63 protein-coding genes, 1 tRNA gene and 1 pseudogene (2 of these 65 cut by a window edge) are annotated in these 57,377 nt (G+C 31.2%); 31 read left to right on the top strand and 34 right to left on the bottom strand.

Features of this window, described 5'->3' with window-relative positions; translation table 11 throughout:
* From HA146_RS00275 to HA146_RS00285, 3 genes are all read right to left on the bottom strand, one after another.
* Positions 1–848, bottom strand: the 5' portion of a protein-coding gene (locus tag HA146_RS00275; protein WP_209107617.1) for a YadA C-terminal domain-containing protein. It extends 652 nt beyond the left edge of the window; the window shows 848 of its 1,500 coding nt (coding positions 1–848); its start codon is at positions 846–848; the stop codon falls past the left edge of the window.
* A gap of 494 nt (positions 849–1,342) precedes the next feature.
* Entirely contained in the window at positions 1,343–1,510 is a 168-nt protein-coding gene (locus HA146_RS00280; RefSeq protein ID WP_197049595.1) for a hypothetical protein, read from the bottom strand.
* A gap of 38 nt (positions 1,511–1,548) precedes the next feature.
* Positions 1,549–1,731: a hypothetical protein gene (locus HA146_RS00285; RefSeq protein ID WP_025934672.1), complete on the bottom strand. Its 183-nt coding sequence runs from the start codon at positions 1,729–1,731 to the stop codon at positions 1,549–1,551.
* Between the two features lie 309 nt (positions 1,732–2,040).
* On the opposite strand from HA146_RS00285, the gene HA146_RS00290 reads away from it, so the two are divergent.
* Together HA146_RS00290 and HA146_RS09600 are read left to right on the top strand one after the other, a co-directional pair.
* On the top strand, positions 2,041–2,334 hold the full coding sequence (locus HA146_RS00290) for an MTH1187 family thiamine-binding protein (RefSeq protein ID WP_209107618.1): 294 nt from the start codon (positions 2,041–2,043) through the stop codon (positions 2,332–2,334).
* A complete protein-coding gene (locus tag HA146_RS09600; protein WP_257469879.1) occupies positions 2,334–2,462 on the top strand; it encodes a hypothetical protein in 129 nt (42 codons plus the stop codon). The genes HA146_RS00290 and HA146_RS09600 overlap by 1 nt, the downstream gene beginning before the upstream one ends.
* Positions 2,463–3,001: 539 nt before the next feature.
* Here the strand turns inward: HA146_RS09600 and HA146_RS00295 are convergent.
* Positions 3,002–3,667 (bottom strand): ParA family protein, encoded by a 666-nt coding sequence (locus HA146_RS00295; protein WP_209107619.1) that lies wholly within the window; start codon positions 3,665–3,667, stop codon positions 3,002–3,004.
* Between the two features lie 152 nt (positions 3,668–3,819).
* Between HA146_RS00295 and HA146_RS00300 the strand changes: the two are divergent.
* A pseudogene (locus HA146_RS00300) lies at positions 3,820–4,781 on the top strand (aldo/keto reductase).
* A 9-nt stretch (positions 4,782–4,790) separates the two neighbouring features.
* Here the strand turns inward: HA146_RS00300 and HA146_RS00305 are convergent.
* Entirely contained in the window at positions 4,791–4,928 is a 138-nt protein-coding gene (locus HA146_RS00305; protein WP_209107620.1) for a hypothetical protein, read from the bottom strand.
* Positions 4,929–5,410: 482 nt separating this feature from the next.
* Between HA146_RS00305 and HA146_RS00315 the strand changes: the two genes are divergently transcribed.
* Entirely contained in the window at positions 5,411–6,535 is a 1,125-nt protein-coding gene (locus tag HA146_RS00315) for a THUMP domain-containing class I SAM-dependent RNA methyltransferase (RefSeq protein ID WP_209107621.1), read from the top strand.
* A gap of 1 nt (position 6,536) precedes the next feature.
* Here HA146_RS00315 and HA146_RS00320 read toward each other — a convergent pair whose 3' ends face one another.
* Both HA146_RS00320 and HA146_RS00325 read right to left on the bottom strand, forming a co-directional pair.
* On the bottom strand, positions 6,537–6,923 hold the full coding sequence (locus tag HA146_RS00320) for a phage holin family protein (protein ID WP_209107622.1): 387 nt from the start codon (positions 6,921–6,923) through the stop codon (positions 6,537–6,539).
* Position 6,924: 1 nt separating this feature from the next.
* Entirely contained in the window at positions 6,925–7,386 is a 462-nt protein-coding gene (locus HA146_RS00325; protein ID WP_209107623.1) for a DUF883 C-terminal domain-containing protein, read from the bottom strand.
* A gap of 189 nt (positions 7,387–7,575) precedes the next feature.
* On the opposite strand from HA146_RS00325, the gene HA146_RS00330 reads away from it, so the two are divergent.
* The 4 genes from HA146_RS00330 (at position 7,576) to HA146_RS00345 (ending at position 12,906) form a co-directional block, all read left to right on the top strand.
* A complete protein-coding gene (locus HA146_RS00330) occupies positions 7,576–7,713 on the top strand; it encodes a hypothetical protein (RefSeq protein ID WP_209107624.1) in 138 nt (45 codons plus the stop codon).
* Positions 7,714–7,796: 83 nt separating this feature from the next.
* A complete protein-coding gene (locus HA146_RS00335) occupies positions 7,797–8,159 on the top strand; it encodes a hypothetical protein (protein WP_209107625.1) in 363 nt (120 codons plus the stop codon).
* Between the two features lie 76 nt (positions 8,160–8,235).
* The gene (gene smc, locus HA146_RS00340; RefSeq protein WP_209107626.1) at positions 8,236–11,826 is read left to right on the top strand and encodes a chromosome segregation protein SMC; all 3,591 of its coding nucleotides are present in this window, start codon (positions 8,236–8,238) and stop codon (positions 11,824–11,826) included.
* Between the two features lie 45 nt (positions 11,827–11,871).
* The gene (locus HA146_RS00345) at positions 11,872–12,906 is read left to right on the top strand and encodes a PRC-barrel domain-containing protein (RefSeq protein WP_209107627.1); all 1,035 of its coding nucleotides are present in this window, start codon (positions 11,872–11,874) and stop codon (positions 12,904–12,906) included.
* Here HA146_RS00345 and HA146_RS00350 read toward each other — a convergent pair whose 3' ends face one another.
* Both HA146_RS00350 and HA146_RS00355 read right to left on the bottom strand, forming a co-directional pair.
* Complete coding sequence (locus HA146_RS00350) at positions 12,907–14,175, bottom strand: glycosyl transferase (RefSeq protein WP_245157382.1); 1,269 nt, start codon at positions 14,173–14,175, stop codon at positions 12,907–12,909.
* 25 nt (positions 14,176–14,200) lie between these two features.
* Positions 14,201–14,282, bottom strand: a tRNA-Leu gene (locus HA146_RS00355).
* Positions 14,283–14,544: 262 nt separating this feature from the next.
* Between HA146_RS00355 and accC the strand changes: the two genes are divergently transcribed.
* Positions 14,545–15,891: an acetyl-CoA carboxylase biotin carboxylase subunit gene (accC, locus tag HA146_RS00360; protein ID WP_209107628.1), complete on the top strand. Its 1,347-nt coding sequence runs from the start codon at positions 14,545–14,547 to the stop codon at positions 15,889–15,891.
* Positions 15,892–15,910: 19 nt separating this feature from the next.
* Here accC and HA146_RS00365 read toward each other — a convergent pair whose 3' ends face one another.
* On the bottom strand, positions 15,911–16,216 hold the full coding sequence (locus tag HA146_RS00365; RefSeq protein WP_209107782.1) for a YggT family protein: 306 nt from the start codon (positions 16,214–16,216) through the stop codon (positions 15,911–15,913).
* Positions 16,217–16,306: 90 nt separating this feature from the next.
* Between HA146_RS00365 and psbX the strand changes: the two genes are divergently transcribed.
* Positions 16,307–16,492 (top strand): photosystem II reaction center protein PsbX, encoded by a 186-nt coding sequence (psbX, locus tag HA146_RS00370; RefSeq protein WP_209107629.1) that lies wholly within the window; start codon positions 16,307–16,309, stop codon positions 16,490–16,492.
* Between the two features lie 80 nt (positions 16,493–16,572).
* Entirely contained in the window at positions 16,573–17,502 is a 930-nt protein-coding gene (locus HA146_RS00375; RefSeq protein ID WP_209107630.1) for a Ycf66 family protein, read from the top strand.
* Here HA146_RS00375 and HA146_RS00380 read toward each other — a convergent pair whose 3' ends face one another.
* Genes HA146_RS00380 through def form a run of 5 tightly spaced genes read right to left on the bottom strand, consistent with a single transcriptional unit; the run spans position 17,503 to position 21,091 of the window.
* Positions 17,503–17,778 (bottom strand): chlorophyll a/b-binding protein, encoded by a 276-nt coding sequence (locus HA146_RS00380; protein WP_209107631.1) that lies wholly within the window; start codon positions 17,776–17,778, stop codon positions 17,503–17,505. It abuts the gene before it with no gap.
* 10 nt (positions 17,779–17,788) lie between these two features.
* On the bottom strand, positions 17,789–19,771 hold the full coding sequence (locus HA146_RS00385; RefSeq protein ID WP_209107632.1) for an ABC transporter ATP-binding protein/permease: 1,983 nt from the start codon (positions 19,769–19,771) through the stop codon (positions 17,789–17,791).
* 42 nt (positions 19,772–19,813) lie between these two features.
* Positions 19,814–20,092 carry a hypothetical protein gene (locus tag HA146_RS00390; protein ID WP_209107633.1) on the bottom strand — a complete coding sequence of 93 codons (279 nt, stop codon included), beginning with the start codon at positions 20,090–20,092 and terminating at the stop codon, positions 19,814–19,816.
* A gap of 47 nt (positions 20,093–20,139) precedes the next feature.
* The gene (locus HA146_RS00395; protein ID WP_209107634.1) at positions 20,140–20,481 is read right to left on the bottom strand and encodes a histidine triad nucleotide-binding protein; all 342 of its coding nucleotides are present in this window, start codon (positions 20,479–20,481) and stop codon (positions 20,140–20,142) included.
* 4 nt (positions 20,482–20,485) lie between these two features.
* Entirely contained in the window at positions 20,486–21,091 is a 606-nt protein-coding gene (gene def / locus HA146_RS00400) for a peptide deformylase (protein ID WP_209107635.1), read from the bottom strand.
* Between the two features lie 75 nt (positions 21,092–21,166).
* Between def and HA146_RS00405 the strand changes: the two genes are divergently transcribed.
* Positions 21,167–23,092, top strand: coding sequence for an alpha/beta hydrolase family protein (locus tag HA146_RS00405; protein WP_209107636.1), 1,926 nt, complete (start codon positions 21,167–21,169; stop codon positions 23,090–23,092).
* On the opposite strand, the gene HA146_RS00410 is transcribed toward HA146_RS00405, so the two are convergent.
* The 4 genes from HA146_RS00410 to sufB are packed head-to-tail and all read right to left on the bottom strand — an operon-like array spanning position 23,089 to position 27,813.
* Positions 23,089–24,342 (bottom strand): aminotransferase class V-fold PLP-dependent enzyme, encoded by a 1,254-nt coding sequence (locus HA146_RS00410; protein WP_209107637.1) that lies wholly within the window; start codon positions 24,340–24,342, stop codon positions 23,089–23,091. The two genes, HA146_RS00405 and HA146_RS00410, sit on opposite strands and share 4 nt — an antisense overlap.
* Positions 24,342–25,559 (bottom strand): SufD family Fe-S cluster assembly protein, encoded by a 1,218-nt coding sequence (locus HA146_RS00415; protein ID WP_209107638.1) that lies wholly within the window; start codon positions 25,557–25,559, stop codon positions 24,342–24,344. Before HA146_RS00415 ends, HA146_RS00410 begins: the two co-directional genes overlap by 1 nt.
* 4 nt (positions 25,560–25,563) lie before the next feature.
* Positions 25,564–26,349 carry a Fe-S cluster assembly ATPase SufC gene (gene sufC / locus HA146_RS00420; RefSeq protein ID WP_209107639.1) on the bottom strand — a complete coding sequence of 262 codons (786 nt, stop codon included), beginning with the start codon at positions 26,347–26,349 and terminating at the stop codon, positions 25,564–25,566.
* Positions 26,350–26,370: 21 nt separating this feature from the next.
* Positions 26,371–27,813: a Fe-S cluster assembly protein SufB gene (sufB, locus tag HA146_RS00425; RefSeq protein WP_209107640.1), complete on the bottom strand. Its 1,443-nt coding sequence runs from the start codon at positions 27,811–27,813 to the stop codon at positions 26,371–26,373.
* 96 nt (positions 27,814–27,909) lie between these two features.
* On the opposite strand from sufB, the gene HA146_RS00430 reads away from it, so the two are divergent.
* The 5 genes from HA146_RS00430 to HA146_RS00450 all read left to right on the top strand — a co-directional run bounded on the left by HA146_RS00430 (position 27,910) and on the right by HA146_RS00450 (position 32,847).
* Positions 27,910–28,263, top strand: coding sequence for a hypothetical protein (locus HA146_RS00430; RefSeq protein WP_209107641.1), 354 nt, complete (start codon positions 27,910–27,912; stop codon positions 28,261–28,263).
* Positions 28,264–28,532: 269 nt separating this feature from the next.
* Positions 28,533–29,633, top strand: a complete 1,101-nt coding sequence (locus HA146_RS00435) for a DUF4912 domain-containing protein (protein ID WP_209107783.1) — start codon at positions 28,533–28,535, stop codon at positions 29,631–29,633.
* 12 nt (positions 29,634–29,645) lie between these two features.
* Complete coding sequence (locus HA146_RS00440; protein WP_011375642.1) at positions 29,646–29,816, top strand: hypothetical protein; 171 nt, start codon at positions 29,646–29,648, stop codon at positions 29,814–29,816.
* A gap of 32 nt (positions 29,817–29,848) precedes the next feature.
* Complete coding sequence (locus HA146_RS00445; protein WP_209107642.1) at positions 29,849–31,486, top strand: alpha-D-glucose phosphate-specific phosphoglucomutase; 1,638 nt, start codon at positions 29,849–29,851, stop codon at positions 31,484–31,486.
* A 71-nt stretch (positions 31,487–31,557) separates the two neighbouring features.
* On the top strand, positions 31,558–32,847 hold the full coding sequence (locus HA146_RS00450) for an AAA family ATPase (protein WP_209107643.1): 1,290 nt from the start codon (positions 31,558–31,560) through the stop codon (positions 32,845–32,847).
* Here HA146_RS00450 and HA146_RS00455 read toward each other — a convergent pair.
* On the bottom strand, positions 32,844–33,500 hold the full coding sequence (locus HA146_RS00455; RefSeq protein ID WP_209107644.1) for a 4'-phosphopantetheinyl transferase family protein: 657 nt from the start codon (positions 33,498–33,500) through the stop codon (positions 32,844–32,846). The two genes, HA146_RS00450 and HA146_RS00455, sit on opposite strands and share 4 nt — an antisense overlap.
* Between HA146_RS00455 and bcp the strand changes: the two genes are divergently transcribed.
* Entirely contained in the window at positions 33,500–33,967 is a 468-nt protein-coding gene (bcp, locus tag HA146_RS00460) for a thioredoxin-dependent thiol peroxidase (protein WP_209107645.1), read from the top strand. The two genes, HA146_RS00455 and bcp, sit on opposite strands and share 1 nt — an antisense overlap.
* On the opposite strand, the gene HA146_RS00465 is transcribed toward bcp, so the two are convergent.
* Entirely contained in the window at positions 33,959–34,654 is a 696-nt protein-coding gene (locus HA146_RS00465; protein WP_209107646.1) for a type III pantothenate kinase, read from the bottom strand. The genes bcp and HA146_RS00465 overlap by 9 nt on opposite strands.
* Before the next feature lie 15 nt (positions 34,655–34,669).
* Positions 34,670–35,392 (bottom strand): phosphoadenylyl-sulfate reductase, encoded by a 723-nt coding sequence (locus tag HA146_RS00470; RefSeq protein ID WP_209107647.1) that lies wholly within the window; start codon positions 35,390–35,392, stop codon positions 34,670–34,672.
* A gap of 95 nt (positions 35,393–35,487) precedes the next feature.
* Here HA146_RS00470 and HA146_RS00475 point away from each other — a divergent pair, with 95 nt between their 5' ends.
* Genes HA146_RS00475 through HA146_RS00490 form a run of 4 tightly spaced genes read left to right on the top strand, consistent with a single transcriptional unit; the run spans position 35,488 to position 40,672 of the window.
* Positions 35,488–36,681, top strand: coding sequence for an NAD(P)/FAD-dependent oxidoreductase (locus HA146_RS00475; RefSeq protein WP_209107648.1), 1,194 nt, complete (start codon positions 35,488–35,490; stop codon positions 36,679–36,681).
* Positions 36,682–36,731: 50 nt separating this feature from the next.
* Positions 36,732–38,540, top strand: a complete 1,809-nt coding sequence (locus HA146_RS00480) for an SLC13 family permease (RefSeq protein ID WP_209107649.1) — start codon at positions 36,732–36,734, stop codon at positions 38,538–38,540.
* Between the two features lie 5 nt (positions 38,541–38,545).
* Positions 38,546–39,949 carry a TrkH family potassium uptake protein gene (locus HA146_RS00485; RefSeq protein WP_209107650.1) on the top strand — a complete coding sequence of 468 codons (1,404 nt, stop codon included), beginning with the start codon at positions 38,546–38,548 and terminating at the stop codon, positions 39,947–39,949.
* A gap of 18 nt (positions 39,950–39,967) precedes the next feature.
* Positions 39,968–40,672, top strand: a complete 705-nt coding sequence (locus tag HA146_RS00490) for a potassium channel family protein (RefSeq protein ID WP_209107651.1) — start codon at positions 39,968–39,970, stop codon at positions 40,670–40,672.
* A gap of 6 nt (positions 40,673–40,678) precedes the next feature.
* Here the strand turns inward: HA146_RS00490 and HA146_RS00495 are convergent, their stop codons facing one another.
* A complete protein-coding gene (locus HA146_RS00495; RefSeq protein ID WP_209107652.1) occupies positions 40,679–40,981 on the bottom strand; it encodes a ribbon-helix-helix domain-containing protein in 303 nt (100 codons plus the stop codon).
* 118 nt (positions 40,982–41,099) lie between these two features.
* Here HA146_RS00495 and HA146_RS00500 point away from each other — a divergent pair, with 118 nt between their 5' ends.
* Together HA146_RS00500 and HA146_RS00505 are read left to right on the top strand one after the other, a co-directional pair.
* The gene (locus tag HA146_RS00500; RefSeq protein ID WP_209107653.1) at positions 41,100–41,438 is read left to right on the top strand and encodes a hypothetical protein; all 339 of its coding nucleotides are present in this window, start codon (positions 41,100–41,102) and stop codon (positions 41,436–41,438) included.
* Positions 41,439–41,473: 35 nt separating this feature from the next.
* Positions 41,474–41,704, top strand: coding sequence for a hypothetical protein (locus tag HA146_RS00505; RefSeq protein ID WP_209107654.1), 231 nt, complete (start codon positions 41,474–41,476; stop codon positions 41,702–41,704).
* On the opposite strand, the gene HA146_RS00510 is transcribed toward HA146_RS00505, so the two are convergent.
* Positions 41,682–41,858, bottom strand: a complete 177-nt coding sequence (locus tag HA146_RS00510; protein WP_209107655.1) for a hypothetical protein — start codon at positions 41,856–41,858, stop codon at positions 41,682–41,684. The genes HA146_RS00505 and HA146_RS00510 overlap by 23 nt on opposite strands.
* 70 nt (positions 41,859–41,928) lie before the next feature.
* Here HA146_RS00510 and HA146_RS00515 point away from each other — a divergent pair, with 70 nt between their 5' ends.
* Positions 41,929–43,539, top strand: a complete 1,611-nt coding sequence (locus HA146_RS00515; RefSeq protein WP_209107656.1) for an ABC-F family ATP-binding cassette domain-containing protein — start codon at positions 41,929–41,931, stop codon at positions 43,537–43,539.
* Between the two features lie 309 nt (positions 43,540–43,848).
* Here HA146_RS00515 and HA146_RS00520 read toward each other — a convergent pair whose 3' ends face one another.
* Positions 43,849–44,970: a trypsin-like peptidase domain-containing protein gene (locus HA146_RS00520; RefSeq protein WP_209107657.1), complete on the bottom strand. Its 1,122-nt coding sequence runs from the start codon at positions 44,968–44,970 to the stop codon at positions 43,849–43,851.
* Positions 44,971–45,147: 177 nt separating this feature from the next.
* On the opposite strand from HA146_RS00520, the gene HA146_RS00525 reads away from it, so the two are divergent.
* The 3 genes from HA146_RS00525 to HA146_RS00535 all read left to right on the top strand — a co-directional run bounded on the left by HA146_RS00525 (position 45,148) and on the right by HA146_RS00535 (position 46,035).
* Positions 45,148–45,411, top strand: a complete 264-nt coding sequence (locus HA146_RS00525) for a DUF2973 domain-containing protein (RefSeq protein WP_209107658.1) — start codon at positions 45,148–45,150, stop codon at positions 45,409–45,411.
* A gap of 26 nt (positions 45,412–45,437) precedes the next feature.
* Entirely contained in the window at positions 45,438–45,821 is a 384-nt protein-coding gene (locus HA146_RS00530) for a hypothetical protein (protein ID WP_209107659.1), read from the top strand.
* Between the two features lie 67 nt (positions 45,822–45,888).
* Entirely contained in the window at positions 45,889–46,035 is a 147-nt protein-coding gene (locus HA146_RS00535) for a high light inducible protein (protein ID WP_209107660.1), read from the top strand.
* Between the two features lie 4 nt (positions 46,036–46,039).
* On the opposite strand, the gene HA146_RS09515 is transcribed toward HA146_RS00535, so the two are convergent.
* The 5 genes from HA146_RS09515 to HA146_RS00560 all read right to left on the bottom strand — a co-directional run bounded on the left by HA146_RS09515 (position 46,040) and on the right by HA146_RS00560 (position 51,027).
* The gene (locus tag HA146_RS09515) at positions 46,040–46,231 is read right to left on the bottom strand and encodes a hypothetical protein (RefSeq protein WP_245157384.1); all 192 of its coding nucleotides are present in this window, start codon (positions 46,229–46,231) and stop codon (positions 46,040–46,042) included.
* A 151-nt stretch (positions 46,232–46,382) separates the two neighbouring features.
* Positions 46,383–47,306: a YihY/virulence factor BrkB family protein gene (locus HA146_RS00545; protein ID WP_209107784.1), complete on the bottom strand. Its 924-nt coding sequence runs from the start codon at positions 47,304–47,306 to the stop codon at positions 46,383–46,385.
* Between the two features lie 89 nt (positions 47,307–47,395).
* Positions 47,396–48,196, bottom strand: coding sequence for an inositol monophosphatase family protein (locus tag HA146_RS00550; protein WP_209107662.1), 801 nt, complete (start codon positions 48,194–48,196; stop codon positions 47,396–47,398).
* A complete protein-coding gene (locus HA146_RS00555; protein WP_209107785.1) occupies positions 48,193–49,623 on the bottom strand; it encodes a TolC family protein in 1,431 nt (476 codons plus the stop codon). Before HA146_RS00555 ends, HA146_RS00550 begins: the two co-directional genes overlap by 4 nt.
* 3 nt (positions 49,624–49,626) lie before the next feature.
* A complete protein-coding gene (locus HA146_RS00560) occupies positions 49,627–51,027 on the bottom strand; it encodes a TIGR03279 family radical SAM protein (protein WP_209107663.1) in 1,401 nt (466 codons plus the stop codon).
* Positions 51,028–51,214: 187 nt separating this feature from the next.
* On the opposite strand from HA146_RS00560, the gene HA146_RS00565 reads away from it, so the two are divergent.
* Together HA146_RS00565 and nadB are read left to right on the top strand one after the other, a co-directional pair.
* The gene (locus tag HA146_RS00565; RefSeq protein WP_209107664.1) at positions 51,215–51,982 is read left to right on the top strand and encodes a DUF3120 domain-containing protein; all 768 of its coding nucleotides are present in this window, start codon (positions 51,215–51,217) and stop codon (positions 51,980–51,982) included.
* Positions 51,982–53,649 carry an L-aspartate oxidase gene (gene nadB / locus HA146_RS00570; RefSeq protein WP_209107665.1) on the top strand — a complete coding sequence of 556 codons (1,668 nt, stop codon included), beginning with the start codon at positions 51,982–51,984 and terminating at the stop codon, positions 53,647–53,649. The genes HA146_RS00565 and nadB overlap by 1 nt, the downstream gene beginning before the upstream one ends.
* Here nadB and HA146_RS00575 read toward each other — a convergent pair.
* Entirely contained in the window at positions 53,639–54,574 is a 936-nt protein-coding gene (locus tag HA146_RS00575; protein WP_209107666.1) for a vitamin K epoxide reductase family protein, read from the bottom strand. The genes nadB and HA146_RS00575 overlap by 11 nt on opposite strands.
* A gap of 105 nt (positions 54,575–54,679) precedes the next feature.
* Here HA146_RS00575 and rimO point away from each other — a divergent pair, with 105 nt between their 5' ends.
* The gene (gene rimO, locus HA146_RS00580; protein ID WP_209107667.1) at positions 54,680–56,044 is read left to right on the top strand and encodes a 30S ribosomal protein S12 methylthiotransferase RimO; all 1,365 of its coding nucleotides are present in this window, start codon (positions 54,680–54,682) and stop codon (positions 56,042–56,044) included.
* Positions 56,045–56,049: 5 nt separating this feature from the next.
* Here rimO and petL read toward each other — a convergent pair whose 3' ends face one another.
* The 3 genes from petL to HA146_RS00595 all read right to left on the bottom strand — a co-directional run.
* Entirely contained in the window at positions 56,050–56,142 is a 93-nt protein-coding gene (petL, locus tag HA146_RS00585; RefSeq protein WP_011375671.1) for a cytochrome b6-f complex subunit PetL, read from the bottom strand.
* A 64-nt stretch (positions 56,143–56,206) separates the two neighbouring features.
* Complete coding sequence (locus tag HA146_RS00590; protein WP_209107668.1) at positions 56,207–56,593, bottom strand: DUF4346 domain-containing protein; 387 nt, start codon at positions 56,591–56,593, stop codon at positions 56,207–56,209.
* Positions 56,594–56,654: 61 nt separating this feature from the next.
* Positions 56,655–57,377 carry the 3' portion of a peptidogalycan biosysnthesis protein gene (locus HA146_RS00595; protein ID WP_209107669.1) on the bottom strand. It continues 432 nt past the right edge of the window, so 723 of the gene's 1,155 nt are visible here — the last part of the coding sequence; the start codon falls outside the window, past its right edge; its stop codon occupies positions 56,655–56,657.

Here is a 57,377-nt window from a genome sequence, read left to right on the forward strand (position 1 = left end):
TCACTAAGTGTTGAATAATCTTCAGGAGTAATTAAAGAGTTTTTACCAATATGAATATTCCCATCTGCTTGTTTAGTAATCATTGGATTACCATCTATGCTTAATCCTTCAGCAGTAATGTCAATATCATTTCCATCAGCACCTATTTGGATTGATCCATCAGAATTTTTAGTAAAAATTGCTTGACCATCTATATTTAATCCGTCTGCTACTACATCAACATCATTCCCATCAGCACCAATTTGAACTGAACCATCACTATTATTTTTTACCAAAGTTGCACTATTAGTTCCCCCTGTGCTTATTCCATCATCATCTATTCTTAAGAGTTCATCTGTACCAGATCCACCAAGTGAGATGAATTTAGTATCAGTTGCACCACAAGAAGCACTAGTTGTATTACATTTTTTATCTGCAAGATTTTCCATCTTTACAGGTATATCAATAAACATTGGACTTCCAGAACCAGGAAGATTGGTGATATTTGTAAATCCTTCGAAAGCATTCGTATCCATATCAAATATCCTAATTCTTCTTTGTGCATTTCCACTTCTTGGTGGCTCTAAAAAATAAATCTTCCCTTTTTGTTGATCAACAGTATAGTCCGTTGCACTAAAAGAGTTTGTTGTAGAGTCAGGAAATATATTGGATATGATAATACTAGCTGCGCCGTCAGCGGCTAATTTATAAAGGTGGACTTGAGTTTCGCTACCTGTATTTTCTGAGGAAACAAAATATCCTAAGTCTGATGTAGCAGTTGAAACTTCTCCAGCTAAGGAAGATAAGGGTGTTATTAATAAAGTCGAACTGAATAACGAAGTGAATATTTTCTTTAGTGTTTTTAGCATAATTTTTATACGTAGGGATACTTTATAAATATATAAATTTTGTTAATTTAAGACTTTTTAAATTTTAAATATCACCTAAATCAATTTTTTTATTAAAGAAATTTTTTTTAAGTAATAGGAAATTCCCATCCCCCCTCTTAATTCTGAATATCCACCTTTGGTAGTAATGTGATTATTCTGCGATTACGCGTAAGATCACAGAAATTAATCTTAATTATTTCAATGAATTTTATTTAAAAATCTAAAACTGTGATTATTATTTTCCCGACTGTGATTATGGTGTGATTATTTTCTAAAAATTTACTTAAGTGCTAGCAATGTATTACAGCAAGGTGTATATACTATTTGCCCAAGGTTGAAATAAATAGCGAATATACAACTTAACGCTAAAACTTAGTTATATCAATAGATTTGAAGATAATTAATATGTTGCTTACGGTCTGCTTACATTAAATTAGGACTTATTATTACTAATTTAATTTAGTCGTACTAGGTTAAACATATCCATTAACTATGGTTGGATGTTCTTTGTTTTTGAACATTTTTCTATAATCATCATGCAATCTTTCAGTTGCTAATTTTCTTTTCTTCATTGCATCTCTGATTAAATCCATCTCATTGAATGTTCGATTGAGAATGGTGAATGGAGTAGTTAGTTTCATAAAACCTCCTTTTTTAATAAAGACTAAAAATTAATAACTCAGTCGCAGTAAATTAAACAATTTTGATTTGTTGGATGTTCTCTACATTCTTTCTCCCAAAAGTTTTGAAACTCAGGGGTGCATTTCTCAAGTTCTTTTGGGGTTTCGTTTAGATTTAATCCTGCATAATTAAACGCAGTTAAGTATCTTGGAAGAATGTTAAATTGATTGAATAGTTTCATAAGACCTCCTAGATCTATATCTATATTGTCCTCCTATTAACTTGAAATTCATAGAGTATTATTACCCGAGTAGAAGTGCTTTGTGGTTGTACCGACTATCTTTTTCCATTCACTAGGAGTAGAAATAATTCAGGAGTCAAAAGCACTTCATCGACTTTGTGGACAGCGAGGTGCACAAGACTCGAAGAGGGCAAACAAATGCCCTCTTATTTTACTTTTAGTAAACTTATACTGATTCTCTTCGCTAAATTCTATCGATATTAGCATTTAGGATATGAATGGTTAGATTTATCAAAATGGGAAAAAATTATGTTTGTAAGTATTGACTTATGTTTAGTCCCTATTGGAGTTGGAACTTCCCTATCTCCTTATATAAAAGAGTGTATTGAAGTTATTAAAAATGAAGGACTTAACTATGAATTGGGAGCGAATGGAACTGCAATAGAGGGAGATTGGGATAAAGTATTTGAATGTGTTAAAAAGTGCCATAAAACAATTCATTCAAAAGGTGCTCCAAGAATTTATACAACGATGAAAGTAAATACAAGAACTGATAAAGAACAAAAATTCTCAGATAAAGTAAAAAGTGTATTAGAGAATTAATGGAAAGAGAAAGTGATTACGATAATGATGGATTAGATCCATCCGAAGAATATTTCAGAAGGAAGAAAAAAGGTAATGATGAGGATACCTATTTCCCTCTAGAAGAATCAGAACCACCTCATTATTAATAAATTAGTTAATCTAATTTATATGTTCTGTTGCTTACAGTTGCAAAGTAAAAATTTAGTAATAACTTAATTTTCAACTATCACTTACAATGTGCTTACAGTTGTATTCACTTATGAAACTTAGTTATCGCAGTTAATTATAGTGATTATCTTCATATAGAAATGAATAGCGAGTATACGACGTAGTTTCTGTGATCTTTGGGATCACTTGATATGACTATATAAAATCTCTAAAAGAATACACACCTTTTGCGAATGTGATAATACTGTGATTATTTTCTAAAAATCCACTTAAGTGATAGCAACGTATTACAGCAAGGTGGATATACTAAATGCCAAAGGTGGAAATTAATAGCGAATATACTACTTGAGTTTTAGTAAATCTATTGGTAGATATTCATTAATATAAAGGAACAGTATTGTTACAGTTCCAATTACAGAACCTATAAAACCTCCAAAGAAATTAACGAATAATCCAGATTGTGTAATTATTGTCTCTTCGTTTTTTTCTTTCTCAAAATCAGGCGCATCTACTACTTTTAAGCGCTGATTGGTTGTTGGTTGTTGTTGGCGTCGGATGAGGGCTTCGAAATCAGGCATGGAATTTGTGAGGCAATTGAACAATAAGCAGACCAGCCCGTCATTCGACGAGGATCTGATCTACCTATATCGTCTACAGCTTCAAATACAGCATTACCCGAAGCTTCTGCTTTATCGAATGCTGAAAGTAAGGGTATAAATTTATCAAAAACATATAAACCAAAATTCTCTAGAGCTGCTTTAGCTTGTTGTGCTGCTTTTTGCTGTCTAAAATCAACTTTTACTATCACTACTGCATGGTTAACTTTTAATTCGCTTAATAAATTTGCTAGTTCAACAGTTAACTCTACTGATCTTGCTTTCGCAGTGGTAGGTAAGATTACTAAATCTGAACCATAAGCTAAGTGTTTTAGTTCTTCTTGATCACTGCTAGCTTGTCCATCAGTTATTACGATTTCTGATGATCTTGATGCTTTAGCAGCTGAGCTAACTGGGAAGACTGGAAATGGGAGGTTACCTCTTGATGAGTATGCTAATGCTGATCTATTTTTATCAGCATCGACGATGCAAACTTTTTTACCTTCAGAATGCCAAACACTAGCAAGGTGAATACTTGTGCAGGTCTTGGCCACTCCTCCTTTTTGTCCGCAAACAGTAATAAACAATTTTTTATTTTTATTTCTTTTACTTTGGAGAATAATTTCTTAATGTCAAGAGAAATGGATTTGAAATGCTTTAAAACTTATTTTTTTTGAAATATTTTAAAGAGTGCAATGTTTTCAGATAACCTTATAAAGTGATTTATTTAAATAGGCTAGTGAACAAAAGAATTGGACTAGGTACTTGGTCTTGGGGGAATAAGCTTTTTTGGAATTATAATTCTGCGAATGACGATGAGTTACGTGCCACATATAATGAAGCTTTGAAAAGAGGTTTTGATCTAATTGATACTGCCGATTCTTACGGTACTGGGAATCTTAATGGTAGAAGTGAATCATTGATAGGTAAATTTTTACTAGGTACTCCTTCTGCAAAAAAAAAAGAATTCAAATAGCAACCAAACTCGCACCTTATCCCTGGAGAATTGGTAATAAAGGTTTTAATAAACCATTTTTAAACAGTTTAGAAAGGCTTAATAATAAATTAGACATAGTGCAATTGCATTGGTCAACAGCAAAATACAATCCTCTGCAGGAATTAGGTCTGTTGAGTAATCTTTGCGATTTAAAAGATCAAGGGTTTGATTTTCAAATCGGTTTATCAAACATAGGTCCTAAAAGGTTGCAGAAATTAATTAATTACTTATCTATGCGAGATCAGAGGCTAAATAGCGTTCAGATTCAGTTTTCTTTACTTGCTCCAGATTTACACAGACAATATCAGGTAAAAAAAATTTGCGAAGAAAATAATATTGATTTCTTTGCTTATAGTCCCTTATCCTTTGGAATTCTTTGTATTGATCCAGATAAAGACGAAAATAGAAAAAGCAGTTTTATTCGAAATGTCTTATTTAAAAGCTATAAAAAACCAACATATGAATTGCGGAGATGTCTTAAAAGTATTGCGTATCAAAGATCAGTTTCACAAGCTCAAGTAGCAATTAATTGGTGTTGTTACCAAGGAACTATTCCACTTGTTGGAATGCGAAAGAAATCTCAAGTTATAGATGTATCGAATGTATTTAAGTGGAATTTAAATAAAGATGAATTTAATGTACTTCAGGAGCTTTCAAAAAATTGTTTAAAAAAAATGCCTAAAAATCCCTTTTCGAGTATTTAGGTGAATTTTTTAGTTAGATATCTTTTTATTTTTTTTTATTTGATAACTACTATTCCATAGTTCAGCAGGAAACTTTTCACCAGTGAATCTAATAACTTTAGGATTGAGATTGCTTAATAAGTCATTTAAGTTTTTATTAGAGAACATTTTCAAGGATTGGACTTTTTAATACGATAAGTTAATTTATAGCCAATCTTCTAAGTATTTATACTTATAAAATTTGAAAAATTCTTTTTAATACAGGCAATTGCAGCAATATTTACAAACTAAGAACTTATCTAATACAACTTCTGAGTTATTTAAAAAAGTGGAGTCCTTCCAGACTCCTCGGATCATTTGGTTGATAAGGCTGATATAACCCCATCTCCTTAAAGATCAAGCAGCAACTGGTGCTGTTTGACGGGAGAAACTAACGATTTTGTTAGCGTTTGTGTTTTTGCTCTAACCGAGCCGGCTTCAGTCACCTTCCTTATGCCACGTCGAAACCATTACAACCCCAAAAAGTGGAGTTGAGCGGAATCGAACCGCTGTCCGAAACATCGGTTGAGATCACCTAGTCCAAGTGGACATTTATATTCTGACAGGCAAAATGAGTATTGAATAGTTTTTTTATTAAGTTTTTATCGTATATGAATATAGTTGCATCTGCTCCAGAAGGACTAGAGAAATATTTAGCTGAAGAAATTTCAAATTTAGGTGGATTTAAGATTAATACATATAAAAGATTTATTAATTTTGAATGTGATTATGCCACTTTTTACAGAGTGCATTTCTATTCCAGATTAGCCTTTCGTTTTTATAGAGAAATTGCAAGTTTTAAATGCTATGACAAGCAGTCTTTATATGAGGGGGTGAGAGATTCATTTGATTGGTTAGATTGGTTGCACTATGAAAAAAAGTTTAATGTTCAAGTAACTGGGAGAACATCTTCTTTAAGTCATACACACTTTACTGCTCTTGAAGTTAAAAATTCCATAACTGATTTGCAACAGGCAGCTTGGAATAAAAGATCAAATATTTCTTTAGATAACCCTGATTTTATAATTCATCTTCATTTAAATAATAATAAAGCTATTCTCAGTCTTCAAAGTAGTGTGGAAAGCTTACACAAACGAGGTTATAGACCCGCAGTTGGAAATGCACCATTAAAAGAAAATTTAGCTTCTGGATTGATAAATATGACTCAATGGAATGGTAAAGTTCCTTTAATTGATATGATGTGCGGCTCAGGAACTTTTTTAATTGAGGCTGTTAATCAATTTCTTGAAGTCCCTATAAATATTGATCAAGTTTATCTTTTTGAGAATTGGTTGGACTTCAGGAAAGATATTTATCTTGATGAAAAAAATAAAGCAAAAAATAAAATTATAAATTATAAAAAATTACCAAAAATTATAGGTTGCGAAATTAATAAAAAGGTTTTTGACCAGGCTAAAGTAAACACATCATTGGCAGGTCTCGAAAATTATATTGAACTTATAAATAAAGACTTTTTCGAACTCCAATTAAAATATACACCTGGGATAATTATATCTAATCCTCCTTATGGCAAAAAATTGGGCAATGAAAATGAATTAATTTTTTTATATGAACAAATGGGAATCTTCCTAAAGAAGAACTTTTCAGGTTGGGAATTTTGGCTGCTTAGTGGAAATCCAAAACTAACAAAATATTTGAAAATGAAATCCTCATTTAAAATCCCTGTTAGCAATGGTGGTATTGATTGTAGATGGATAAAGTATTTAATAAGGTAATTTATTTTTTGCCTAAAACGGCTTTTGTTGTCTTGCCCAAACCCTCCAAAGTTTGAGGAAGATAAGGTCCTTTGGCTAATTTTCCTCCAAGTTTCAAACTTAAGCCTGCAAGACATAAATCGATAAATATTATGAGTAATAAATTATATTCAGTATTCCAATTATTATAGTTTGTAAGAAAAAGATAAAAAATAATATGGATGCAAATTAGAACTAATAACAATAATATGCTTCCAATTGCCAAAAATATTCCACCACTAATTAATCTTCTCTTTTCTCTATCTACTTCTTGAAGAGCTATTCTTACATGCAAATCCATAACTGAACTTGCGATAGCTGAAATTCTTGAAGCTGTATTTGCAAAGTTTTTATTTTTTGGTTTTTCCATATTATTTTCTACCACTGTTGAGGAGAGTGCCTATTAGTAAACCAATACCTGCGGCAATCGCAATAGATAAAATTGGTTTTTTTCTAATTGGACTTTCTATTTTTGGTCTTAGTGTCTGGTTAAGTTCCTCTAATAACTCTTCTAATTGACTTTCGATAGGTTCAATTTTCTCTGAGATTTCCCAATTGTTTTCTCGGATTGAATCAATGATTTCAAATAGTTGGCCCTTTATTCCAATTGCAGAGGTTCCAGTTTGGCCTGCTATTACTTCAACTAAATCATCAATACTTCCTTTTGTGGCTTCAAGGGTTTGCTGAGCAATGGTAGGCCATTTTTCTTTGATTAAAGGTATTAAACTATCAATTTTTTCAAGTAACCATTTCTCAGAGATAACTTCTTGCTCAGGAAGTTCAGAGTTATCTACGTTTTCTTCTACTTCTTTGGGAGGATGGTAAGTCTCCATTATTTAAACTTGATTATTTTAAGATTAGACCCTATTTTCTGAATTTGGAACCCTTATCTAAAAATATGTGCGATTTATATAAAATAAAAACATATAAAATTTTATTTACATTTTATTTATCTACTCTGTTCTGGAAGAAGGTTTTGTTAAGCTATTACTGAATTTATTATAATGAGTTTAAATTTCATCATGGATATCACATTTGCATCGTTAGTTTTTGCATCTCGCACAATCCCTACAGATTTTGGATTAGTAGCGGCAGCTATCGCTGGAGCTGGAAGTTTGCTTTTCATTGCTTTAAGATTTGTCCCTGATGCAAGTAATTAAATAACAGGAATTATCTTAAATAAAATATATTTCTATCTTAAGTATGTTTTGAAAATGGATTCGATTTATTTATCAACTAGATAATGAATAAATGGGTTTTGCTTGAACATAAAGTTTATTCTGCTAACTCTTTAGATATTCATTATGATTTTCTTGTTGAAAATGAAATAGATTGTTTAACTTGGAAATTGTTAAAAATACCTTTATCTAATCAAGCTTCTGTAAAAATTTTTAAACAGGCAAATCATAGACTTATATGGCTATCAAGGGAAGAACATGAACTTTCTAGAAATCGAGGCCTAGTAAAAAGAATTGATCATGGAATATTTAAAAACAATTCTGATAAATTAAACTCTGAATGTTTTCGATTCATTTTGGACGGTGAACTTCTGCATGGTGTGTTTGAAATTTCGGGCAATTCTTGTAGATTAAGCAAAAATAATTAATATTCATTTATAAATAATCGTAATATTTCTCTTGAGAATTTTTATAAATTAGTTATTCTTATTTAGCTATTGAGACTTGAGATTGGTACATATCAATCAGGTCGAGTTTGAAAATTTTAAGTCTTTTGGGGGAAGTGTAAAAATTCCTCTTGAAGAAGGATTCACAGTGGTTACTGGGCCAAACGGGTCTGGTAAAAGTAATATTTTAGATGGAATTTTATTTTGTTTAGGCTTGGCTAATAGTAGAGGGATGAGAGCAGAAAGATTACCAGATCTAATAAATAACTCCAAAGTTAAAGAGGGTAAATCATCCGAAACATTTGTATCTGTAATATTTAATATTCAAGATTGGTCTCCCAGAGAGGACCTTCCGCCCTTGGAATTAGAAGAAGAAGAAATTGCTCTTCATAAGGGTCAAAAAGAATGGGTAGTTTCTAGAAAGTTAAGGCTTATGCCGGGTGGGTCTTATGCTTCGACTTATACCTCTGATGGAAAACAATGTACCTTGCAACAAATACAGAGAATATTAAGGGAGATTAGTGTTGATCCTGAGGGCAGCAATGTTGTTATGCAGGGTGATGTAACAAGAATAGTATCAATGAATAATAAGGAGAGAAGAAATCTTATTGATGAATTAGCAGGAGTCGCACTTTTTGATACAAGAATAGAACAAACTAATGCAAAATTAAATGATGTTTTTGAAAAACAAGAAAGGTGTGAAATTTTAGAAAATGAATTGCAATCTAGTAAAAATAAGCTTGAAAAAGAATGTGAAAAGGCTAAGCGATATAAAGAGTTAAAGGCAAAGCTGCTTCAAATAAGGGAATTAGAGAAAGTTCTTATTTTTGATAAACAAGTGAAGCATGTTGAATCTATACAGAACAAAGAAACTGAAATTGAAAAAAATAAAATATTATTTAATAAACAAAAAAAATCTATTAATGAAGAAATATCAGTCTTAGAAGGAGCTTTGAAAATTTTGGTCGCTGAGCTTAAGGAGAAAGGAGAGGATACTTTGATAAAAGTGAATTCTGATATTGGAAGTATTAATTCTAGCTTGAGAGAACTAGATAGGATATCAAGTTTGAATAAAGAAGAGGGTATTAAATTACAAAAGCAGAGAGATGAAATTGAAATATCTAAGAGGAATATCGAGTCAGAAAAGATAAAACAAGAAAATTTTGATGATAATTTTTTAAATAAATTGAACTTGCAAATTGATGATTTAACTTTAAAACAGAAATTATCCAGAAAAAAACTTTCTGATGCAGCGGGAGAATCTGGGGAATTCTCAAAACAAAGTATCAAATTAAATGCTGAGCTTGAAAGTATACAAAATATAATCAATCCTTTGGAAGTGAAAAAAAGGAAAGTTGAAGAAGAAACTATTCAAAATAATATTCAAAAAGATGAAATATCTTCTCAGATTGATAATTTGGCTTTAGAAAAGCAGAAACTTTTAGAGAGAAATCAAAGAAAAAAAGATACATACGACATAAAAAATAATAACTTGGCAAGTAACAGCTCGGAAATTAATTCTTTAAAAAATGAAATTGATTTATTAAATAAAACTAAATTAAGGCTAAGCAACGAGCAATTAAGGCTTGAAAAGGATTTATCTCGATTTGAAAGTAGAAAAGAAGCTTTAAATGAATCCAGAGGTTCATATGCTCTCAGAATTCTTTTAGAATCAGGGTTGGAGGGTATACATGGATATGTAGCTCAACTTGGAGAGGTCAGTGAGAAAAATAGATATGCATTAGAAATTGCTGCAGGAAATAGACTCGGACAAATTGTTGTTGATAATGATCATATTGCTGCTAAAGCAATTGAAATTCTTAAAAAGAAGAAGGCAGGAAGATTAACTTTTTTACCCTTAAATAGAATCAAAAGTCAAAAGAAGAATTATGCAATTTCAAGATTTGACAATAATAGAGAACCTGGATTTATTGATAAAGCTATTAATTTAATTACTTTTGATGCAGTTTATTCAGATGTTTTTAGATATGTTTTTGGAGAGACGTTGGTTTTTTCAGACTTAGCCTCAGCTAGGTTATCTAAACAAAAAATTAGGTTAGTTACTTTAGGTGGTGAAGTATTAGAAGCAAGTGGTGCAATTACAGGAGGTAGTAAGCTAAATAAAGATTTAGTTTATAGATTTGGAATTAATAATGATATTGATGATTCTAGACCCATAAAAGAAAGATTATTTGTTATTGAAGAAGCTTTAAAAGAGTCAAATAATGATTTGAGTATAAAAACCAATAGACTCAGTCAATTAAATTCTAACCGCAGTCAAATAATTGAGGGTTGTGCTTCATTTAATAAAGAAATTGAAGTAAATAAAAACTCTCTTGATGTTGTAATGCAAAGAATTGATGATTCTAAATCGAGATTAAATAAACTTGATAGTGCTAATAATTTCTTAGTTGAAGAGTTAGATCGTTTAAGAAATAAATTGAAACCTTATCAAGATAAGTTTGATCAATTGCAAATCCTTCTTAAAGAGAATTATGAAAAAAATCAAAAATCATCACTAATAGCTTTAAATAATGAGTTTAATAATTTTGATACAAAACTTGAATTACTTATGAAGGAGAGAGATACATTATTAGATAAGAAGAATCAATTTGCTTTAAATAAAGAACGTATCAATAATTCATTAAAAATTACATTATTACAAGAAAAAAACTTGCAGGGATCTATCACAGAACTTGCAACTGCTCATAGTGCATGGATCAAAAAAAGAGATAAGTTTAAAAAAGAGCTTTTAGTTCTCGATAATCAAAAAAATTCACTAGAGAAGGATTTAGGTTTATTGAGAAGGAAAAGAGATGAATTAAACTCTTCAATTTCAAATAAAAGGCAAGAATATAATAACTATCTATTAAAACTGGAATACCTTGAAAGAGATATGGATTCTCTTAAAGAAGAGATGAGGAGCGAGAAAATAAAATTAGAAAATTATAAAAAAGATCTCCCGAATCCTTCCCCGGAGTTTGGAGAATATGAAGGGAAGAGTCTTGAATCTTTGCAGTCAGAAATCTCGATTATAAATGCAAAATTACAAAGCTTAGAACCTGTAAATATGTTGGCTCTTGATGAATTAGAAGAATTAATTGAGAGATTAAATGGTTTACGGGAAAAATTAGAAATTCTATCTAATGAAAGATCTGAATTATTGCTGAGAATAGAGACTGTATCAACTATGCGTCAAGAGGCTTTTATGCAAGCATTTGTAGAAGTTGATAAACACTTTAAAGAAATTTTTGCCAATTTATCTGATGGAGATGGTTTTCTTCAGCTTGAAAATCCTAATTCACCTTTGGAAGGAGGCTTAACTTTAGTGGCTCATCCTAAGGGCAAAAATGTCAGAAGATTAGCCTCTATGTCTGGTGGTGAAAAATCATTAACTGCTTTAAGTTTTTTATTTGCTTTGCAAAAGTATAAACCTTCACCTTTTTATGCATTAGATGAGGTTGATAGTTTTTTAGATGGTATAAATGTTGAAAGGTTATCAAAATTAATATCTAATCAGTCATCAAATGCTCAATTTATAGTCGTAAGTCATAGAAGGCCTATGATAAGTGCGTCTGAAAGAACAATTGGTGTCGCGCAAGCAAGAGGTGCTAATACTCAAGTTATTGGGTTACCAAATGCTGCATAAACTCACTTTTTTAAATTTATACGTCAGAATGATAAAAAGTTAATTATGAGCTTGTCTAAAACCTCTGCAAATAAGAATCGGCCAAATTCTGTTCCTAGTGAACGGTTATGGTTAAGGTCAGAATTGATGGGAACACAAGTTATAACTACTGATACTGGGAGGCGTTTAGGTGTAGTTGGCGAAGTTGTTGTTGATATTGACAGAAGAGAGGTGGTGGCTTTGGGGCTTCGAGATAATCCACTTACAAGATTTCTACCAGGCTTACCAAAATGGATGCCTTTAGAAAGTATAAAGCAAGTTGGAGATGTCATATTAGTCGACTCCCTAGATTCGTTGAGTTCAGGTTTTTCTCCCGAAAGATATGGAAAGGTAATTAATTGTCAAGTGATTACAGAATCTGGACAACTTTTAGGTAGAGTGCTTGGGTTTTCTTTTGATATTGAGACTGGGGATTTGATTTCTCTTGTCATGGGTGCAGTTGGCGTGCCCCTTTTAGGTGAGGGAGTTTTAAGTACTTGGGAAATTCCTGTTGAGGAAATAGTAAGTAGTGGTACTGATAGGATTATTGTTTATGAAGGTGCAGAAGAGAAATTAAATCAATTAAGTAGTGGACTACTTGAGAAACTTGGAGTAGGAGGTTCTTCATGGGATGAAAGGGAAGCAAATGGATACGCAGCAAATCTTGTACCAGTTGAGAATCAGTTACTGTCTGGTTCGGATTTAGAACAACAAAATAATTTAGTTGAGGAATATGAAGAAGAAGTTGTTGAACAAGATGATTATGAAGATGAACTTGAATATGTTGAAATAAAGAGTTCTTCAGAAGAAATCAATAATAGAAAAAAGCTTTATATGGAGAATGATTACTCTGGTCAGATCGACAATCAAACAATTGTTAATCAAATAGATGAAGAAAAAAATATTGATTTTACACAAAAGCAAAAATCAAATACTAATTTGGCATCTAAAAGACCAATTCAAAATGCAATAGAAACTTTAGATATTGAACCATTGGAAGAAAAAACTTTAGTGAAAGATAATAAAAAATCAGAAAAATTTGAAATCGACGATCCTTGGTAATTAATAAAGGTTTTTTATTAAATCAAAAATTATATCAGCAAGTTTTTCTGAAGCACCTTTATTACCTCTTTCTTTCAGTAAATTTTCTCTAATACTTTTCAATTGATCTTTATTTTTAATAAGACATAATACTTCTCTTGCAATTTCTTTGGGCGAAATATTTCCTATTCTTTCTGGGACAATAATTTTTTTTGATTTAATATTTGGCCAAGCAAAAAACTTCTTTTTTTTAAAATAGAAATATTTAACTATAAATGTTAGAAATCTATTTATGAATGAAATTTTTCCAATTACTCCAAAAATACCATCCCAGGCATTCATCATATTTAAATGTTGAGTTGGTAGAACAACTAACATTGGAAGAGAAATTGCTGCTAATTCTGCAGTATTTGCACCCACAGTTGTAATGGCTAGATCACATTCTTTTAATATTTCATAACAAGGATGTTTCTTTATTAGATAAATTTTTGTATTTTGTGATGTCTCAATTACATAATCAAAACTGGAATCTTTGATGCTTTTAATTGTTTTAATTTTTGATGAGTAATATTTTGCAATAGGATTTCTCTCACTTTGAAAGAATAAATATTCACTTTTATTGGTGGTTGGGGCAATTGGGATTATAAAATTTATATTTTGATTTATTTTCGCGATATGATCTGCTATTTCTAAGAAGAAAGGAATTCCAATAGAGAGCTTGGCTTTTTTTGAACCAGGCAACAGGGCAACATAACGTTTTTCTTTATCTTTTAATGATATTTCACTATTTAACTTTATATCTGCCATCAAATCGCCTATTATGTGACATTTACTTTTATATCTTTTAGGAATCAAATCTTTTACTTTTTTATTCATAGCTGCAATTTTGTTTGTCCATTGAGGCCATCTTGCAACCCATTCAGCATATGTGATATTTAGATAACCTAATCTTTTAGCTAGTAAAATACTCCAAAATTGATCCCCACCAAGGAAAATTACTATTCCTTTTTTTGGCCAATTTGCAAAAGAACATGGCTTCATTAATAATTTCCAAAAACTGTTTGATTTTGTAATTAATTCGAATTTATTCCATGAATTTGCAACTGTAAATTCTTTACCAGTGGCATTTGGGCAAGGAACCAGTACTAACCTAAGAGAGAAATCTAGTTTATCCTCATAACATAGAGATTTATTTATTTGGTTAAGTTCATCCACTACAGGTCTTACCCATGTAGATAATTCACCAGGCCCATTTGAAACTATAACTACTGCAGGTGATTTTTTTTTCATTGCAGTTAAACCAGAATAAATCAAATGCGGACGGCGAGACTTGAACTCGCAAGGCCTAAGCCACACGCTCCTTAGACGTGCGCGTCTACCAATTCCGCCACGTCCGCAAAGGGTTTTCGAGCACCGGCGGGTGCCTAAACCTTAAAAATATCATACATTATTGAATGAAATAAGGATGTAGTTCTCAGAGATAATTTTTTAATGTTATGCATTATTTTTCTATTGCATAAAACAAATATTTATACATATATAACGGTCAAGGTTGTATTGTAAAAAATGTACTCTGATCACTAAAAAAATTTTGTTAAATACTTTGGCAAACAATTTTTTATTTTAAGTCATTTTCATTTCTTCAATTTAATTTTCATAATGGTTGAAAAAGTTTTAATTGCTAATCGTGGAGAAATAGCTTTACGAATAGTTAGAAGTTGTAGAGAACTAGGTATTGCAACAGTAGCAGTTTTTAGCACTGTAGATAAAAAAGCATTGCATGTTCAGCTTGCTGATGAAGCGGTTTGTGTTGGAGACTCGTTGAGTAATAAGAGTTATTTAAATATTCCAAATATACTTGCTGCCGCAACATCGAGAGGAGTTGATGCTATACATCCTGGTTATGGATTTCTTGCTGAAAATGATAAATTTGCTGAGATGTGTAACGATCATGGCATAGTTTTTATTGGTCCATCTCCTAAAGCTATTAGATCTATGGGAGATAAATCTACAGCTAAAGAAACTATGGAAGAAGTAGGAGTTCCAACAGTACCTGGAAGTAAAGGCTTGTTATCAAATGTAAATGAGGCTTATAAATTGGCAGATGATATAGGTTATCCGGTCATTATCAAAGCCACTGCTGGTGGAGGCGGAAGAGGTATGAGGTTGGTTGAAAACGCTGATAATCTTGAAAAAATGTTTAAAGCAGCTCAAGGTGAAGCAGAAGCAGCTTTTGGTAATGACGGTCTATATATGGAAAAATTTATAAAGAAGCCAAGACATGTAGAAGTTCAAATTTTGGCAGATAGATCTGGTAATGTTGTGCATTTAGGAGAGCGAGATTGTTCAGTTCAGAGAAGACATCAGAAGTTATTGGAAGAGTCTCCTAGCCCTGCAATTAATACTGAACTAAGAAAAAAAATGGGAAATGCAGCAATTGCTGCTGCAAAAAGTATCGGTTACGAAGGAGCTGGTACAGTTGAATTTTTAGTTGATAATGATAATTTTTATTTCATGGAAATGAATACTAGGATTCAAGTTGAACATCCTGTTACTGAAATGGTTACGGGGGTTGACTTAATAGCTGAGCAAATTAAAATCGCAAGCGGAGCAAACTTGGAATTTAAGCAAGATGATATTCACTTGAATGGTCATGCGATTGAATGTAGAATCAACGCTGAAGATCCTTCTCATAATTTCAGACCATCACCTGGGAAAATAACTGGTTGGCTTCCTCCCGGTGGACCTGGTGTAAGGGTCGATAGTCATGTTTATACTGGTTATGAAATACCTCCATTCTATGACTCCTTAATTGGTAAATTAATAGTCTGGGGAAAAGATCGTAATACTGCAATTAAACGTATGAATAGGGCTTTAAATGAATGCGCAGTAACTGGTATTCCAACAACAATTAACTTTCATTTAACCTTACTGAATAAATCTAAGTTTAAGGAAGGGAAGATACATACTAAATATGTAGAAGAAGAGTTATTACCAAATTACTAAAGGCATCATTAAACAATATCTATGAAATATGTCTATACAATGCAAGTTTTATAAGCCCTTGTTGACCAACTAAAATCTCTCTTAAAAAACTTATAACCCCAATCCAAATGACGGGGCCTACATCCACTCCTCCTATAGGGGGAATTAATTTTCTTGTTAAATTTAGGATAGAGCTTGATGGTATCGAAATTAATAACCAAAAACCTTTACTTAAATCAATTTTTGGGTACCAAGTAAGAATTAATCTTATTAAAAAAACTATAGTTAGATATGATAGAGAAATGCCTAAACTAACATCTAAAATTTGGAGAGCGTTTTCAAGCAAGGAAATCACAATTATTTAATTCATCTTAATAAATAACCCATTGAATCGTATTTAATTCGTATTATAAATTGAGAATTAAATATTTAAAAAGTGCTTCAAATCTCAAATTTATTACTAGCTGCAGATTTTTCTGCTGAAGTTGCCAATAATTCCGCAGTTGGAATGATAGGTAGTTTTATAGCAGCCGCTTTACTTATCGTTATTCCAGCCGCTTCATTTTTGATTTTTGTTAGTCAGAAAGACTCTCTTGATCGTACTTCTACTGGTAGACGCTAGTTTTTGTAGAAGTTTTAAGTACACTATATATATAGGGTGAATTATGTCTCCCTTTAAAAAATAAATTTTGGAGAAAGAATGTGGTCAATGCTAGTCTCAATTGGGCCAGTATTGTTGGTATAGTTCTAGCGGTATGTGGAGGCGGACTTTACTTTTTAAGGTCTTTTAAACCTGCATTAGCAAGAGATTATGATGTTTTCTTTGCAGCTATAGGTCTTTTATGCGGGGGAATATTATTTTTTCAAGGTTGGAGATTAGATCCTATTCTTCAGTTTGGTCAGTTTTTGTTAGCAGGAACTACAGTTTTTTTCGCATATGAAAGTGTGCGATTGAGGGGTGTTGCTACTGATCAAGCTAGAAGGTCATCTTATTTTGATGATGATTCTATTCCTGATGTGCCCAGAAATTCTAGAGGTCGATTTAATGACGATTATGATAGGTTTGAAGAAGTCGAAAGACCATCAAGAAGATTTAAACCTCAAGAAGAGGAATTTGAAGAAGAATATATGGAGGGGGGAGGATCTCGTAGGAGAAATGTTTCAAGAGCTATACCTTCTGCTGCTGCAAGTAGAAGCAGGCCATCTACAAGAGAAGCAAATCAGTTTGTAAATGAAGAACCTATAAGAAGAAGACAGAATCCTGAAGACAGAAATACTAATCAATCAGAAAGAAAAAATTTTGGTGAGAGACGAAACTTATCTCGCAATGAAGTTAAAACAGGATCAAGACCCAAAATTAATCGTAGAGTTTCGAGACAAGATAATATGTCTAATCCTGATGATTCTTCTCCGTTAAGAAAGAAACCGACAAGATCTCCTATTAGGCAGCAAACTTCAACGGCTCAAGTAGAAGATGCTTCATTCAAAGATGCTAATCAAGCAAAAAAGACTCGTGAGACTCGGAGACCAAGCTCTTCAACTAGATCAAGTGCAAATAACCAAAATGGTAGATATACCGTTGGAACAAATAAGAGGAAACCTAGAGATAATAGTTCTAGATTTGATGATTAGTTATAAGATTCCTGCCCATTTTAAAAACGATTGTTGACTAAATAATTCAATTAGTATTATTGCCAGGAATCCGATCATTGCAAATCTTCCATTAGTAATTTCAGAATAACTACTCCATCCGAATTTATATTCATCTTCAATATCTATTGATTTTTCATCTGATTTATTATCTCTAGTTTTTTCATTGATGTAATTTGAATCTTGTAGATTTTCTATGGAACTATCATTCTCTAAATTATTAACCTCTGAGTTTGTTTGTTCTTCTTTAGAATTCATTTTTTTTTTGTTAATCCTTAAAATTATACTTATCAGAAGTCAATAATTTCCAGTCTCCTTGTCCATTTAATTCTAAAATGTTTTCATGAAAATCTTTTAAGCTAGGTCTATGTCCAACACTAATAAGAGAAAGTTCTCGTTCCTTTAGTAAACCATATAGTTTTTCTTCAGTGTCAATATCTAAAGCACTTGTTGCCTCATCAAGTACTGCAAATCTTGGGGAATTTAGTAAGAGTCTTGCGAAAGCTAATCTTTGTTGCTCGCCTAGAGAAAGAATTCTTGGCCAATCTTGTTTGATGTCAAGATTAGGGTAACGATCCACTAAGGTTTTTAAATTTACTTCATGAAGTACAGAAGTAAGATGTTCATCACTAAATTTCTTAACTTCTGTGGGATAACATAATTGTTCCCTTAAAGAACCCAGTAACATATAAGGTTTTTGAGGTATGAATAATAATTCGCCAATTTTTGGTTTTTTTATTACTCCATGGTCGGGTTCCCATAAACCACTAATCATTCTTAGTAAAGATGTTTTTCCACATCCAGAAGGTCCTACAACTAAAAGTGATTGATTATTGTCGATGCTCAAATTTAAATTTTTAATTATTGTTTTATTTGATCCTGGTGGGGAAAGATCAGCATTATTAATAATAATTGAGGGATAATCTGAAATGACGTTTTGATTACTTGTAGGACTAGTTTGACTAATGGATTCGACTTTTGATTGGAATCCTTCTAACCTGCCAATCCCAGCAGTAAATTTTGCAAGTTCTTCTATTTGATTAACAATAAAAAATAACGAACCTTCAACCATTCCAAAAGCAAAGCTTGCCTGAATAAAGCGCCCATAATCAATATCACCTTTAAAGTAAGGGATTGCCATTATTAAATATGGAAAGAAATTACCAGCATAATTAATTGATCTTCTCATGACGTCAATTATTACTCTCCATATAATCAGTAAATTAAAGTTTCTCACCACTTCTCCTAATCGCCTTTCAGTTTCACTTCGTTCAGGATTCTCCCCAGAGTAAAAGGCTATTGATTCAGCATTATCTCTAATATGTACTAAGCCATATCGAAAATCTGCTTCGTATCTGAGTTGATCAAAGTCTATCTTTACAAGATTTTTACCAGCAATTAGAAGGATAGAAGTTGCAAATGCAGCGTAACCAAATAAAGAAAAGGTAAGTGATGTACTGATACTCCACAAAATAAGAATATTAAGAGAAAATGTTAGTAATGCATCAAAAATACCTAATGTAAAAGACAGACTTTGTCCGGTAAAAGCTCGGGTATCATCTGTGATTCTTTGATCAGGATTATCTACATCAGTTTGTTCTTCATCATTTGGATTTAATTGGTAATAAGCTTTATTAGTCATATAATCTTTGACTAAACTTTTTGAAAGCCATTCTCTCCAAATTATTCCTAATTTATATGTGAAAAATATTTGAGAAACACGTATTGGTAGAGCAACAGCAAAACAACAAGCGTAAATCCCTAAAATCCGATAAAATCCAGCTTCTTGTTTTTCTACCAAAGCATTTGTTAAATCTCTTGCGATAAATCCTATCCCTGCGTTTATTCCGTTTACAGCTAAAAGCATTAATACAATTATCGCAAGGAATAACCAATGTAACCATCTACGGTTTTTTAATTGCCGTCTTAAGCTGAAAAAGCTCCCTGACCCAATTAAAAATAAGGCAGAGAAAAGCAATCCCCAGCCACCAGCCCAAATTGAATTGACAGTATTTACTACGCCGCCGAAATACTTTTCAAGAAAAATTGGTTGAAAGCTTTCAAAAAAACTGATTATTCCTGTAAGACCAACAAGTACTACTCCACCAACACAAAATAAAAGAGAAATCAAAAGCCAAATGAATTGAAATCCATTACATTGATCTATGGGGAGAAAAAATGGCTGGGATAACTTCCTTAATTTTCTTAATTGGTAAAGTAGTTTTGATTTATTTTTAACGGCTTTATTCATTACTCGACAAATTTTATAACATAAATTATATCTTTTAGAAGTCTATTGACCAAAGCCAATAAATGAAAGTGCCCAGTCAGGTAAATTTAAGTAATTCAATATTGTTGCATCAAACTCATGTACTTTTGTAAAAGATTTATCTAATGCCCACCATAGTAGAAAAGGTAAATTTAATAAAATTTGTAATTGCCATTTATAAGTTAAAACCCTCCAAATTTTTTTTAACTTAGTTTTGAGGGAATCATCTAATTCTTCCCAATTTTTTGAGATTAAATTTAATAAATTTTTGGATTCTGTTTTTATTGAATCTGGTGTATTCATTTTGCTTTTTTCTTATTTATAACCCATATACTTTGATTTCGAGAGTTTTAACCTGGGGGCCAATTCATTTTTCTTCCAGATAAAAAATGAATATGTAAATGAAAAACCGTTTGTCCTGATTCTGCTCCAGTATTAATTACTGTCCTCCAATTTGTTAAATTTTTTGATTTAGCTATTTCACTACCCACAAAGAGTAGATGACCTAATAAAGTTGCATCTTCTTCAATACATTCTAATAAACTGATAATTGGCTTTTTAGGAATAACTAAAAAATGTACTGGAGCTTGTGCCTGGATATCATTAAAAGCAATACAAAACTCATCTTCATAAAGCTTTTCGCAGGGAATTTCTTCATTAATTATTTTTTGAAATATTGTAGTTTCAGTCATTAAATTAATTAATAGAAATAACGTCTTTTTCGTTAAAGCCTTCTTTTATAAGTTCTTTGTTTAAATCATCTTTTGATGTAACTCTATCAACAAATAATATTCCATTTAAGTGATCCATTTCGTGTTGAATACATCTTGCTAGAAGTCCATCTGCTTTCATTTTACGTGGTCTCCCCATTTCATCTCTAAATTTTAATTTGATAGTTGATGGTCTTACTACATTCAAATAGACACCAGGTATACTCAAGCAGCCTTCTTCGTATGAATTAAGGGTTGTTCCATAGTCTGTAATTTCTGGATTGATTAATATTAAGGGTTCTGCGGCTGAATCTTCAAAATTTACATCTATGACAAGAAGCTCTTTGTTAATGCCAATTTGAGGTGCAGCAAGTCCAATTCCTTTAGCTGCATACATGCTTTGAAGCATTTCTCTAGCAAGTTTTCTAATCGATTCATCAACCTTAGTTATTCTTTGGGAATTTTGTCTTAATACATCATCACCAAGTTTATAGATGTCTAGAGATGGCTTACCTGTTTGTTCTTTTGCAATTTTTTCCGAGTCCCCATTTGTTCTTGACTTTTTTGCAAGTTGTGAAAAATGGTTTGCCACGTTAAAAAGTTTTTAGTAAAGAGTTTAGCTATAAAAATATTAGCACTTTAATTTACTTTCTTTATAGTTTTTAAAATGGGTAATGATGATAAGTTAAAAGTTAGGCAAAATGTATCTAAAAAAAAAGCTTTTAAGGAATTAACTATTATTAGGGATATCATTTTTTGGATTGATGTTGTTGGAGAAGGTCAAAATCAAAATGCCATTTTTGCCAGACCATTTAATGAAAAAGATGCATTGCCTCAAAAATTAACTAGTAAAAAATATAATATTAAAAATAATTTTCATGGATATGGTGGTAAATCTTATAAATGTATAGATTTTAAAAATAATTTTTATCTGATATGGATAGATCAGTTGACAAAGGCAGTATGGTTTCAAATTTTTAAAGAGGTAGCATCAAATGATAGAAGTCAAAATAAATATCTTGATTCAGTTCAAGAACCTAGACAACTATCTAAATCAATTGAGGGAAATTTCGATTCTTCATTTGTTATTTCTGAGAAATTTTTTTTGTATGGTATTTGCGAAATAAATAATAGAGATTATTTATTTTCTTTAAACTTAAAAAAAACTAAACAAGATATTCATAGAATAAAAAAATTTAAAAATTTCGCGGGAGATTTATCTTCTAATACTTCTACTAGCTTACTTTCTTGGATCGAGTGGGATTCTCCATATATGCCCTGGGAGAAAAATGATCTGTTTTTTGCTCAAATAGACTCAGATGGAGGGATACAACAAATAAAAAAATTCTCAAATAAGCTGATCAATGCAAAAAAAAAGGTTTCTTTTTTTCAACCCTATTGGATAAGTGAAACACTTTTAGTATGTTCTGAAGATAGTTCTGGATGGTGGAACTTATTGTTTTTAGATGTGAGTGAAATTGAGAATATTTTTATTCAGAAAAGAGTAGAGAGAAATTTGATTGAATATGGTGTACCGCAATGGGTCTCGGGAATAACATTTTTTTCAGGGACTATCAAAAATTTATTTTGTTTAGCAAAAAAAGAAAATAATTTGATAGTGGAACAATATAAATATCTTGAATTTGTAAAAGAATTTTCTACTCCGTTTACTGCAATAAGTGACTTTAGTGCTTTTGAGAAGAAAGTAGTTTTTAAAGGTTATGGATTTGATTTTTTGTCGAATTTACTTGAAATTGATTTTGCGGAAAAAGTTTCATCAAATTTTATTGAGAAAATAAATTTTGTACATATACAAGATTGTTCAAAGCCTGAATCTTTTTGGTTTAAAGGTTTTGAAGATCAATCTACTCATTCTTTTCTTTATAAACCGCTTGTTGAAAATTTTAGAAAGCCACCGCTCCTTGTTAGAGCTCACAGCGGACCAACTTCATTTTTTGATGGATCATATAATTCTGAAGTTCAATATTGGACCGCGAAGGGATTTTTTGTTGCTGAAGTTAATTATGGAGGATCATCAGGATTTGGCAAAGCATATAGAGAGAGATTGAATTATAAGTGGGGTATTGTTGATTCTTATGATTGCAAAGCAATAGCTCTTGAATTAACTAAATCAAATCTAGTTGATAGTGAAAAAGTATTAATTTCTGGTAATAGTGCTGGTGGGTTAACAGCCCTAAATTGTTTGTTATATGGGTCTATTTTTACAGCTGCAATATGTAAATATCCAGTTATTGATTTGAAGGATATGCATTACAACACTCATAGGTTTGAAAAAGATTATTTAAATTCTTTGTTAGGAGATTATGCAACAAATCATTATGATTACATAAATAGATCGCCGATAAATAATATTAACAAAATAAAAAAACCTATCTTATTGTTTCATGGAAAAAAAGATACAGTTATTTCTTATAAACAAACTTTAAAAATTCAAGAAATTTTGATTCAGAATAATAAATATTCAGAAGTTATTTTTTTTGAAAATGAAGGGCACGGGTTTAAAAATATAGAAACCAAAGAAGTAGTAATTCAAAAATCTCAGGATTTTTTAAAAAATGCTTTGAATATTTAAGAATTTATTTTTAGAAAATCAATAGTATCTTTTAATTTTTCTATGAAAATATCAATTTCTTCCTTATTGGTTGTGAAATTCATGCTAATTCTTGCTGTTGATTTAATTCCAATGTATCTGTGAAGAGGTTGACAGCAATGATGCCCGCTTCTGATGCAAATTCCTTTTGAATCAAGAATTTCTGCAATATCGTTTGAATGTATATTTTTTATATAAAAGGTGGCAAGTGATGCTCTGTCTGGATCTATCTCAGGCGATGGACCTAAAATTTCAACATTGTCTATTTTATTTAATTTTTCAAATAAATATTTAGTAATAGTCTTTTCATATTCATGAATTTCATCCAATCCAATATTGTTTATATAATTAATCGCTTCTGCAAGACCTATTGCTTCTGCAATGGCTGGGGTTCCAGCTTCAAATTTATGAGGTAGCTCTGCCCAAGTACTCTTCTCTTCAAAAACATCTTGAATCATTTCGCCACCTCCGAAGAGAGGAGGAATCTTTTCTAGGATTTCTTTTCTTGACCAGAGGAAACCAATACCTGTAGGACCGCAAAGTTTATGTCCTGATCCTGCTAAGAAATCTATATCAAGATCAATTACATCTAGTTTTTGATGCGCTAAACTTTGACATGCGTCTATTAAAACTAAAGAACCTTTTTGTTTGGCTAATTTAGTTATCTCTTTGATTGGATTACAGCAACCTAGAGTATTACTAACATGTACTAGGCTAACAAGCTTAGTTCTAGATGTTAGTTTTGATTTAAAATCGTCTATATCTAATTTCCCATTTTTGTCTATACCTATAAATTTTAATTTGCATTTATTTTTTGCTGCAATCATTTGCCATGGAACAATATTGCTATGATGCTCCATTATTGATAAGAGGATTTCATCGTTTTCTCTTAATGAAGATTCGCCCCATGATCTAGCCGCTAGATTTATTGCTTCAGTAGCATTTCTTGTGAAAATAATTTCTTTTGTTGAATTCGCTTTTATATATTTGCTAATTAAATATCTTGCATTTTCAAATTCTTCTGTTGCTTTTGCACTTAACTGATGTGCGCCTCTATGTACATTGGCATTAAAGTTTCTATAATAATAATCAATTTTTTTTAAGACTTGTATTGGTTTTTGAGTTGTTGCAGCATGGTCTAAATAAATGATTTGCTCATTACTTGTTAAGTTCTTATTTAAAAGAGGAAAGTCTTTTTTAGTTATTTCAGGAAAATTTAGAATCGTTTCCATTAATGCTCATTTAAAAGTTTATCAAGCAAATCCCATCTATCTTTTGAAACGGGAATAAATGAAATTATTTCTTGAAAATAAGAACTTAATTGTAGTTTATTTGCTTCTGCTAATGTGATCCCTCTTGTTCGCATATAAAAAAGTTCTTCTTCATTGAGTTGTGAAATTGTAGCTCCATGTTTGCATTTGACATCATCAGCAATTATTTCTAATTGAGGTTTGGTATCTATTTGTGCGAGATCTGATAAAAGTAAATTTCTGCTTAATTGGGAAGCATCAGTTTTCTGAGCAATTTTCGGAACTATGATTGAACCTTCAAATATTGCATGTGATTTATCGTCAGCAAGTGATTTGTTGATTTGATCTAGAAATCCATTTGGGCCATTAAAATCTATTTTGGTATAAGTAGAAATTTGTTCATCTTTTTTTGTTATTTGCATACCTTTGATATTGGTTTTAGCGTTTCCTTCAGATTGCTTAATATTAATTTCAAATCTTGCATAATTGAATTTGAAATGTAAAGATCCCAAATTGTATTCACTATTTTTTTGTTGAATTACATTGAGAGAATTTAATAAATTTGATTCGTTTTCACCGTAAGAAACAACACCATGATTTACGGAACTATTTTCTTTTAAGCAAAAGAACGTTGATTGAGATAATGAAGATTTTTCTTTTCCAAGATTTACTTGTAATAATTCAATATCACAATTTTTTTCTAACAATATTACCAGGGTTTTTGCGTTTAAAGAGTTACTTGATGCATGACTAAAGATTTCAATAGGAGGTATTTTTGATCCATTTATTTTTAATCCCAAGATATTCTTTTTACAACTTAAAGACAGATTTAAAAGGTCACTCCAATTTTCGTTTTGATCAAAACAGGATATCTGTTCTTTAATATATTTATCTAATTCATCCTCACTTAATTGTTGTATTGAATAATTTTCCTCAATTAGCTTAATTTGGCAATTATCTCCAATTATTAATCTAATAGTACTTTGAGAATTTTTCGGATAGGGTGTATCAGATTTCAGATCTTTTTCATTAACCGAATAGTCTAAAAAGTTTGAAAATTTTGACTTATTTGAAAGTCTCCATAGTTCACTTTTAGGATTAGGCAGTGGACTTGATTTTAATTTATTAAGACAGATTTTTTGTATGTCTGTTTGATTTTCAACTAATTTATTGGTTTTTATTTTTTCAATAATTTCCATTTATTTAAGTCTCTTTTACAAAGTTATCAGTCCATTCATAACCTTTTTTTTCAAGTTCTAATGCAAGATCACTCCCACCAGTTTTTATAATTTGTCCGTCTGCCATAACATGTACATAATTTGGTTCAATTTCATCTAGTAATCTTTGGTAGTGAGTAATTAATATAATTCCAGTTTGTGTGTTAGATATTTTTTTAATTCCTGATGCGACTATTCTAAGAGCATCAATATCTAGACCAGAATCGGTCTCATCTAATATTGCTATCTTGGGCTCAAGTAAAGCCATCTGCAGAATTTCATTTCTTTTCTTTTCACCTCCAGAAAATCCCTGATTCACACTCCTTGATAGGAATGCCTGATCCATTTTCACAAGTTCTAACTTTTCTTTAACTAATTCCTCAAAATCAAAAGTGTCTAATTCTTCTTTGTTAAGGAATTTTCTTCTAGCGTTCGTTGAAACTCTAAGAAATTCAAGATTACTAACGCCTGGAATTTCTATTGGATATTGGAAACCAAGGAAAATTCCTGATTGAGATCTTTCTTCGGGTTCTAGAGAGTTGATATTTTCACCTAAAAATTTTATATCACCATTTGTAGTGTTATAAGAGGGGTGCCCTGCAATAATTTTGGAAAGAGTACTTTTACCACAGCCATTTCTTCCCATAATGGCATGGATTTCTCCTGGATAAACAGAAAGTGAAACCCCCTTTAAAATTGGAAGATTATCAGTAGATGCAAAGAGATTGTCAATTTCTAATATTGGATCTGATTCTTTCATTTGACTTTGCATTTCGGTTTAGAAATTGATTAATTAACCTACTGATCCCTCGAGTTTGAGTGCCAGTAACTTATCAGCCTCAGCAGCAAATTCCATAGGTAATTGATTAAATACATCTCTGCAGAAACCACTGACCATCATAGATATTGCCTCCTCAAATTCTATACCTCTGCTTTGGAGATAAAAAAGTTGATCTTCAGAGATTCTACATGTGCTTGCTTCATGCTCAATTTCAGAATTGGGTTGTTGAGATTTGATGTATGGGAATGTATTTGCAGAAGCCTGATCCCCTATTAACATTGAATCACATTGACTGTAATTTCTTGATCCTGTAGCTTTTGTTCCCATTTTCACAAGGCCTCTATAGCTATTTTTTGAATTACCTGCACTGATACCTTTGCTTACAATAGTTGACTTGGTTTTAGGGCCAATATGGATCATTTTTGTGCCGGTATCTGCTTGCTGAAGATTATTAGTGAGTGCTACTGAATAAAATTCTCCTACAGATTCTTCCCCTAATAGGAGACAACTAGGATATTTCCATGTAATTGCAGACCCTGTTTCAACTTGAGACCAACTAATCTTACTTCTTTTACCTAAACATTTTCCTCTCTTGGTGACAAAATTAAAAATGCCCCCAACACCTTCTTCATTACCCGAATACCAATTTTGTACTGTTGAATATTTTATTGAAGCATCATCTAGAGCTATGAGTTCCACAACGGCAGCATGTAGGGTATTTGTATCAAACATTGGTGCTGTACAACCTTCTAAATAACTTACAGAACTTGATTCTTCAGCAATGATAAGTGTTCTCTCAAATTGTCCAGAATCTCCACTATTAATTCTGAAGTAGGAAGATAGGTCCATGGGACATGTAACACCTTTTGGGATATAAACAAAAGAACCATCACTAAAAACAGCAGAATTTAGTGCTGCAAAATAATTATCACTAGGTGGAACTACTGTACCTATATATTTTTCAATCAGGTCCGAGTGATTTTTTACTGCTTCACTAATTGAGCAAAATATAACTCCATGTTCAGCAAGTTCTTCTCTAAAAGTCGTGGCTATAGAAACACTATCAAAGACAGCATCTACTGCTACATTTGTGAGTTTTTTTTGCTCCGTAAGTGGTATTCCCAATTTGTCAAAAGTCTCAAGAAGTTTGGGATCAACTTCATCTAAACTAGAAATTTTTTCTTTTTGCTTAGGAGCAGAGTAATAAATTATATCTTGGTAATCAATTTGTTTATATCCTAATCCTGCCCAATTAGGCTCTTTCATTTTTTGCCATTTTTTAAAGGCTTTTAATCTAAAATCAAGAAGAAATTTTGGCTCTTCTTTTTTCTGCGAAATTAATCTTATGATATCTTCATTTAATCCCTTTGCTATTTTTTCAGTTTCAATATCAGTAACGAAACCATATTTGTAAGGCTCTTTTACTACATCTTTAACTAAATTTTCGTTAACCATGCTATCAAAAATAACTTATTACAATTAGCTTTATATACTTTAAACGAAAGATACCCCCAATATTGAGTTTTTTCCCTTTATTAAAACTAAAAATTAATGTCTAATCATCTTGATCCCTTTTCTAACCCATTAAACATAGAAAATATTCAAGAAATTGATAATCTTGATCTGCCTATAATGCAGAAACATCATTTAAGAATACTCGCTCATTGCCTCCAGATTTTAAAAATGATCAATTTAGATAATAGTTTTGAATATAAAAATAAAAATCCCCTGAGAGAATGGTGTGATAACCAATCTAAAAAATTTGATGATAAAGAATTTAGTGATCTTTTTTATGAGCAGTTAGAATCGACTTCGAAAAAATTAAGTACTTTTTCAAAAAAAATAGGTAAAAGTATTGAGGATTTAAAGATAGATGATTTAGTACTTCTAGTCAAACAATGCTGAATTCTCTTTAAATTGATCCCGAAGAAAAAATATATTTTTGTTGAGTCGTTAACAAATTCAGGTAATAAAATTTAAAAAAAAAGAAAATTAATATACATTTAAACAAACTCTGAAAATTAATTAACTCCTTTAGTACCAACTCTTTTCACGAGAAATACTAATTTTACAAATTTTTGTGTAGTCAGAGGATCCTGACGACAGGGCTAAAAGACACACAAATGCCAAAAAAAAAGAACATACTGATCCCAAACAAAAACGGAGATTTTAAAGTGGCTGATGGGATCATGAATAAAGATCAATTACTCTCACTAACCCTCAGACAATTACGTCAAGAAGCAAGCAAATTATCAGTACCCTTATATAGTCGTAAAACAAAGGCTGTTTTAGTTGACTTAATTTTGAAATATCAAGAAAAATCCACTAAGAAAACAAATATTACTAAAGCCCAGTCAAATCCTGAGAATACTTTTCACTCCAACACCTTAAATAGCAGTGAAGAAGTTAAAACTAATGTAGTTTTCCTACCTCGAGATCCAGATTGGGCTTATGTTTTTTGGCAAATTTCTGATGCAGATAGAGAAAAAGCACAATCTTTGGGAGCCAATAAATTATGTTTACGATTATTTGATGCATCTGGTTCTGAAGGAAGCAATTTGAATCAAGGAACACTAAGGGAGATAGCAGTTGATAGTTATAGTACTGAGTGGTATTTGCCAATCCCACTTGCAGATAGAGACTATAAAGTTGAATTAGGTTACAAATATGGTTTTAACTGGATGTCATTGGCATTTTCTTCTATAAGCCACGTTCCTGGCTCTCATCCTTCTGAGCTAATTCTTGATAAATTTGTACCTTTTAATTTGGATTCTACGTCTGAGTCAATCCCAGATATTTCAAATCCTGTGGTTTCAGAACAAAATGGTATACATGAAAGGTTATATCAAGCAGCGACTAACATTCCTCTCAGAAGAAAAGTTGGTTCTGAAGAATTTATGGAAAATGTAAATTCAACCAACCTCAATGATAATCTTACAGACTCAGGTGCTGGTAAATGGTCATCAGGTTTAAATGATTCTGGAAGCGGGATTGTTAAAAATAGATCTTTTTGGCTCGTTGCTGATGCTGAATTAATTGTTTATGGAGCTACAGAGCCTTCTGCAAAACTGACAATAGGTGGAGAAGATGTACCTCTTGCTGCAGATGGTACTTTTAGAATTCAAGTTCCATTTAGAGATGGGACTCAAAAATATGATATTAAAGCTGTTGATGTATCTGGTAAGCAAGAAAAAAGTATATCAATGAAATTTGATAGAACTACGCCACTTGACGATACTAATGAGAAAGATAATGCTCAGACTGAATGGTTTTAATAAATTAAATTAATGCTGAAAAAAATTGTAGCTTTTACTCCATTGTTTGGGGCATTAACGTTTCCACTAATAGTTCCAATTACAATTTCTAAATTTGGTGTTAACTATGGAATTCTTAGTGCATTATTAATTTCTTCATTATGGTTTATCGCTATGTTAAGAACTTCCGAAATGCCTCATTAATTTAGTTAGATTTTTGGAAGTTTCTTAAAAATATGACTCAAGTTAGTGTAATTCATATCAATTCTCCTTTTCTAGATCAAAAACCAGGCACTTCTGGTTTAAGAAAAAGTACTTTAAAGTTTCAGGAAGAACATTATTTAGAAGTTTTTATTGAAGCAATCTTACAATCATTGGAAGATTTAAAAGGTTCAACATTAGTAGTTGGTGGTGATGGAAGATATGGCAATATTGAAGCAATAGAAAAAATTGTCCAAATATGCATTGCTCATAAAGTTCAAAAGGTTATTGTTCCAAAATACGGTTTATTATCTACTCCTGCGACATCACACTTAATTAGAAAAGAAAACGCTATTGGTGGAATTATTCTTTCTGCAAGCCATAATCCTGGTGGGATTGATGGCGACTTTGGAGTGAAATTGAATATCTCTAATGGTGGCCCAGCTCCTGAGATAATTACTAATAAGATTTTCAAGGCTTCACAATTACTAACTAGTTATAAAATTTGTAATATTCAATTACCTGATTTTAGTGAATATGGAACTTATCCTTACGGTGAAACTACCTTAGAAATTATTGATGGATTAAAAGATTATTCTAATTTGATGGAGAAAATTTTTGATTTTGATCAAATTAGTGATTTTCTAAAAAAAGACTTCTCGTTAATCTTTGATGCAATGAATGCGGTTACAGGCCCATATGCAAAAAATATTTTTGTTGAAAAAATGGGTCTTGCAAATGATTGTGTCATGAATGGTAACCCGTTAAAAGATTTTGGAGGTTTACATCCTGATCCTAATCTTACTTACGCATCGCACTTGGCTGATTTGTTATTAAATAAAAAATCTTATAGTTTTGGTGCTGCATGCGATGGAGATGGAGATAGGAATATGATTTTAGGAAGTGGATGTTTTGTAAATCCTAGTGATAGCCTTGCAGTTATCACTGCTAACACAAAATATGTCCCTGGTTATAAAGATGGTATTACAGGTGTGGCACGATCCATGCCAACCAGCTCAGCGGTTGATAATGTTGCTCGAGTATTAAATATACCTTGTTTCGAGACACCTACTGGCTGGAAATTTTTTGGAAATCTTTTAGACTCTAATTTAATTACTTTATGTGGAGAAGAAAGTTTCGGAACAGGTAGTAATCATGTGAGAGAGAAAGATGGACTATGGGCAGTTTTGTATTGGTTACAAGTTTTAGCTGAAAAAAAATGTTCCGTAAGTGATTTGATGCAGAATCATTGGAAACAATTTGGTAGGAATTATTATTCAAGACATGATTATGAGGCAATTCCCTCAAATATTGCTAATCAAATCTTTGGTAACCTAACTTCTATGCTCGAACATTTAAAAGGAAATAGTTTTGCTGGCCATTTAGTTAAAGTTGCGGATAACTTTTCATATTTAGATCCCGTTGATAATTCCACAAGTGAAAATCAAGGTTTAAGATTGGTGCTTGATGATAATTCACGAGTAATTGTGCGCCTTTCTGGAACTGGAACTAAGGGTGCAACATTAAGACTTTACTTTGAGAAATTTTTCAATCCTCAACAGAATCTTTCGTTAAATCCTCAGATCGCTTTGAAACCTCTAATAAATGATTTAGATACTTTATTAAACATTTCAAAACTTACTCAAATGGAAACTCCTACAGTAATTACATAGAATTGAAAGAAATGATTTTTGATTTTTTGATTTTTTGATTTTTTGATTTTTTGATTTTTTGATTTTTTTATATGCATTCAGAAAATTTATTTACTAATTATTCTCAAATAGAAAATAACGCACCTTTGGCAGATCAATTAAGACCAAAGAATTTGGAAGATTTTTATGGTCAACAACCAATCCTGAATGAGAATTCGCTTTTAAGAAGTGCAATATTAAACGATAAGATTAGTAATTTTATTTTTTCTGGCCCTCCTGGTGTTGGAAAAACTACTCTAATTGAAATTATTTCCTTTAATACGCGTTCAAAATTAATTAAGTTAAATGCAGTATTATCAAGTGTTAAAGAATTAAGAAATGAAATCGCTAATGCAAAAGATAGATTAATAAATTCAAAAAGAAAAACAATTTTATTTATCGATGAGGTTCATAGATTTACATCAGTTCAGCAAGATGCTTTATTACCTTCAATAGAAAATGGAACTATAACGTTTATTGGTGCTACAACTGAAAACCCTTTCTTTGCTGTTAATAAAGCGCTTGTTAGTAGGTCTCGTATTTTTACATTACTTCCTTTGTCAGAAAATGATTTGCAGAAAATAATACAAAAAGTCATAACTCACTATTCTAAAGAAAAAGATTCAAAAAAGGTTTATTTATCTCAAGATGCTATAAGTCATTTAATTAAATTTTCTGGCGGTGATGCAAGAACATTAATCAATGCGCTAGAGATGGCCATAGAAATAACTGCTGAAAATGATGCTAAAGAAATCAAGATTAATCTCTCAATAGCAGAGGATGCAATTCAAAAGAAAAATATCGTTTACGATAAAAATGGTCAAAATCATTACGATGTAATAAGTGCTTTTATCAAGTCCATAAGAGGTTCTGATCCAGATGCAACTTTAGTCTGGCTTGCAAATATGCTTGAGGCTGGTGAAGATCCTAATTTTATTTTTAGAAGACTACTTATATCTGCCAGTGAAGATATTGGAATAGCTGATCCTAATGCCATAGTAGTTGTACAATCCTGTTGTGATGCTTTTGATAGAGTTGGTTTTCCAGAAGGATTATATTTTTTAACGCAGGCTTCTTTATATTTAGCGATGTCTCCAAAAAGCAATAGTACGAAAAGTATTTTTAAAGCAATTGAAACAATCAAATCTACCAATGCTTTTGATGTTCCACTGCATTTAAAAAATAATTCTAATAGTTATGTCAATCCTCATAATTATCCAGGTAATTGGGTCGCACAAGAATATCTTCCTAAATCTTTAATAGGTTTAAAAATATGGGAAGGAAATAATAATGGATGGGAAAAAACTCAATATGAAGAACTGCTTAGAAGAAAAGAAAACTAAAAATTTTTCGAACAACAAATAATCTCAGGATTTAAAGAAGTTTTTTCTTCGTAGGCTAAAGCTATAGTCCAATTATGGAAGTTAATCTGTGAATAATTTAAATGTATATTTTTATTCTTATGAATTAACTCTTTTGGCTTTTCAAAAAATTGCCAATGGTTAATGTCTTTCGCTAATTTTCCATGATCCCATTTTATAGCCGCTTCAACTGCACACCATTGATTTAATATCATATTTTTTGTTAAATAATTATTATGGTTTGATTTATTAGTATGAAAAAAATATTTTTTTGCAAATTTTAAATGGTTAAAATCTCTATCTGTTCTCTCAATATCAATCCCTATTTTGCTTTTATGCCAGACTATAGTAATGGCATCTTTACAATGACTTAAACTGATATTTCCCATGCCAGAGGGTAAACTTGGAGGTTCTCCAGGATGAGCATTAATTGGAATTTCTAGGGGGTCTAAATCAAAAAGTGTTGAAAGTGATTGTCGCAAATAAGCTCTTGTTTCTAAGAAAATCTTTGATCTTGAATTTGTTAGGTTTTTTGCGGTTTTAATTTCTTCTACAGTTGCGACAGCTTGCACACCTTTAATCTCATAAAACCAAATTTTTGGTATTTTATATTCATACTCATTTAATAATTTCAATGGCTCTTAAGGTTGGCGACAAAGCACCAGAATTTAAATTAAAAGATTCTTTTGAGAAAGAAGTTTCTCTTAGTGATTTTAAAGGTAAACGAATAATACTATATTTTTATCCAAAAGATAATACTCCAGGATGTACTAAAGAAGCATGTAATTTTAAAGAGAATTGGGATTTACTCCAAAAAAATAATATTGTTGTGCTTGGTATTAGTAAAGATAATGCATCCTCTCATCAGAAGTTTATAGAAAAATTTAATTTACCTTTTATTCTTTTAACTGATCCTGAACCTTTCAACGTTTCTTCTGATTACGATAGCTATGGGCTGAAGAAATTCATGGGAAAAGAATATATGGGAATGATGAGAAATACTTTTTTAATTGATACTGAAGGTAAAATCGAAAAAATTTACTTAAAGGTAAAAGCAGCAATAATGGCTGATCATATAATTGCAGACCTTGGGTTAAGCTAATTTTCTTACAGACAGGTTGTGAATAATCATCCCCTCCATAACTAAATTAGGAGCATTGATAATATTTTCTTTTTGAGTATTTAGAGATTTTGTGAGTAATTGAGAGTCTCCTCCACATATTATTAAAATATCCTTTTCGGGATTAAATAAACTATTAATCACACCAGTAAGAGAGTTGATTACTCCTTTTAAGATTGCTTCTTCTGTATTAATTAAAAAATCTTTGGTGGGAATATCATATTTTTTGGGAACTTTAAGATTTTTTGTATTTTGTTCCATTGATTTTAGTTGTGTTAGAAAACCTGGAAGAAGTTGACCTCCAATAATAGATCCATTTGAATTCAATTTTGTTATTGATAATATTGTTCCAAAATCTGCAATTAGCAAATCTTTTTTGAAAGGGTTTTCAATAATTTTTAAAGCGGCAATACAGGCAAGAGCTCTATCAACTCCAAAATAATCAGGAAGATTTGATAACTGAATATCTTTAGTTTTTATTTCATTTGTGCCTTTCAGCAAAAAATCAGGTAGTTTTCCTACAGAAGCCCAAATTAATTGATCAAGATCTATATTTTCGGGAACTTTTTGCTCTTTTTTGGTATGGAAGAATTTAGATTGATTTTTAGAATATTTTGCCCAATGCAGCCTACTATTGCCTACTAATAAAAAATTTATATCTGAGACCATTATTATATGATCAATTTAATTATTAGTGTGTATTCCACATTCTTGTTTAATTCCCCCAAATCTTGTATCTCTGCCCTTTGTTTTAATACCATCTGGACTGCTTGAATGCCAATCTCCTACAGAAGAATAACCTTTGATAAAAAGTGGATGGGCAGGTAAATTATTCTCTTCCATATAATAAAAAATATCTTTATTTGTCCAATTTAATAAAGGTCTTAAAGAGAGTCTTTGACGAATTACGTCTATAAATTTCATTTTGTTTCTATTTTCTGTTTGACTTGATCTAACACCGCTTGCCCAGCAATGAACATTATATTTTTCTAGACCATTTTCTAAAGGTTTTATCTTTCTCAATTCATGATACTTATCTAAATCACTCTCTTTATTTGTTTCCCAAAGTTTTCCATATTTGGCCTCCATTCTTGCGGGAGATACTTCACTTTGCAGAACTTCAACTTCTAAGGATAAATTATCAATAAGCTTTTCAGCATAATGGTATGTTTCTGGAGGAAGGTAACCTGTATCTATCCAAAATATTTTGATTTTTTTTTGTAGACATAATTTACTGACCATATCTAAAAGGACTGAAGACTGTATACCAAAACTTGTTGTAATAGCAAATTGATTATCAAACTTTTCATAACCCCATGTAAGCATTCCTTGAGGCTTCATATCTACTAGCTCTTGATTATATTTCCTCAAGTTAGTTTGAATATCTTTGTGGATTTTTTCAATCATTCTTCAGTTTGGTTATGAGTTTAATTTTATTTCGCTCAATTTAAAAATTATTCGTATAGTTTAATAATACATTTACGCATAACAATATTTCTCTAATGAAATCAATACAAAAACCAATAGTAATAGTTGGAGCAGGTTTTGCAGGTATGACATTTGCTTTGAATTTAAAGAACCTTAATCCTTCTTTACCGATTCTTGTGGTTGATTCTGAAACTAACTTTATATTTAAACCTTTAATGTACGAAGTTTTAAGTAAAGAAATAAGAAGTTGGGAAGCCACCCCAAAATTTGCAAATATTTTTTCTGATGCGGGTATAACTTTTTTAAGAAATTGTTTAACCAAGATTTCCTTCAAAGAAAATATTCTTGAATTTAGTGACGATTTAAAACTAAGTTATCAGTATCTTGTAATCTGTACAGGATCTATTCCAAATAGTTTTTTTATAAAAGGTGTAGATGAAAATTGTTATTTTTTTAATGATGTTCACGATCTAAATAAATTAAATTCTTTTTTAAAAAAATCACAAGATACTTCGTTGCATAAAAAGTTATTCATAGTTGGAGGTGGTCCCTCTGGCATCGAGTTGGCATGCAAAATTAAAGATATATTTAAAGACCAATTTAAAATTAATGTAATAGAAAAATCAAACGAAATCCTCAATAAAAACAAAATTTTTAATAGAGAAGAAGCAGAGAAGGCATTAGAAACAAGAAAAATCAAAGTCCTTTTGAATTCCACAGTTAAAGAAGTATCAGAAACTAAGATTAGTATTTCTAGTGAGGTTGGAATAACTTCCTTGGACAAAGATATTGTTATTTGGACTGCAGGTGTTAAACCTAATTTGTCTTACTTAGAAACTGATCAAATTACAAAAAAATTTGGAAGAATTTTAGTTAATAATAATTTGCAAATAGAAAACCATGAAAACTGTTTTGCTATTGGTGATATTTCAGTTATTGAAGGAATGGAGGATTTACCCATAACTGCTCAGGTCGCTATGCAGGAAGGAAATCATCTTGCTAATAATTTAAAACTTTTAATTCAAGGAAAAGAACCTTTACCCTTTGAATTTCAAGATAATGGTGAAATGATTAGTTTAGGAATAGGGGAAGCATCAATTTCTGCTCTTGGAGTCACTTTGTCGGGTAAATTTGCTTTTGAGGCAAGAAGACTTATATATGCCTCCAAGTTGCCCGATATTAATGAAAGCTTAAAATCTGCATCTTCATGGATATTTCAGAAAAAATATATTTTTAAAAAGTTTCTAAAAAAAGATAATTTCAATTAAACTTTTTTGAATTAATTGTTTTTGGGTATATTGAGTTAAATAAGTTTCATATGAATTTAATTGCAGTTGTTAGTAATAATTTTGATGCGTTCATAACGGTAGTAGTTTTAATTATGTCAATAATTTTGTTTATCAAAAATACCATTGCACCAGAATTGACTGGTTTGTTATGTGTTGGAATATTTATAGCTACAGGGGTTCTTTCCCCTGAAAAAGCTTTAGCTGGATTTGGTAGCCCATCCTTAATTACTCTTATGGGTTTATTTGCAGTTTCTTCTGCATTATTTAAAAGTGGTGCATTAGATAGAGTAAGAGAATTGATTTCTTCTGAAAGTATTAGAACGCCAAGGAAATTAATTTCATTAATAGCTTTTTTGATTGCTCCAATATCTGGAATTGTGCCTAATACTCCAGTAGTGGCATCTTTATTACCTTTAATTGAAGGTTGGTGCGAGCGGAGAAATATATCACCATCTAAAGTTTTATTACCTCTTTCTTTTGCTACTTTACTAGGAGGAACTCTCACATTATTAGGTAGCTCAGTTAATCTTCTTGTAAGTGATATTAGTCAGCAATTAGGTTATGGAGCTTTAGAATTATTTAGTTTGACTTCAATTGGAATTCCTGTTTGGCTGATAGGCACAACCTATATGATTCTTGTTTCTGATATGCTTTTGCCAGATAGAGGGAGAGATAAAGATTTTATTAAAAATGGGGATATGAATATTTACTTTACTGAAGTTACTATTCCCTCTGCATCAGAATTAGTTGGACAATCTGTTAGAAATAGTAGATTGCAAAGACGATTTGACGTTGATGTTCTTGAGTTGCAACGCAATGGAAAAGTTATTCTTCCTCCTTTGGCAGATAGAAAGATTGAACCGGACGATAGATTAATAATCCGTGTTACGAGAGCAGACTTATTTAGACTACAGCAGGAACACACTATTTTATTAGGAGAGAATAAAAGATCTTTCGAAGGAGCTAATATTTTCTCAGATGAGGAAGGTACTAAAACCTTTGAAGCCTTGTTGCCAGCTGGCTCAACTCTAGCTGGTGCAAGTTTGAGAGAATTAAGATTCAGACAGCGTCATAATGCTACAGTTTTGGCACTGAGAAGAGGTCAGCAAACTGTTCAGGAGAGATTAGGCCAAGCTGTTTTAAGGGCTGGCGATGTTTTATTATTGCAAGCGCCGTTAGATTCAATAAGAGGTTTGCAGGCAAGTAATGATTTGCTTATTTTAGATCAATTCGAAGATGATTTACCTGTTTTGATAAAAAAACCTATATCGATTGCGATTGCAATAGGAATGGTGGTTTTACCTTCGGTTACTAATATTCCATTAGTAGGTTCAGTTCTGTTAGCAGTTATTGCAATGGTTGCTTTTGGATGTTTAAGACCTGCAGAAATACAAAAATCAATTAGGCTAGACATTATTTTATTACTGGGATCATTATCATGTTTTAGTGTTGCTATGCAAGTAACAGGACTAGCAGATGTAATAGCCGTCAATCTCAATTTTGCTCTTAATGGAATGTCTCTATATTTTGCACTAGTAATAATTTTTGTATCGACCGTTATCCTTACCCAATTTATTAGTAATGCTGCTTCAGTGGCTTTGATTTTACCTGTCGCGATTGAATTTTCAACTGTTTTAGGTATTTCACCTAGCGCTTTAATAATGCTTGTTTTATTCGGGGCAAGTCAATCTTTCTTGACTCCAATGGGTTATCAAACAAATTTAATGGTTTATGGTCCTGGGAGATACAGATTTTTTGATATTGCAAAATACGGGGCTGGATTAACACTTATAATGTCATTTACAGTGCCAGCATTGATAATTTTAAATTTCAGATAAATAAAGTGGAATTCACAAGTAATGTTTTTAAGTTAAAAGATGCTTACAGAAAACTATCTGTACCTCAATTTACTATTGTTACGGGATTGTTTATTATTTTCTTCGGAACTTTAATTTTGAGTTCCCCTTTATGTTCATCTTCAAAGGTTGGTTTGTGGGAAGCATTTTTTACATCTACTTCTGCCATAACAGTTACTGGCCTAACCATAATTGATATTGGTGTTGATTTAAATTTCTTTGGTCAAGTTTGTTTGGCTTTTATGCTTTTATCAGGTGGCCTAGGATTAATGGCTATTACTACATTTTTACAAGGTTTTGTTGTAAAGGGAACAAAGCTTAGAACTAGATTAGACAAAGGAAAGACTTTAGATGAATTTGGAGTGGGAGGAATTGGTCGAACTTTTCAAAGCATTGCTATTACGGCAACTTGTATCATATCTTTAGGCGCAATTGTTTTATATTCTTTTGGATTTGTAGATATTCAAAATAATTGGCAAAGACTTTGGTCCTCTATTTTTCATAGCATATCTGCATATAACAATGCAGGTTTTTCTTTATGGTCAAATAGTCTCCAAGACTATAGAACAAATTTTTTGGTTAATAGTGTGTTTATTTTTCTCATTATTATGGGTGGACTGGGATGGCGCGTTATTGATGATATTTGGAGTAATAAAAAGAATCTTTCATATAAAAAATTGAGCCTTCATTCTAGACTAGTTATTAGGACAAGTTTGTCTCTAATATTATTCGGATCATTAGGATTCTTCATCACTGAATCATTGCTAAATAGTCAATTCTTCAATGATTTGAATTTGTTTGAAAAGTTATTATCATCAATCTTTGAAACAGTGAGTGCACGAACTGCAGGCTTTACAAATTACCCAATCTCCTTAAGCTCTATCTCAGATACTGGCCTCTTGTTATTAATGACACTTATGTTTATTGGAGCAAGTACTGGAGGTACTGGTGGCGGCATAAAAACAACTACATTTATTGCCTTAATGGCTGCAACAAGATCAACTTTCAGAGGTCAGAAAGATGTAATTATTAGCAATAGATTAATCTCAGATAAAGTGATTCTAAAGGCAGTTGGAATTACAGTCGGATCTTTGCTGTTCGTTCTTTTAATGGCAATGCTGCTAAGTACAACTAATACGTTTGTTAAAAAAGAATCTTTCACATTCCTAGAAATTCTGTTCACTTGCATATCTGCATTTGCAACAGTTGGTTTTGATATTGGTTTAACTGCAAAATTAAATCATTTTGGCCAATTTATTATTATTGTCGGGATGTTTGTGGGCAGACTAGGTATCCTTTTGCTATTAAGTGCACTTTGGCAGGCTCTTTATAAGAGTAGAATAGATAGACAAAAGAGAATTGGCTATCCTAGGGCTGATCTTTATGTTTAGGATTGACTGAGTTTTATTATGGCTGATTGGTGGCAGTGGTCTCAAAAGAGAGAAAAAGAAGCCCTTACTTTTGCAGTTGTTGGCGTTGGAAGATTTGGAACCGCAGTTTGTAGAGAACTTATAAATAATGGTGCAGATGTTTTGGCTGCAGATTATTCGGAAAAAGCCATTGATGATTTGAGACAATTGGAACCTTCGATAGAAGCTAGAGTTGTAGATTGTACTGATGAAGAGTCTATGAAGGAATCTGGAATACTTGAAATGAATACTGTTGTGGTAGGTATAAGTGAACCTATTGAAGCAAGTATTACTACTACACTTATTGCTAAGGATAGTGAAGGTAGTAAAGTTAAAAGAGTAATAGCAAGAGCGACGAGTGACTTGCACGAAAAAATGTTAAAAAGGGTAGGAGCAGATAAAGTTGTCTTCCCTTCCAGAATGCAAGGAGAAAGATTAGGTTTAGAACTAGTTAGGCCAAATCTAATTGAAAGATTGGAACTAGATAACCAAACTGGTATAGATGAGATAACTGTCCCAGAGGAATTTATTGGAAGATCTTTAAGAGATTTAAATATGAGGAAAAATTATTTAGTAAATGTTCTTGCGGCAGGACCTGCGGAAGAGTTAACAGTTAACCCTCCTGCAAAATATATTTTGGAAAGAGGAAATATTTTGGTAGTTATGGGGAAAACTGCAGATTTACAGAAATTGCCTAAAAATTAATTATTTTTAATCAGATTTTTTATAGTATCTAATCCTTTGAGGAGCTCTTTTTAATCTTCTGACGCTTTGTTTCTCAAGTTCGTCTCTAAATTGATCTGTATTTAAATTATGTTCTGAGACAAGTGCTTTACCCTCTTTCTCAAAGTATTTATTTATACCTTGTTGTATTAACACTTTTGCCATGTTACTGACTGTCCTAGATTCATTAGTGGCTAAAATAGTCAGTTGCTCACAAATTATTTCAGGAAGAACTACTTGAATTCTAGGAGATTTAGGCTTCCCATTTGTTGAATTTTGACGGGTAGCCATTAGTTAAAGTGGATAACTGTTACTTATTAGTATACACAGTTAGTCAAGGATACTATCTTTGTGTATATTATTAGTAAGGAAATATATGCCCGTATTAATTAATTGTTTGTATTGACCCATGAAAAATTCAAGAAAACTTGATTCACCTAAAAGATCGATAATTGATAAAAAGAAAAAAAGATTAGCTCATTCTGATTCTAACCAGAATGAAAATAGTGATGTTTTAGTATCAGCTGTAATTAGTCCATATTTGTTGTCTCATCTTCACCATATTCTGCAACAGTCTGAGTATTACGCGCAAAAAGATGGTAGGAAATCTCATGCAGCTAACTTTGCAAAACTAAGAAAGGTTTTATGTTTAGACGCAAGAAGTATGGCAGATGCATCAGCAAAAGAAATAAAAGATTCAGATAATGATTTATCTATTAATAAATATAATGAACAAAATGTAGCTTGAAGTAATAATCTATTAATAAATAGATTTTAAAAAACATGTCTAGTAATGCTGAAAAGCTCTATAAGCTAATAGCAAACGACTCTAAAAAGAAACAAAGTTTGTTTATGACAGCTTTGACTAATCCCAAAAAAGCCTTAGATAAAATATGCCATATTGGCAACGAGTTCAATATTGCTGTTACTAAAGAAGAGGTTATTGAATATTTGAGCACTATTGACGATGAGGCAACTAAAATGTGGTTAGTTAAGGCTCGAGGAGGTCTTTAGGAAAAGGTTTCGAATAATTATTATTTTGATTCGTCATCGGTTTTATTCTTTTGTTGTAGCCACCGCCACCCGCTAAAGTCCAAAAAAACCAATAACTGGGAATTGCAAGAGCTGCAGCTATGAAAATAACTACAATTTGTTCTATTCTTTTCATAATTCAATTTTATTCCACAAAATATTTTTAGTAAATAAGCCTCAGATTTTGTATATTCTATTTTAAAACAGTGATTAGATTTGAAGATGTCAGCAAAATTTATTCCACAGATGTTGTTTTAAAAAATATTAATTGGGAGATTAAGAAAGGAGAAAAAGTTGGCTTAGTTGGTTCTAATGGTGCAGGTAAATCAACCCAATTTAAGATTTTAATTGGAGAGGAAGATCAAACAAGTGGAACGATTATCAAAGAGGGAAATCCTAAAATTGCCCATTTGAAACAGGAGTTTGATTGTAACTTGAATCGTACAGTTAGAGAGGAATTAGAAAGTTCTTTCAAAGATATACAAATTGTTGCGATTAAACTTTTGGAAATTGAGAATAAAATGAAATTGTTGGACTTAACACAAAATTCCAATGAACTTGAAAAATTAGTAAATCAACTAGCTAAATATCAATCAAAGTTTGAAGCTTTAGGTGGCTATAAAATGCAAACTGATGTAGAAAAAATATTGCCAAAACTAGGCTTTTCTATTGAAGATGCTGATAAATTAGTTGGAAATTTTTCAGGTGGTTGGCAAATGAAAGTAGCACTTGGAAAAATAATCTTACAAAATCCTGATTTACTTTTACTAGATGAACCTACCAATCATTTAGATTTAGATACTATTTTCTGGTTGGAAGAATATCTATCTTCTCTTAAAATTGCAATAATTATCATAAGCCATGATAGATATTTTTTAGATAAATTATGTGAAAAAATAATTTTTATAGATAGAGGAATATCTGAAATATATAATGGGGACTATTCTTTTTTTATAGCACAGAAGTCTTTAAATGAAGAATCACAAAATAAAGCATATCAATTACAACAAAAAGAAATTGCGATCCAGAAGAAGTATATAGATAGATTTAGAGCTAGTGCAACAAGAAGTTCACAAGCTAAGAGTCGAGAAAAACAATTAAAAAAGATTTCTAAAATTGAAGCTCCAACAGCAAAATCAAAAAGTCCTGCTTTTAATTTTCCAGATTGTCCTCGTTCAGGTAAATCAGTTCTAACTATCAAAAATTTATCTCATAGTTATGATGATAAAATTCTTTTTTTAGATGTGAATTTGAAGGTTTCTTCGGGGGAGAAAATAGCAATTTTAGGACCTAATGGCTGTGGTAAATCAACATTGCTTAAAATGATTATGAAAAGAATATACCCTGAAATCGGAGAAATTAATTTTGGTAAACATAATATAATTACTAGTTATTACGAACAGAACCAGGCTGAAGCACTTTCTCTTGATGAAAAGGTTATTGATTTAATATGTAATAAATCTCCAGAATGGTCACAAAAAAAAATAAGAACTTTTTTAGGAGGTTTTGGTTTTCAAAATGAAACTGTTTTTAAAAATATTAAACAACTTAGTGGGGGAGAAAAGGCAAGATTAGCATTGGCTCTTATGATTATGAGTCCAAGTAATTTTCTCCTATTGGATGAACCAACCAATCATTTGGATCTGCAATCTAAAGAAAATTTAGAATTAGCAATTAAGAACTATAAAGGTTCAATATTAATAATTTCTCATGATAGATATTTTATTTCAAAAGTTGCAAATAGAATTATCGAAATTAAAGATGCAAAGTTATTTTCATTTAATGGTAATTACGAATATTTTTTAGAAAAAAAATAAAAAGCAAAAAAAATTTTATAGTTAAAAATAATTCTTTTAGGATAATGTTGATTACTTTTAAAAAAGTTTAAATTTAGCTAGGCAAGATCACTCATTTATATTTACATATTTTACCGTCCTTGTTTAATCTTGAAAATACAAAAATTAAGTTTTAATTCATATGAAAAATGATGATTTTAGTTAAAAACAGTTGCAAATTCCTGATACTATTGAAATTGATTTTGAATGCATTTCTAGCTGTGATATTAAAGATGATAATTGTACTGATAGGTGTGTGGAAATACTTAAAAAGTATAACAATTAAGACTTTTACTTTTTGTTTAGATTAGTAATATCAGTTGGTATTACTTTTAATTTAATAAATTTATTTCTTCGCTTTAATAATATATTTATTTGTTTGTTAATACCATTTTTACTTATTTCGCGTATGACGTCTGAAGCGGTTTCAATTTTTTTATTACCTACTTGTATGATTAGGTCATTTACCATAATCCCACTTTTTTCAGCTGGACTATTCGGGACTACATAACCAACTTTCACTGCATTATTATTTGTCTCAAAATCACCTTCATCTATAAGGCTTATTCCAATCATAGGATGTATTACTTTCCCATTATTGATTAGTTGAGAGGCAATTTCTTTTGCTTTATTGATTGGAATGGCGAAACTTAAACCTGCTCCTGGTCCTGACCTGATCAAAGTATTAATACCTATTACTTCTCCATTGCTATTTAATAGTGGACCTCCAGAATTTCCAGGATTTATAGCAGCGTCTGTTTGAATAAGCTCAAGTTTTTTATCGTATATGCCTAGTTGAGTGACGTTTCTTTTGAGATTACTAATAATACCAAGTGTAACTGTATTTTCTAGACCAAATGGATTTCCAACTGCGATTGCCCAATCACCAACTTGAATTTTTGTTGAATCGCCCAATTGCGCTTTTGGCCAAGGTCCTTTTCCTTCAATTTTAAGGACAGCTATATCAGTAAAAAAGTCTTGCCCTATTAATTGACCGTGAAATTTTTTACCGTTTGTTAAACCAACAATTACCTTATCCGAGCCGTTCACAACATGAGCATTAGTCATTACAAGTCCGTCTGCAAATATAAATCCACTACCTTGGCTTTGCTCGATTTTTGGCTGATTATCTTTAGGTAAATCTAATCCAAAAAATCTTTCAAAATATGGGTCTAAAAATAGTTGAGAATTTCTTGGAAATTGTCTTGTTCTAACATATCTTTGAGTATCAATTGTCACTACAGAAGAACCAGTTTTTTCGACAGCCTTAGATATGAATGATTTTTGGGAATTTTGATTAATTGCATTAAATTTTGGATTAATTAATGGCTTGCAAACTATATTTGATGGCAAAAAAACACCTATCGTAACTGTTGAAGAGAGTAGTAATTTCTTGAGGTTGAAGCTTTTCAATTTTGATTTGTTTATTTTCTTCGAATAGATTCGTGACACATTATTTGTGTATTTTTACTATAACTACTTCAAAAAAGAAAATTTCGTTATGAGAAAAATTTATTAACTTAAAATAGCTAATTTTCTTTTTTTCGGGCTATCATATAAGTCGTACTACAAAATTAATTCATAAGTTTGATGACTATTCTATTTCCAATTATATATTCTGCAGCCTTAACCTATCTAGTGTGGAAAGCTTTTAAAGTGATGTCCAATGGTTGGGGTATATCTGGTACAGAAAAAAAAGTTTTCGATGGTTCAAATTTGAAACAAAATAAATATACAATACATCCAGAACTTCTTGATAAATCAGGTAATATCACAGATGAGGAATTATTAACTGTAAGATTCTCAAATGATAATGACTCTACACTAGAAGAAAAGGGTTCAACAACTGATTAATACTTTTTAAATTTAAGGAAAAAAAATTGGAATTAAGAACAAAAATAGTCTCAGCGGTCATAAGATCTCTTAAGTTACCTCCAAGGTTTCGTCTGAAAATAGTTAAAGAAGATCCTGTTAGGCTTGAACTAAGTCTCACCCCTTCTTATGGTAAAAATCCAATAATTGTTGGTTTAGTCGAATCTTTAGACTTAGTCGCTCGAAGAGATAGAGAAGGAAGAATACCAAGAGACCTTCAAGGAACTTGGGATTGGACAGTCAGACATGGAAAAGTAAGTACAGGTGGTTGGAATCCCATGCTTAAGGAAGCATTGCAAACAATGTTTGATACGGGATTACCAGCTATCATTTATGAGGAATCAACTGGCGAAGAGTATCGTCCTGTTGATGGTGTTAGACATATTAAATAATTCATTTACTATTTTCATAAATTCTTCCTCAAAACGTTAAAATATAATTGAGTAAATATATTTAACTATGAATGATGACAATCAAGCGAGGTTTGGCTTTGTTAATTTTGCCGAAACTTGGAACGGTCGTATGGCTATGATGGGTATTTTGATTGGTTTAGGTACTGAATTAATTACTGGACAAAGTATTCTTCGACAAATCGGAATAGGTTAGAAGATTATTTTATTTCTTCTGCCTTTACTTCAATAGTACTTTCACTCGGTTTTTTATCAAATTGATTTTCTTTACTTATATTTTCAATCTCTGTACCGCATCTTATGCAAGTATTACTTTGACCTAAAGATATGGCACCACAATTACTACATGTATTTATTTTTGATTTATAAGAATTAAAACCTATAATTACCACCACCAAAAATAAAAGAGGAATTAAAAATAAAAGTAGTATTATATTACCGAGAAAGCTTATAAATAAGTTGATCCCAAAGATAGGAACTAATATTAGTATTATTAGAGAATAAGTAAGCAAATTTTTATTGGTTTTCAGAAAATAATTCATACTAATTATTACGATATCTTTTCACTCTTTTATTTACTAAAGTCATACTAGCAATAACAACACTCCAGCACTGACCAAAATATAAAATTACTCCTAAAAGCCAGACCCATAAGGTAAGGACTAGAAATCCTCCAATAAAGCCATATGCTTGAAATCTTACCCCAAGCGAAAGAAGACTTTTACTTACTGCTAGGTTCAAAGTAGTGAGGCCAATTCCAATAAGAATTGATCCAGGCAAAAGTGGTCTTAAAGGAACTTTTCTACTAGGCAATAGTGCTTGTAATAAAAGTGCCATTAAAGTAAAGCCAATTAATGGTATTGCAAATTGACCAACTTGTAAAAGGGGTAACTTTAGTAATAAATCAGAAATTAGATTATTAGATTTTGAAAGATTTTCTAAAACGTTACTTGGTATCATCCTAAGATTCGCACTAATTTGATCTAATACCATTAAGAATCCTATGAAAAATACTATTAAAAAAGCTTCAATTCTATTACGGAGAAACCTAGATGCTTGCTCTCTCCAAGCAGTATTTGCTCTTTTAGAAGGAAGTTGGTCCTCCCAGAGCCTGTCAGAACCTCTTTGGAGAGATAAATATGCATTTCCTGCTGTAAAAAGCAAAAACATAGCCCCGAGAATACCTGCTCCAAAACCTTGATCAATTAATTTAAATAATGTTGTTTCTACTAATTCAACTACTGAAGGAGGTAAAATTTGAGCCGCTACAGAAATTATTTGTTGATCTAAGCCCTCTTGTTTTCCTAGGAACCATGATGCTATTGAAAGAGAAATTAGAAGAATAGGGAAAAATGATTGTAATGTGTAGTATGCAAATGCTGCACTTAAATCAATACAATCAGATTTGCTCCATCTCTCACAAGCTCCCCACAAACTTTTCAGTATCCAAGTTGAGCTGCGCTGCATATTGATTTTCTTCAAATATTTATCATATGTATTTTTTTTATTGTATCTAATTAAGAAATTTATCAAGCAATTATTTATTTATAATGCAACTATTTTTCCAATAATAAATTACCCCATGGTTTTAAGATTTCAATTTTTTCTCTTGATCTACAAGCAATCAATGGAAAATTAACATCGCTCAAGTTTTGTCCTGAAACTAAATTTATAGGATCTATTCCTAACCATTCTATATAACAATTAAGCTCCTCTAATAACAGCCATGCTGCTGCAATATCCCATATCTTGGGTGTTGATTCTATGGCCCCAAAAGTTTGTCCCATCGCCACACTTATTAGATTTAAACTCGATACGCCTAAGAGTCTGATTTTGCCAGGAAATACTGAGTTTGGTTTTTTTTGTAAAATTTTTATAGATCTACTACACAAAGAAATGCATTCACTTTGGTGATTTTTTTGATTAGGGTCTATTTTTTGGTTATTTAACCAAACACCTTTACCTTTAATAGATACAAACTTTTTGTTTAATGTAGGGATTATTAAAAAAGAAGATTCAGGTCTACCATCTACAAACCTTGCTACTGATATAGACCAGTATGGAATTCCTGCAGCAAAATTTGTTGTCCCATCAAGTGGATCTACAACCCAATAAGCTTTTGAGTTTGGAATTAACTTTTGCCCTTCTTCACTAAGGACTCCCTCACCTGGAGCTATTGAAGCTAAGCCATTTACGATTGTTTTGTCACTCCATAAATCACAACTTGTTAATAATGATCCATCTGGTTTATTGCTGGCATTAATATTTCCAAAATCTTTTTTTTGACGTTGACTTACTAATTCAAATAAAGAATCTAATTCACTTAGTTGCTTGTTAGTTAAATTTGGTGGATTCATCTTGGGATATTGCAAATAGATTCTGTTTGTTTAATCGTATTATCGTTATCTAAACAGTTATTACTTATTTCAAGAAAAGTTAATCTTTCTAATTCATCTAAATTCAAATTGTAATTATAAATTGCATTGATATTCTTCGATTTTGCATCACTTAATTCTTTTTGTCTCACTAGTACATCCTTTAAAGTTGATATCCCAACATCGTATCTCAGTCTTGCTAGCCTTAAAGACTCTTTTGTAGATAATATTTCTTTTGAAGTTGATAAGATTTTTTCTTCATTTAATTTTAAATTTAAGTAAGCTTTAGTGATATTTGTTTTTAGAACACTTTTAAGATTGTTATAAGAATATTCTTCGCCTTTTGCTTGAGATTTTCTTGATTTGTATGATTTTATGTTTTGACCACCATTAAAAATATTCCATGATAAATTTAAGCTTATTGTATTTGAATAAGAGGAACCATCTTCGTTAGGATCTATGTCAATAGCCAGAGAATCACCTTTGGTGAATGCACTTGATAATGAGTTACTGATATATATACTTGGCTTATTTGAATTCAGGAAACTATTCGCCTCATTATCTCTTATTGATTTTTGAAGAGAAATGTTTTTTAAGGAAAGGTTGCTTTCAAGACTATTTCTTATATTTTTATTTAATTTATGATTCCAATAACCCAATAATTTTTGTTCTTTTTTAATTTCGAAATCTTTTTTGAGATTAAGAATTTCTTTAAGTGATATTTTGTTAATTTGATGTTCAATTTTTTTTTCGTATAGTGCTTGCTTGTCTCTAGAAAGTTGAGCATCGGCTTCAAGTACTTCAAATTTTGTTCCGATACCAGCATCTAATTTAGCTTGAGCATTTCCCAGACTTGTCATAGATAAATCAAGTGCTAATTTCTTATTGATAATATCCTGAGATGACTTCTGGTATTTATGGTATCTAGTACTAGCTTCTTGTATTAAGTCTTTTCTTTTAATCTCATAATTATTTTTTGCAATTTTTAAGTTTTCTCTGGCTATTTTGATTTCTGGACCTCTTAGCGGATCGATTAAATCCCATCTGATATTAAGTGAGGGGTTAACGGAAAATTGCGAAGTTTTTGTAGTATTTGAATTACTATTATAATTTCGACCAGCAACATATTTGGGTAATCCATTCGCTTGTAAATCTATGGAAGGGTACCTCTTAGCAATTTTGCTTGAAAGATTAAAACTCGAAGCTTCTATTAATTCCTCTAAAGATTTAAGTTCATCATTATTGAGAATGATATTCTTAATTTCCTGATGATCTATGAATATTTTATCTTCATCTATTCGTATAATTTCATCAATAAAATTCTTGTTTTCGCTTAGTATGGATTGTTGAAAAGTAACAAAGAAACTCAATGGTAGAAATAAAGTTGTATTTATTATCTTTCTAAGCATCATTTAGAATTTTTTACTGCTGGTTATTCCAATTAGATTATTTATAATATCATTTGAATCATCAAGAACGTGAATTTTAGTATTCAATTGATTTTCCACTTCTTTAATATTTTTATCATCTAAAAATAAATCAGTATTAATTTTTAACATGATTGATGGTATGTAAATAGCCTCTCCTAAATCCTTATTTTGCAGTCCATAAATTAGATCTTCTCCAGTTAGAAGTCCAGTTACAACCTGCTCTTGCCCCCAATAAATGCTTGGTAAACCATATAAATTAATTGTCAATCCATCAATTAAGTTTAATTTCTTTACTGTAGGAATTAAGGCTTCATAAACTAATTTGCCAACAATCCAACTAACTTTTTTTGGCTTTTTTACTTTTTGAGGCAGTTTTTTAGTCTTCTCACTTAATGTTTTTAGAAAGCTTCTAATAGAGCCTACTCCATTAGATTCTTGCGGCATATTTTCGTAGGTTTTATAACTAGGTAAATCTTTACCAGCTATTAAATACCATTCGTCTGATAACCAACAAAAACGAGTTCCATGACTTATTTGTAATAAAGCTTGAATTCTCTCCACTTGTTTAATGGTTTTGATTGCGAATTCTGAGCTTATTGATTTTAAACCATCATTTTCAGGTCTAAATTTTGTAAGTCCTACAGGAACTATTGCAACTGAAAGTACTGTTTGAGAAGTTTCTTTGTAGAATGAAGAAAGTTCAAAAATTGATTTCTCAAGAATCTCTCCATCATTGATATCTGGACATACAACAATTTGAGCATGTATTTGAATAGAGTTTTTTTCAAACCAGGAAATTTGATCCAGAATTACCCCTGCTCTTTTATTTTTTAACAATTTTTCTCGAGTATCAGGATCAGTGGCATGAACAGAAATAAAAAGCGGGGATAGTTTTTGCGTCGATATTCTTTTCCAGTCTTCTTTTTTTAAATTCGTAAGAGTTAGATAAGAACCATAAAGAAAACTTAATCTATAATCATCATCTTTAACGTAAAGGCTTTTTCTCTTGCCGCTTGGCTGTTGATCTATAAAACAAAATGGACATTGATTATTACATTGTTTGATTGAATCAAATAATGCATCTTTAAAATTAATGCCTAAATTGACATCTTGATCTTTTTCAATGCTTATATTATGAACTTCATGGTTTTTATCTAAAACAGATATATTTAAAATTTCTTCACTAATAAGTATCTGATAATCTATTAAATCTCTTGGCTTTTTACCATTAATACTAATTATGGAATCACCTGATTCAAATCCTATTTCTTGCGCAATGGAATTATCTTCAATACTTTCAATTTCTGCAGGATTTATTCTATAAGTAATATTAGGAACTAAAAGATCATTTGAATCTTCTTTATAATCAATTTCTTGCCACACAATTAAATTCCAAATATTCTTCCTTATTTTTATTCTAAACTCATATTTGACTCAAAGTGTATTAAATACTTTTAAAATACTAAATATAATTCTCAAATTAAGGGTCTTTAATTTACTAAAATATGACATTCGCAGTTTTTTAAAACACGATTAAAATTTACTACACTTACTTAATAGACTTTATTCATTGGAAGAATTAATTACAAAAAATTTAGAGGTGAAAGATAAATTGAACAATGAATTGCATCATAGAGTTGATTCATATGAAAGTACTTTTTTATCAAGGCCAATTTCTTTAAGATTGTGGTCTTCTTTTTTTGTAATTTTACCTATATTTGTTCAAGCCCCTTGGGTTAGATTAGAACCAATTAGTGCTCTTTGCTTTACTTTTATAATTCTCTTAGGAGCATTTCTTTTGTATAAGAAACAATCCAATAAATGGTATATCGTCAGCTCATTATTACTTGGTGTATCAGGAAGTTGGCTGGGTGGATGTTTGTTTTGGGGATGGTTAAGTCCATTTCCTATTCTTCACATTCCTGTTGAAGCTGTGGTTCTTCCGTTAGCTTTAATTGGACTTGGTACTAATTGGAAAATTGGTTCTAGTTTTTATATCTCTTCTTTGTTTGGAACCGCAGCTACTGACATTTCAATATTTTTGACAGGAATAATGGATCAATGGAGACAGGTCATAACAGCAGATTCTGAAACAGCACCTATAATTCTTCAAAAAACTTCCGAAAATCTTATTCAAATAAAATCATTATCTATTATTATTTTTGTTGCAATTATACTTTGGTTAATTTCAAAAGAAATTTTTGATTCTGCGACTATTGAGACGACTAATGGTAAGGCACTCTTAGTTTCTAGTTATGTAATTCAAACGACATTAATTGTCGATGGTATTTTTATTCTTTTAGCAATTCTGCAACCAAATTTTAGTGGATTGGTTTAATGCTGAGGCCTCCATTTTCGCAAGAACCTATACCAATAAATAATTGGGATGTAATTGTTGTAGGGGCAGGAGCTGCAGGACTTATGACTTGTCTTGAATTACCTGCAAATTTAAAAGTGCTACTTTTAAATAGAAACACTAGCAAGGTATCTTCTAGTCGATGGGCTCAAGGAGGAATAGCATCTGTTGTTAGACAAGACGATTCATTCGATCTTCATGCTGATGATACTTTAAAAGCAGGAGATGGACTATGTGATTTTAAAGCTGTAGAAATGCTGGTTAAAGAAGCCCCAGGTTGTGTAGATAGGTTGCAGAATTTAGGTATGATTTTTGATCAAAGTTCTGATCAATTATCTACTACTCTAGAAGCGGCTCATTCTCGAAGAAGAGTCCTGCATGTTAAAGATCGAACTGGCAGAGCATTAGTTGAAGTTTTAGAAGATCATATTGAAAATAAAAAAAATATTCTTCACTGTAGGGGTGTAAGAGTAACTGAACTTCTTATTGAAAATGAAGCATGTAAAGGAGTTCAGGTTCTTGACGGAGCTAATTTATATTGGATTCAATCGAGAGCTGTTGTTTTGGCTACAGGTGGGGGTGGGCATTTATTTACTAATACAACAAATCCTGCTCAATCCTCTGGTGAAGGGATTGCTCTTGCATGGAAAGCAGGCGCTGCTATCGAAGATTTAGAGTTCGTGCAATTTCATCCAACCGCTTTAAAATTTTATGGTGCACCTTGCTTTTTAATATCTGAGGCACTTAGAGGAGAAGGTGCTATTTTGGTTGACAAAAATGGTGAAAGTCCAGTTAAAAATCTTGAAAATCGTGATTTAGCTACTAGAGATCAGGTAAGTAGAGCAATCATGAAAAATATGCATGATAATAATTTAGATCATGTTGGCTTAGATCTTCGGTATATTGACCCAGAAAAAATTGTAGAGCGCTTCCCAACGATCTTAAGTCGATGTCAGGATTATGGAGTTAATCCTTTAAATGAAGTTATACCTGTAGCTCCTGCAGCTCACTATTGGATGGGAGGTGTTAAAACTGATCTAAATGCATCTTCTACAAGAAAAGGATTATATGCCGTTGGAGAAGTTGCTTCTACAGGTGTTCATGGTGCTAATAGACTGGCAAGTAATTCACTTATGGAGTGTCTTGTTTTCGCAAGAAAAATGTCTTCAATTGTTTTGAATGATCTTCCAAAATGTGCAAAATTTGATAGATCATTGCAAGAGTTTGATATTGAAGATCCTAAAGAAGATCAGATTTCCAAAATTGCTGAAAAAATTGATGAACTAAGAAAACTATGTTGGTTAAATTTAGGTGTATCTCGAAATAAGGTAAATATGAGTAAATTTCTAAATTTTATTCAAGATGATATCGATACATTACATAAAAATGCTTTACTAAATAGTCTTGAAAAAATAAAATTTGATCAAAAAATTAAACTTAGTGAACGCAATAGGAGAGCATTGAATCTTTTACTTGATTTAAAGAATAGACAAATAACAACTATAACTTTATTAAAAGCTTGTCTATTTAGAGAAGAGAGCAGAGGAGGGCACTATAGAGATGATTTTCCAGATAAAGATAAAAATTGGGAATGCCATACTAGACAACAGTTAGATCAAAAAATTCAAAAAAGATTTATTAAAAATTAGAATCTCCTTGAAAGTCTGTCTTTATGGCTAATTCATTCAAGTCGCGAGTACCACTAATGATTTCTCCATTTATTTCCCAAGAAGGAAATCCATTGATTCCTTTCGTTTGGCATAGCTCATACTCATTATCTCTACCATCTTTAGCACATTCAACTACTTTTAATTCTTTAACTGCTTCTTTCCCAAATAATTGTTTCTGATCGTGGCAATGCGGGCACCAGTATGCACTATACATAACAATATTGTTTTTACTTAAGAATTTTGCAAATTTTACCTTCTGAGGAGAGCTTGAAGTGGTAATTATTGGCGATACATTTTCACTGGGGCTTGCAACATCAATAGCATTAGAGGGGTCAACGTTTGTTGACCAAATTAGGCCCCCCAGCAGAACACTAATGGCTACAATGAAACCTCTAAAAATCATAGGTTCTCTACTTTCAAATTTTGCTCCAATCATAGAAATTATAAAGATAGAAAACGATAAAATTGCTGAAAGTATACAAAAAAAGCAATATGCTTGAATCTTAAAAAACATTATATTTATCAATAAAAAGCTAAATGTTGATGATGCACAAGATATTAGAAATACTAACCACCATAAAAACTTATTTATTTTTTCTTTTGGGGAAATTAAATTAAGCGAAAGTATTATTGTGATAACTAATATTGATAAATAAGTTATGAATCCTGCTAATGAAAGAGGTATATTAACTTGATTATTTTCAAATAAAGTACCCCAAGGACTATTTAAAACTGTTTCACAACCATTTTGTATCCCTGGGCATGAAAGCGAAGTAAATAATCCCCAGTTTTTTAAAGTAATCGAACCTGTGTCAACTATGCCTATAGTGCTAAGAATTGCGATTATGATTTTTGGCCATTTCAAATCTTTTTTATTTCTTCTGTTTAAAGTCTTAAGGGCCATACAAAATGAAAGTTTGTTATTTACATTATCTATCCTAATATTATCTTGGCATGAGAGTTATGTACGAAATGCTTTTTAAATCTTTTAATTCTTATTTTTCAAGTTGTGAAACAAAATAGTCTCAATGTAAAAGAAAAAAAACTATCTAAGATTGCATTCAGTCATGTTGGTTGCGAGAAAAATCTTGTTGATACTGAACATATGCAAGGCTTATTAGATAAAGAGGGTTATGAAGTTGACAGCAATATAAATGATGCAAATGTTGTTGTTGTAAATACTTGCAGTTTTATTGAAACAGCTAGAGAAGAATCTATTAGAAAAATTCTAGAATATACAAATCAAGGAAAGGAAGTAATAGTTGCAGGCTGTATGGCTCAGCATTTTAAAGATGAACTTCTAAAAGAAATCCCTGAAATAAAAGGTTTGGTTGGAACAGGAGATTATCAAAAGATAGCCAAGGTTTTAGACAGAGTAGAAAAAGGGGAAATTGTTAATGAAGTTTCAAAAATACCGGAATTTATTGCAGATGAGGAAATACCTCGTTTTGTAGATAAAAACAAATTTGTTGCTTATCTTCGTATTGCTGAGGGCTGCAACTATAATTGCGCTTTTTGTATTATTCCTAAGTTGAGAGGACCTCAAAGAAGTAGAACAATAGAATCTATCGTTTCAGAAGCCAAAAGTCTTGCAAAGCAGGGTATTCAAGAAATCATATTAATTAGTCAAATAACAACTAATTATGGTCAAGATATTTATGGAAAACCATCATTAGCCAAACTTTTGAATGAGCTTTCTAAAGTTCCAATTCCTTGGATAAGGATACATTATGCTTATCCAACGGGTTTAACTGATGAAGTTATTAGAGCTTTCAAAGATTCAAAGAATATAGTACCTTACTTTGATTTGCCACTTCAGCATAGTCATCCAGATGTGTTGAAGAGTATGAATAGACCTTGGCAAGCTTCTTTGAATGAATCAATTTTGGAGAAAATTAGAGCAGCAATTCCATCTGCTGTATTAAGAACTAGTCTCATTGTTGGATTCCCAGGAGAAAAAAAAGAACATTTTGAACATCTTCTCGAATTTTTGGATAGGCACAAATTTGATCATGTGGGAGTGTTTATTTTTTCTCCTGAGGAGGGAACTGCAGCTTTTGATTTACCTAATAAAGTATCCCCAGAGGTTGCAGAGGCAAGAAAAGATAACGTTATTTCAGTTCAACAAAATATCTCTAAAGATAAAAATCATTCATATGTTGGGTCCAAAATGAAGATTTTGGTAGAAAAAATATCAGATAATAACGAATTAATAGGTAGGTCCTACAATTTCGCACCTGAAATTGACGGAAATGTGATTTTATCTATTAATGCTAATAATGATTTGAAAAATTATATTGGTAAATTTGTTGTAGCAAATATTTCTTTTGCGGATGAGTATGATTTGTATGGAGAGACTATTGAAATTTTGTAGTTTTTTTAAATTAATTTAACTGCTCTTAAGAGCTTATCTAATGCGAAAGCAGCTCCAAAACCAAAACCAATAAATGCAAAATAGAAAATGATGTTCATTAATTTTTTTATTTTTATTTAATTTAACATCAGATGAAAAGATTAGATTGTTTCGTTTAATTTCTTAATCTTGGATATATGGTAATTTTTTGTATAAACATTCTTCTGCTTTTTGTAGTTCTCGGCCTAAATATAGAGCATGATCGAATCTGGTTATTAAGTCATTTCTTTCTTCAGTGATCAAGATCCCAAGTTGTTTGGCACTAATACCTTCAAAGACTTCATTAATAACTCTTTTATTTTGAGAGTCGCATTTAATTGGTTCATTTGTTTCTGGGTCAAGCGCATATCCTTCATCATTAATATTATTTAGAAAGTGCTCTAAAATTATTTTATTTTGTTTTAAATCTACTTTTATAATAAAATAACCGTTTGGATCTAAGTCTATATATCGCTTGGATAGATTATTATCAATCTTTATTTTTTCATCTAAACTTTTACTAGAATCCATTCTTAGAAGTTAATAAAAAACTATATTAATAATATAATCTTTGGTAAAGCCAAATAATTTTTTATTTAAAGGGTATAGATTTATTTTCAAAATCAATTTCCATCTTGGTTTGTTTATTAACTTCATTTAGCCAAGGATAAATTATATTTTCCATATTTTTGTCAAACCACTTATGCAAGCTAATGGTATTTTTTGCAAAAAACCCCCTCCGCCTTTTATGTTTACCACCTGCTCCAGGATCAAACAAATGGATACTATTTTTTATTGCCCATTCAATTGGCTGGTAGTAGCATAATTCAAAATGTAAATTAGATATTTCTTCTTCACTACCCCAATATCTACCCCATAAGTTGTTTTTATTTTTAACGCACATTGACATAGCAAAAATATCATTTGAATCATTTTTTGATGCGCTAAAAAGTAAAAGATTTTTTTTATTATCAACAATTTTTTCGAAAAATGTAGATGTTAGATATTTACTTCCCCAAACTCCCCACCTTGAACAATGCAGTTCATAAAAATTATGCATTTTTTTGAGGATTTCTTGGTTGATATCAGCTTCATTAAAAATTTCTACTTTAATATCTTGTTTAGTAATTGATTTCCTCTCTTTTTTTATATTTTTTCTCTGATTAGAGTTAAATCTAGAAAGAAAATCATCAAACGTTTTTTCTCCATTACTCCTCCACTCACTGCTGGAATTTATCCATTCATGGTACCCCAAAGATTTAAGATGGTTGCCCCAGCTTTCATCAATATACAAAAAATTACAACTTAAAATTTT

It is taken from the genome of Prochlorococcus marinus CUG1416, from assembly GCF_017695965.1.
Classification (GTDB): Bacteria; Cyanobacteriota; Cyanobacteriia; order PCC-6307; family Cyanobiaceae; genus Prochlorococcus_A.

What these genes read in the sequence shown, in the direction of transcription:
- HA146_RS00405 (WP_209107636.1), top strand. Translation starts at nt 21,167, where the DNA reads ATGGGTAATGATGATAAGTTAAAAGTTAGGCAAAATGTATCTAAAAAA.
- HA146_RS00450 (WP_209107643.1), top strand. Translation starts at nt 31,558, where the DNA reads ATGCATTCAGAAAATTTATTTACTAATTATTCTCAAATAGAAAATAAC.
- HA146_RS00510 (WP_209107655.1), bottom strand. Translation starts at nt 41,858, where the DNA reads ATGAAAAGAATAGAACAAATTGTAGTTATTTTCATAGCTGCAGCTCTT.
- HA146_RS00345 (WP_209107627.1), top strand. Translation starts at nt 11,872, where the DNA reads ATGAGCTTGTCTAAAACCTCTGCAAATAAGAATCGGCCAAATTCTGTT.
- HA146_RS00500 (WP_209107653.1), top strand. Translation starts at nt 41,100, where the DNA reads ATGAAAAATTCAAGAAAACTTGATTCACCTAAAAGATCGATAATTGAT.
- petL (WP_011375671.1), bottom strand. Translation starts at nt 56,142, where the DNA reads ATGAACATCATTTTCTATTTTGCATTTATTGGTTTTGGTTTTGGAGCT.
- HA146_RS00285 (WP_025934672.1), bottom strand. Translation starts at nt 1,731, where the DNA reads ATGAAACTATTCAATCAATTTAACATTCTTCCAAGATACTTAACTGCG.
- HA146_RS00390 (WP_209107633.1), bottom strand. Translation starts at nt 20,092, where the DNA reads ATGAATACACCAGATTCAATAAAAACAGAATCCAAAAATTTATTAAAT.
- HA146_RS00430 (WP_209107641.1), top strand. Translation starts at nt 27,910, where the DNA reads ATGTCTAATCATCTTGATCCCTTTTCTAACCCATTAAACATAGAAAAT.
- HA146_RS00335 (WP_209107625.1), top strand. Translation starts at nt 7,797, where the DNA reads ATGAATAAATGGGTTTTGCTTGAACATAAAGTTTATTCTGCTAACTCT.
- HA146_RS09600 (WP_257469879.1), top strand. Translation starts at nt 2,334, where the DNA reads ATGGAAAGAGAAAGTGATTACGATAATGATGGATTAGATCCATCCGAA.
- HA146_RS00385 (WP_209107632.1), bottom strand. Translation starts at nt 19,771, where the DNA reads ATGAATAAAGCCGTTAAAAATAAATCAAAACTACTTTACCAATTAAGA.
- HA146_RS00305 (WP_209107620.1), bottom strand. Translation starts at nt 4,928, where the DNA reads ATGTTCTCTAATAAAAACTTAAATGACTTATTAAGCAATCTCAATCCT.
- HA146_RS00290 (WP_209107618.1), top strand. Translation starts at nt 2,041, where the DNA reads ATGTTTGTAAGTATTGACTTATGTTTAGTCCCTATTGGAGTTGGAACT.
- bcp (WP_209107645.1), top strand. Translation starts at nt 33,500, where the DNA reads ATGGCTCTTAAGGTTGGCGACAAAGCACCAGAATTTAAATTAAAAGAT.
- HA146_RS00445 (WP_209107642.1), top strand. Translation starts at nt 29,849, where the DNA reads ATGACTCAAGTTAGTGTAATTCATATCAATTCTCCTTTTCTAGATCAA.
- HA146_RS00550 (WP_209107662.1), bottom strand. Translation starts at nt 48,196, where the DNA reads ATGAATCCACCAAATTTAACTAACAAGCAACTAAGTGAATTAGATTCT.
- HA146_RS00575 (WP_209107666.1), bottom strand. Translation starts at nt 54,574, where the DNA reads ATGGCCCTTAAGACTTTAAACAGAAGAAATAAAAAAGATTTGAAATGG.
- HA146_RS00525 (WP_209107658.1), top strand. Translation starts at nt 45,148, where the DNA reads ATGACTATTCTATTTCCAATTATATATTCTGCAGCCTTAACCTATCTA.
- HA146_RS00555 (WP_209107785.1), bottom strand. Translation starts at nt 49,623, where the DNA reads ATGCTTAGAAAGATAATAAATACAACTTTATTTCTACCATTGAGTTTC.
- HA146_RS00490 (WP_209107651.1), top strand. Translation starts at nt 39,968, where the DNA reads ATGGCTGATTGGTGGCAGTGGTCTCAAAAGAGAGAAAAAGAAGCCCTT.
- HA146_RS00320 (WP_209107622.1), bottom strand. Translation starts at nt 6,923, where the DNA reads ATGGAAAAACCAAAAAATAAAAACTTTGCAAATACAGCTTCAAGAATT.
- HA146_RS00495 (WP_209107652.1), bottom strand. Translation starts at nt 40,981, where the DNA reads ATGGCTACCCGTCAAAATTCAACAAATGGGAAGCCTAAATCTCCTAGA.
- HA146_RS00380 (WP_209107631.1), bottom strand. Translation starts at nt 17,778, where the DNA reads ATGAATTCTAAAGAAGAACAAACAAACTCAGAGGTTAATAATTTAGAG.
- accC (WP_209107628.1), top strand. Translation starts at nt 14,545, where the DNA reads ATGGTTGAAAAAGTTTTAATTGCTAATCGTGGAGAAATAGCTTTACGA.
- HA146_RS00475 (WP_209107648.1), top strand. Translation starts at nt 35,488, where the DNA reads ATGAAATCAATACAAAAACCAATAGTAATAGTTGGAGCAGGTTTTGCA.
- HA146_RS00350 (WP_245157382.1), bottom strand. Translation starts at nt 14,175, where the DNA reads ATGAAAAAAAAATCACCTGCAGTAGTTATAGTTTCAAATGGGCCTGGT.
- HA146_RS00325 (WP_209107623.1), bottom strand. Translation starts at nt 7,386, where the DNA reads ATGGAGACTTACCATCCTCCCAAAGAAGTAGAAGAAAACGTAGATAAC.
- sufB (WP_209107640.1), bottom strand. Translation starts at nt 27,813, where the DNA reads ATGGTTAACGAAAATTTAGTTAAAGATGTAGTAAAAGAGCCTTACAAA.
- HA146_RS00410 (WP_209107637.1), bottom strand. Translation starts at nt 24,342, where the DNA reads ATGGAAACGATTCTAAATTTTCCTGAAATAACTAAAAAAGACTTTCCT.
- HA146_RS00330 (WP_209107624.1), top strand. Translation starts at nt 7,576, where the DNA reads ATGGATATCACATTTGCATCGTTAGTTTTTGCATCTCGCACAATCCCT.
- HA146_RS00535 (WP_209107660.1), top strand. Translation starts at nt 45,889, where the DNA reads ATGAATGATGACAATCAAGCGAGGTTTGGCTTTGTTAATTTTGCCGAA.
- HA146_RS00590 (WP_209107668.1), bottom strand. Translation starts at nt 56,593, where the DNA reads ATGGATTCTAGTAAAAGTTTAGATGAAAAAATAAAGATTGATAATAAT.
- HA146_RS00280 (WP_197049595.1), bottom strand. Translation starts at nt 1,510, where the DNA reads ATGAAACTAACTACTCCATTCACCATTCTCAATCGAACATTCAATGAG.
- HA146_RS00440 (WP_011375642.1), top strand. Translation starts at nt 29,646, where the DNA reads ATGCTGAAAAAAATTGTAGCTTTTACTCCATTGTTTGGGGCATTAACG.
- HA146_RS00480 (WP_209107649.1), top strand. Translation starts at nt 36,732, where the DNA reads ATGAATTTAATTGCAGTTGTTAGTAATAATTTTGATGCGTTCATAACG.
- sufC (WP_209107639.1), bottom strand. Translation starts at nt 26,349, where the DNA reads ATGCAAAGTCAAATGAAAGAATCAGATCCAATATTAGAAATTGACAAT.
- HA146_RS00395 (WP_209107634.1), bottom strand. Translation starts at nt 20,481, where the DNA reads ATGACTGAAACTACAATATTTCAAAAAATAATTAATGAAGAAATTCCC.
- HA146_RS00470 (WP_209107647.1), bottom strand. Translation starts at nt 35,392, where the DNA reads ATGATTGAAAAAATCCACAAAGATATTCAAACTAACTTGAGGAAATAT.
- nadB (WP_209107665.1), top strand. Translation starts at nt 51,982, where the DNA reads ATGCTGAGGCCTCCATTTTCGCAAGAACCTATACCAATAAATAATTGG.
- HA146_RS00315 (WP_209107621.1), top strand. Translation starts at nt 5,411, where the DNA reads ATGAATATAGTTGCATCTGCTCCAGAAGGACTAGAGAAATATTTAGCT.
- HA146_RS00415 (WP_209107638.1), bottom strand. Translation starts at nt 25,559, where the DNA reads ATGGAAATTATTGAAAAAATAAAAACCAATAAATTAGTTGAAAATCAA.
- HA146_RS00505 (WP_209107654.1), top strand. Translation starts at nt 41,474, where the DNA reads ATGTCTAGTAATGCTGAAAAGCTCTATAAGCTAATAGCAAACGACTCT.
- HA146_RS00545 (WP_209107784.1), bottom strand. Translation starts at nt 47,306, where the DNA reads ATGCAGCGCAGCTCAACTTGGATACTGAAAAGTTTGTGGGGAGCTTGT.
- HA146_RS00465 (WP_209107646.1), bottom strand. Translation starts at nt 34,654, where the DNA reads ATGGTCTCAGATATAAATTTTTTATTAGTAGGCAATAGTAGGCTGCAT.